The organism is Spirillospora sp. NPDC052269 (assembly GCF_040679435.1).
Lineage (GTDB): Bacteria > Actinomycetota > Actinomycetes > Streptosporangiales > Streptosporangiaceae > Spirillospora.
In genome coordinates this window covers 1-57,671 of sequence record NZ_JBFAUU010000002.1, presented here as the reverse complement: position 1 = coordinate 57,671, position 57,671 = coordinate 1, and the positions used below count along the sequence as shown (strand labels likewise).

Genomic DNA, 57,671 nt, shown 5'->3' with positions numbered 1-57,671 from the left:
CGGGATTCATTCAGCAAACATGGAACTTTCGTCCGGACATGCTCGTATCCCCGGGGGGAAGGCTGATCGCTAGGCGGGGTGACGCGGTCGGGCGGCCGCCGCATGACGCCGCCGCATGACGGAGACGGAGCGAAGCGTGGTGACCACGGCCGGAGTCCGGCCACATCTGGCCTTCGCGGGCGCCCTCGGGGCGGCCGCGCTGCTGCGCGCGCTCGCGGTGCTCGGTTTCCCGACCGTGTTCTGGTTCGGCGACTCCGGCACCTACCTGAAGAGCGCCCTGCACTTCACGCCGTCGCCGCTGCGGCCGTCCGGCTACTCCCTGATGTTGTGGTTCCTGCACCCGTTCCATGACTTCCGGCTGGTCGTGGTCGTCCAGCACCTGCTGGGGCTCGCCACGGCCGTCCTGCTGTACGCCGTGGCCTGGCGCTGGACGCACCGACGATTCCTGGACAAACCGTGGCTTCCCGGGCTGATCGGCACCGCCGTGGCCGCGCCGGTCCTGTTCGACGCGTACCAGGTCCAGCTCGAGCACATGCTCATGTCGGACGTCCTGTTCGAGTTCCTGGCCGTCGCCGCGGTCGCGGCCCTGCTGTGGCAACACCGCCTGACCTGGCGTTTCGGCCTCCTGGCGGGCGCCCTGCTCGCCGCCGCGGCCCTCACCCGCACCGTCGGCCTCCCGCTCCTGCTCGTCGCCGTCCTCTGCGGGGCGGCCCGGATGGCCTCCGCCCGCCCCGACACCTCGTCCCAGGCGGACCCGTCCCAGACGGGGTGGCTGGCCAGATGGCGGCCGCTGGCCGCGATGGTGGCGATCTTCGCGGTCTGCCTCAGCGGCTACGCGGGCTGGTACAAGTCCGTCCACGGACGGTTCGAGCTGTCGGCGACCGACGGCTTCTTCCTCTACGGACGGACGGCCGCGTTCGCCGACTGCGCCAAGAGCAGGCCGCCCGCCGACCTGGCCGACCTCTGCCACGACTGGAAGCGCGACACCCCTGGCGTCGCCCCCGGCTACGCCGCCCTGTGGGGCGCGAGATCACCGTTCCGCGCCATGCCCGGCGGCGTCGCGGACGAGCGGGGCAACTCCCGCGCCGCCCGGTTCGCCCGGGCGGCGATGCTCGCCCAGCCCCGCGACTACCTGAGCCGGGCGCTCCGCGACACCGGGCGCTCCTTCTCCTGGAGCCGCTCGAACTACCCGACCCCCTGGACGGTCGGCGAATACCGCTTCCCGACCAGGCGCTGGCAGCCGAAATCGGCCGTGAAACCCGCCCGCGCCTACGGGCACGCCACCGCCGCCCCGCGCATCATCGCGCCGTTCGCCGGCTGGATGCGCGCCTACCAGCGGGTCGTGTACCTGCCCGGCGCCCTCCTGGGCGCCCTGCTGCTCATCGGCCTGGCCGGGGTCGCCCGGCACGCGCGCGACTGGGGCGGAGTCGCCCTGCTGCCCTGGATGACCGCGTTCACACTGCTCGTCATCCCGCCGTTCACGGCCGATTTCGACTACCGCTACCTGCTTCCAGTGGTGCCTTTCGCCGCCCTCGCGGCGGCTCTGGCCTGGTTCTCGGAAGCGGTTTCGAGCACTTCCAGCGATCTGTGATACTTCGAGTCCGTACCGGCGACGAAAGGGTGAGGATGGCTGCGGAGACCAGCGAGGGGGCCGATTCCCACGCGGAGATCGGCCAGGTCTGGCCGCGTGACGGGCATATCCGCATCCTCGGCACGGTCGTCTCGGGCGGAACGCCGGACGAGGCCCCCGTGGACGAGCCGTGGACGCTGCGGCTCACCTCCCGCGAGCGCCGCAAGGTCCCCGTCCCGACGGTGACCGAGCGGATCGTCAACCGGCTCAAGCGCAGCGTGACCCGCTCCGCCGAGCGCACCCCCGCCCGCCTGTACTTCCCGGTCGCCGCCGACGGCCCGCACTTCGAGGCCGTCGTGCCCGTCCGCGACCTGGCCGTCCGGGACGCCCTCCCCCGCGAGCACTGGGACCTGCACCTCGTCTCGGCGCGCGGCGGCCGCCGGCTCGTCCTGCGGGTCGGCCGGCACCACGACGACATGCCGGGCAAGAAGAAGATCATCGCCTTCCCCGAGCAGACCGAGGCCGGGGTCGCGGTCCTGCCGTACTACACCGACAGCGACCACCTGTCCGTCCGCTGCGCACGGCGCGGTACCGGAGGCTCCGCATGAAGCTGACCTACGTGCTCTTCAACGCCTTCGGGATCGGCGGCACCGTCCGCACCGTGATCAACCAGGCGAACGGCATGGTGGCCCGGGGCCACGACGTCGAGATCATCTCCCTGATGCGGTACTGGGACGAGCCGCCGTTCCCGATCGACGAGCGCGTCACGATCACCCCGATGGTGGACAGCACCTCCGGAGCCCACGTCGACTGGGACGGGTTCGACGGCGAGGAGGACACCTCATGGCATGAGTCCTTCCCGGCCGGTGTGTCGGCGAACGAGGAGCAACGCCACCGCCTCAACGCCCTGATCCGCTACCTGCCCGTCATCGAGGACCGGATCGTCGTCACGACCAAGCCGTCCATCGACCTGTTCGTCGAGCGCTACACCGATCCCTCGCTGATCCGGATCGTCCAGGAGCACACCAACTTCGGGTACCACAACGCCGAGTGGCGCAAGGCCTACCACGGCGTCCTGACCCAGATGGACGCCCTCGTGACGCTCACCGAAAGCGACCGGGTCGCGTACTCGGCGGAGTTCCCGAACCTGCGGGTCGAGCGCATCCCGAACGCCTTGCACACCCTGGACGCCCCCCACACCGACTTCTCCCGGACCCAGGTCGTCAGCGCCGGAAGGCTCGACGGCAACAAGGGCTTCGACATGATGATCAAGGCGTTCGGCAAGGTCGTCGAGAGCCACCCGGACTGGACGCTCCGGATCCACGGCGACGGCCCGGAGGAGGACCGGCTCCGCAAGCTGATCCTCACCGAGCACCTGTACAACCACGTCTTCCTGATGGGCGCCACGACCCAGCTCGACGAGGAGCTCGCCAAGGGCTCGGTCTTCGCGATGAGCTCCAAGTCCGAGGGCTTCGGCATGGTCCTGCTGGAGGCCATGAACTGCGGCCTCCCCGTCGTCAGCTTCAGCTGCCCGGTCGGCCCGCGCGAGCTCGTCAACGACGGCGTCGACGGCTTCCTCGTCCCCGAGAAGGACGTCGAGGCCCTCGCCGAGGGCCTCGTCCGCCTGATCGAGGACGAGAGCCTCCGCCGCGACTTCTCCGACGCCGCCCTCAAGAAGGCCGCCGAGTACGGGCCCGACCCGATCAACGACTCCTGGGAACAGCTCTTCAAGTCCCTGAGCGGCACCAAGTAGCGCCGAGTAGGCACTCCCCGCCCTGGATCGCCCGCGTGCCGAAACCGCCGCCGCGGTTTCGGCACGCGGGCTACGGGTGGTTCGGCGGGGTGGGGTGGCGGGGCTCGTAGAGGCCCAGCTGGGCGCCGCTGGGCAGGCGCAGGCGGGTGAGCAGGCCCCAGCCCGCGTCGGTGATGGCCTCGGGGAACTCGACGCCCTTCTCGGTGAGGTCGTCGACGGTCGCGGTCACGTCGTCGCACATCAGGTAGAGCTCGTGGGCGGCCGGGCCGTCGGTGGGGTGGGCGGCGAGCTCGGCGGGCGGCAGGCGGAAGATGAGCCAGCCGCCGCCGACGTCCACGTGCGGGAAGCCGAGGACGTCGCGCAGGAAGGCGCGGTCGGCGTCGGCGTCCACGCTGTGGACGACGACATGCGCTCCGTTGATCATGGCCGTGACGATACGGGGACGGCCCTCCGGAACGGTTCATCTGCGTCCCACGGCATCGCCATGCGTCTCCCATCCCCGTGCGGACCTGCGAGGACGTGAGGAACGCCCCGTCCGGGGCCCCACGGACGGCCCGGGTCGGCGGCGTGTCAATTCTCGGGCCGGGGTGTTCTCGGGAGTAGTGCGGGCAGCGCTACCGGGGAAGGAGAACCGGGAGGGAAGGGACATGTCGAGGTGGATCGTCGCGCGGTTCTCGGTGTCGTTGTGGCGATGGGCGTCGGCGGGCTCGCGGGGTGCGGGAACGTGGGCGGGTCCCACGGACCGTCCGCGCTGGAATTCGACAGCGGCAGGTACCTCGTCAAAAGCGCGTCGGTGAAGGTCGGGCACGTTCGGAGAACGGTCAGGTACCGGCTGTATTCGGAGGTGCCCTATGTGACCCGTCCCGTCGACGCGAGGCGGCAGAAACTGAGCGTGCGCGTCCCCGTCGATGTGGACGGAAAGCCCGTGAAACCCGATCGGGCGCCGATTCTGATGAACACCACGAGCAATGGCGTGGAGCCGACGGCCGAGAACAGGATCGCGCTGGTCTCGGGGATCGTCGTGGTGACCTCGGGCGTGCGGGACACGGCGTGGAACGGGGTCGTGGACCTCAAGGCCGCCGTCCGGTACGTCCGGCACAACAAGGGGAGACTGCCCGGGGACGCCGGCCGGATCGTCGCGTCCGGAAGTGGCAGAGAGGGCGGGCTGGCCGCGCTGGCCGGAGCGTCCGCCGGGCGCGGGCAATACAACGACGACCTGCGCCGTCTCGGCGCGGCCAAGGCGACGGACCTCGTTTATGCCGTGGCCGCCTCCGCGCCCGTCACCGAGGTCGGAAAGGCCGATCTCACCTATGACCGGAAGCGTCTTCTCACGCAGTATCTGGAACCGGCCGGGACGAGCTTTCTGAAGAAGCTGCCGGAGGGCGACCGGGCCCTCTACCTCAAGCGGAATTCCTGGATCGACTGGATGCACGGCCGGATCTCCTTCGGCTTCGACGACTTCCTCGACCACGTCGGGGACCGGAGGGCGAAGGGCCTGGCGGGGGCCGCGAAGCCGGTGACCACGCCGCGGAGCGCGATGGACTTCGTCCGGCAGCGGAACCCGGACCGCGCCCGGCACTGGTGGCTGCGGGCCGGGACGGACGGCACCGACGTGCCCCTCACCGTCGTTGGGAGCCTCGCGACCGGCCTCCAGAGCCTCGGGGACGACGTGGACACGGCCGTGAGCTGGGACGCGACCGTGATCCGGAAGGACTCGACCGGCCCCGACACCGCCGTCGCGTCCGAGGTCGCCGCGTGGATCGCCGGCACCGTCGCACGCCGTTCTCGATGATCACTGGACGGACGGCACTATCCTCGATGTGGCGGCCGAATCCCCCTTGGCGTGGGGCCGCCCTTCCCCGCTAAACCCGCCTAGCACATTCGGAGCAGGTTTGTCCGACGGGACCTCCCCTGATGCCGTCCACACGTCCTGGCTGAGAAGGACGGGGCTCGACCGCGTCCGGCCCGGCCGGTTCCGGCCGCGGAAGGATCTGCCCGGCCAACCGGACGACTCCTCCCAGGATCCGCCGGATCCCTCCCCGCCAGAGGAGGGCACGTCCCACCCGGCGGAGGGCTCGTCGCGGCCGCCGGAGGACTCGTCCCGGCGGCGCGTGGGTCTGCCCGGCCCCCGGGCGATCGGCCGGTTCTTCGCGGCGCACTCGGTCTTCCTGGTCCTCGTGGGCGGCGCGATCGCGCTGCGGGTCGTCACGCTGCTCGGCTTCGGCTCCGTGCTGTGGTTCGGCGATTCCGGGACGTACCTGGCGGGCGCGCTCGACCTGAAGCCGTCGCCGCTGCGGCCGTCCGGGTACTCGCTGATCCTGGCGGCGGTCCGGCCGTTCCACGGGTTCACCGGCGTGCTGGTGATGCAGCACGCGATGGGCGTCCTGGTCGGCGTGATGATCTACGCGCTGATCCAGCGGGCGCTGCGCCGCGGCTGGTCCCGGCTGTGGATCTGGGTGCCCGGCGTGATCGCGTCCGTGCTCGTCCTGCCGGTGCTCTACGACGCCTACGAGATCCAGCTCGAGCACATGCTCATGTCGGACGTGCCGTTCACGTTCATGCTGGCCTGCGGGATCACCCTCGCCATGTGGTGGCGGAAGACGCCCTGGTGGGCGGGGGCGCTCTCCGGGTTCATCATCGGAAGCTCCGCCGACGTCCGGTCGGTCGGCCTGCCGATGCTGATCATCCTGGTGTTCTGCCTGGCGGTGCGCCGGGCGGGCTGGCGGACGGTCACGGCGGCGGCCGTCGCGGGCGTCGCCCCGCTGGTCGGCTACCTGTTCTGGTTCCACTCCTACAACGGGCAGTGGTCGTTCACCTCGACCGACAAGGTCTGGCTGTACGGGCGGGTCGCCGACTTCGCCGACTGCACCAAGATCAAGCCCGACCCGCAGCTGCAGATCTTCTGCCAGGACAAGGTGATCCGCGATCCCGACGTCGCCCCGGCCTTCCAGGCCATGTGGACGACCGACTCGCCGTTCACCGCGCTCCCCTGGGAGATGGCCGACCCGCGGACGAACGCGCTGGCCGGCGAGTTCGCGATGAAGGCCATCGAGAAGCAGCCCGGGGACTACGCGAACGTCGTCTGGCGCGACACCTGGCGCGCCTTCGACTGGAAGCGCCAGCCCTACCCGAACCAGGGGACCGTCGAGGAGTACGAGTTCCCCGAGGGCGGCGCGCTCCGCACGCGGAACGCCATGTCGGCCTACGACTACGGCGGCAGGACGGCGGAGTCCCGCGTCGTGGAGCCCTACGGCGGCTTCATGCGCGACTACCAGAGCCACTACTTCATGCCGGGCACGTTCCTCGGGATCCTGCTCGGGGCCGGCCTGGTCGGCGTCGTGCTCCGGGTCCGGCGGATCGGCGGGCAGGTCCTGCTGCCGTTCGGGGTCGGGCTCGCGCTGCTGGTCGTCCCGGCGGCGACGGCCGACTTCGACTACCGCTACGTCCTGCCGACCGCGCCGTTCGCCGTCCTGGCCGCCGGGCTGGCCCTCGCCCGTGAGCCGCGCCGCGCGTCCTCCTCCGCCCGGATCGAGGCCGTCACGGACGCTCCGTCCGGCGAGCCGGGCGAGTCGGGCGAGTCCGGAGAGGCGGAGGAAGACGAATCCGCAACCCCGGAAGCGGAGAAGGCGGAAGAGGACACCGCCACCCAGAAGGCTCAGCCCGAGTCCAAGGAAGCGGACGAAAAGGGCGAAAGCGAGCCTGAGGAAGAGGACGAGAAGAAGCCGGAAACGGCGGACGCCCCCGGCCGGTGACCGGCCGGGGGCGTCCAGAGAACGGGCCCGTTCGCGAGGGCGAACGGGCCCGGGAGAGCGGATCAGGCGAGCGAGAGGCGCTCCAGCTCCTCCTGCGGGACCTGGGCGCGCGCCTCCTCGACGCGGCGCTCGAGCTTGCCGAGCGTCTTGGTGTAGGTCCGGCTGGACAGCCAGAACTTGTAGATGATCACCAGCTCGAAGGCCATCATGCCGATGCCGGACAGCACCGTCACCGGGATGATCGCGCCGGGGATGACCGCGGCGACCAGCGGGGCGACGATGAACACGCCCATCTGGAACTCGATGCCGGAGATCAGGTGCGGACGGATCCGGCCGCGCAGCAGGGCGTCCCGGACGCGCGTGTACCAGGGGAACTTCTTGTTGAACTCGGCCTGGAGCGCGATGTTCGGGTTGTCGCCGACGACCCGGTCCTCCATGTCGGCGTCGGGGTCGGTGCCGAGCGCCCGCTCGGCCGACGACAGCTCGGCGTTCACGGTGGTGCCCATGCCGGGGACCTCGCCGCGCGCGACGCGGGCTGCGGCCTCCAGGGTGGTGGCCTGCTCGCCCAGGTCGCGCAGCTTGTTGCGCATCTGGGAGCGGACCTTGTAGATCTCCAGGGCGTCCATGTAGCGGAGCATGTCCAGGAACACCACGGCGACCGCGGTCCACACGTAGGCCACGTTGCCGGTGCGCGCGTACGCGCCGCCCATCAGCGCGATCGCGCAGGCCAGCACGCGGACGCGGTCGAAGATGTAGTCCAGCCAGGCGCCGAAGATCGAGCCGGTGCCCTTCAGGCGCGCGATCTTGCCGTCCATGCAGTCGAGCGTGAACGACAGGTGGTAGAGCAGCGCGCCGATCAGCAGCATCGGCCAGGTGCCCACGGCGAACAGGCCGCCCGCGCCCAGCCCGAGGATCAGCGCGCCGACGGTGAGCTGGTTGGGAGTGATGTTGGTCTTGTTGGCGGTGAACTTGACCAGCCGCGAGGCGAGCGGATCGACCAGCAAGACCGTCCACCATGCGTCACGCGCTTTGTACGTCCGTTGCCGAACGTCATCGAGCGTGAAGTTCGCCATGGAGAGCTGTCCTTTCGAGAAAATGGATCGAGGCCGGTCCCCGTGCCTCGGAAAAACGTCGCATCCCCGCGCCACCTGATGCTACCGGCCCTCCACATGGGAGACTCCGCGAAGTCGCCCAGTCGTCACCGGGAAGTGATCATTCGGACGTCCGGGACAATCGGCCGGACGCCCGACGGCACGGCACGAGCTGTCGCCCGTACCCGTACCCGTGCCGGTGCGGTGCCCGGCCGGGGGTGATCAGTCGGTTCGCATGGACAGCAGGTGGTCGACCACCCGCTTCGACGCGAGCCCGTCGTCCATGGCGCAGTACTTCTGCCGGAACGCCGCGTACGCGGTGGAGTACCGGCGGCTGGTCGCGTCGATGTCGCGCAGCGCCTCCAGGACCTCGCCCGGCTCGCGCAGCAGCGGCCCGGGCGCCTCGGCGGTCAGGTCGAAGTAGGTGCCGCGCAGCTCGTCCTGGTAGAAGTCCAGGTCGGGGACGTAGAACAGGATCGGCCGTCCGGTCGCGGCGAAGTCGAACATGACCGACGAGTAGTCGGTGATCACGACGTCCGCGATCAGGTAGAGCTCGGAGATGTCGGGGTAGCGGGTGACGTCCACCACACCCTCGCCGATCCCGACCGTCCGGTCCGCGACCATGTGGTGCTGCCGGACGAGCACCGACCAGGAGTCGCCGAGCGAGGCGGCGATCTGGTCGGCGGGCAGCACCAGCTCGGCCGTCCGGCCGCCGGTCAGCCAGATGTCCTCGCGCCAGGTCGGCACGTACAGGGCCACGGGACGGTCGTGGGGGATGCCCAGCCGGTCCCGGACCCGCCGCTCGCGCGCGTCGCGGTCGGGCGCGAAGAGCATGTCGTTGCGCGGGTAGCCGACCTCCAGCACCTCGCCCTCGTACCGGAAGGCGTCCCGGAGCATACCGGTGACGTGCGGGCTCGGGGAGACCAGCCGGTCCCAGAGCGGCACGTCCTCCTCGTACCGGCTGAGCTTGGTGGTGTTGCTCGCGATCCGGCCGTTGCGGACCAGGTCGTAGGCGATGTGCTTGTACGGGGTGCCGTGCCAGGTCTGGAGGTAGACCTGGCCGGGGCGCTTGGCGTACCCGGACGGCTTGAGGCAGTTGTCGATCACGAACCGGGCCGAGGCCACGAGCTCGTGGTAGTCCCGCGAGCCGCGCATCACCGTGCGGGCGTCGCCGACCGGGACGGTGAACTGGCCGTCGTTGCTGCCCCAGACGTACTCGAAGGGCAGGTCGCGGCGGACCATCTCCTCGTAGATCGCCTGCGGGTTGTCGGAGTACTGCTTGCCGAAGTAGCTCTCGAAGACCACCAGATCGCGGATCGGCGCGGTGTTCGCGGCCCCGTACAGGGTGCGCTGCATGCGCCGCTGGGCGTAGGGGCCGCGCTCGTCGTCGGTGAGGGCCCGCCGGACGAACAGGTGGAGCAGGTCGCCCCGGTGGGCCTTCAGCGCCAGCTCGTGCATCCCGACGAAGTGGGGCTCGGGCAGCGAGCCGCGCGCGCCACGGTCGATGCCGACGGTGAGGTCGCCGCGCTCGCCGGGGGCGTACAGGTCCCAGCGTCCGCTGGGCAGCGGCAGCCCACCGGTGCGTCCGTCGAGGAGCGCGGTGAAGCGCTGGCCGTCCCAGGCCAGCGGCACCTCGTGGGCCAGAGTGGAGCGGCGCATGCGCATGATCAGCCGGTCGGGCCGGTTGCGCTCGTCGGCGCTGGAGCCGGTGAGCTCGATCGTGGCGCCGTCCAGCCACCGGGTGCCGGTGACCACCAGCCGCGGCGCGCGCTCGACCAGGGTGAGGTTGCCGTACTTGGTGGCGATGACGTCGTACTCGCGGCCGCCCACGCCGGCGCGCAGGTCCACCAGGTCGGCCTCGACCGCGAGGCGCAGCGTGGTGCCCTTGGTGCGCAGGGACACGTCCCAGTCGATGCTGTCGGCGGTCTCGGCGGCGTCGCCCGCCTCGGTCTGCGAGGCGAGCTCGGTGATGTCGAGCTCGGCGGCGAACTCCACCCGGCCGCCCTCGCCGGTGCCGGTCTTGCGGACGGGCTGCTTGACCTTCACCATGCCCTGGCGGAGCGCGATCTCCAGGTGGCCGTTGGTCACGCAGACCGCGTCCTCGCGCCGGACCCAGCCCGTCAGGAGCAGCCGCGTGCCGTCCACGCTGATGGAGGTGACCTTCGCGCGGACGGACTGGATGCCGATGAGCAGATCGCCGGCCTGGTTGTACTTGGGCTTGATCAGCTTGCCCGGCGAGGTCTCGGTGAGCGGGGGCCACAGCCCGGCGCCCTTGGGGCCGTTGAGGCGGCCGTGGCGGCTGACGCCGTGGGAGGTGACCGTGACGTGGACGTGCCAGGTGCCCTCGCCGGAGCCGAGCTGCTCCGGGGTCAGCTCGAAGGCGAAGCCGGAACCGGAGAGGTCGGCGGTGGCCTGCTTGCTCTCGGCGGTGACGTCCGGGCGGCGCACCCGCTCTACGGCCGGGCGCAGCGTCTTGGCCTTGAGCAGCAGGCGCCGGCGGCGCAGCTCGATCTCGATGGTCGCGTCGGACGCCTCCGGGACGTGCATCCGGTCGATGTAGGCGTGGCCCTCGATCCGCAGGCGCCCGTCCCGCCAGAGGATGTCGTCGATGCCCGTCTTGAGGTCCAGCTCGTCCCGCAGCTCGTAGAGGCCGGTCGGGAAGCGGGGGTCGCCGAGGAAGGGGTAGTCGCCGAACCACTTCCCGGGGTGCTCGGGGAGCTGGATGGCGCTGCCGCGGTCGGGGTGGCTCTTGGCGAACGAGACGATCTCCACCAGCTCGGGCATCAGCCGCTGCCGGACGGCGTGGAACTTCAGCCGGTCGATCGCGGGCAGCTCCTCGTAGACCCGCGGGTCCATCCGGTCGAGGACGTCGTTGATCAGGTCGGGGAAGGTCTCGCGGTACAGCTCGTCGCCCTGGTCGACGACGTTGAGGAAGATCCGGATGTCGTCGGCGAGCGCGAAGTGGTCGTAGCGGTCCTTCAGCTCCGGGGCCTTCTCGGCGAGGAAGGTCGAGGCCGCGGTGACCGACCGCATCCGGTCGGCGAGGTTGCCGGGCTCGGTGCGGCGCTGGGTGATCGAGCGGGCGCCCGACTCCCGGATGCGCCAGTGGTACACGGCCTCGTGGAGCACGTCGACCTTGCCCGCCAGGACGTGCGCGGGGATCGTGACCGGGATGTCCTCGTAGAGGCCGGCGGGGAAGGCGAAGGCGTGCTTGTCCCAGAAGGCGCGCCGGAAGACCTTGTTCCAGGCGGTCCGGTCGTTCAGCAGTTCGGGGAACTCGCTGACGTGGGTCGCCTTCCGGTCGATCTGGAAGATCTTCTTGTGCATGGGCGACTGGGTCAGGCCGTTCACACCGAACCGGCGGACGCCGCCGCAGGCGATGTCGGAGCCGGTCTCCTCCAGCGAGGCCACCATCAGCTCGTAGGCGTAGCGCGGGATGATGTCGTCGCTGTCGGCGAACGCCAGGAACCGGCCCGCCGAATGCGGGACGCCCGCGTTCCGCGCCGGGCCGAGGCCCTGGTTGTGCTGCTGGACGAGCCGGAACCGGCCGTCCTTCTCGGCGAAGTTCTTGGCGATCGTGGCGCTGGAGTCGGTCGACCCGTCGTCCACCATGATCACTTCGAGGTCGCTCAGCGTCTGCCGGGCCAGCGACTCCAGGCAGGGCTCAAGGTACGCCTCGACGTTGTAGAACGGCACGACGACGCTCAACAGCGGTGACACGGGACTCCAACGGCTGTCTAGAGGAGGCCGGATCCGGAAGCGGATCCGGCTTGTGCAGGCTATCCGACGGGTGTTTTGCGGAACGCCCAGTCGAGTTTCGGCTCCATCGCCCACCGGAAGCAGCGCACGACGGGCTTGGAACAGAGGAAGGTCCCCACGGCGCAGGCGCCCGCGAGGACGGCGAGGACGCCGGGGACGGTGTGCAGGAAGGACGTGTCCCACCAGCCCATGTACCCGAGGAACCGGGTGATCAAGCCGTGCAGCAGGTAGGCGTAGAGGGTGGTCGCGCCGAGCTTGGTGAACCACGTCCGCCGCCGCGGCACGAGGGTCAGGAAGGCCGCGATCAGGACGAACGAGCAGACCATCATCGCCAGCCGCATGCCCGAGCCGGTGATGTTGCTGACGCCGAAGTCGCTGTGCGGGTCCTTCCAGTAGAGCCAGTTCAGGTCCATGCGGGTCCGGGCGAACCAGGCCACACCGACCGCTCCGATCATCAGGGCCGCTCCCACGGGCCGCGCGATCGGCTTCTTCAGGTACTCGAAGTGCTGCGGCTTCAGCGAGAGGCCGAGCACGTAGAACGGCAGCAGCCCGATCACCCGGTGCAGGTCGAGCGTGCTGCCGAGGTCGCTCATGTACGACAGCAGTGAGAACCCGACGGCGACCGCGACCGGCCAGCGGACCTGCTGCCAGACCGGGGTGGACAGCCGCCACAGGAACAGCGCGCACAGGAACCAGGTCAGGAAGTACGGGTCGAGCAGGCTGATCTCGAGCTTGTGCCGGCCGACCGCCCAGTCGAAGACGGTGTAGGCGGTCTGGAAGATCACGTAGGGCACGCCCACGGACGTGATCAGCTTGCGGGTGCGGCCCGCCGAGAACGTCCAGTTCCGGGAGAAGTAGCCGGTGATCACGATGAACAGCGGCATGTGGAACATGTAGATGGCCAGGTACAGCGTCCTGGCCAGCGGGACGTTGCCCAGCTGCGCCAGGCAGTGGCCCATGACGACCAGCAGGATCGCCATGAACTTGGCGTTGTCGAAGAACGGGTCGCGCTGCTTGCGCGGCCTGTCGCTCGGAGTGAGTGGAACGTTCCCGTCCGTGACCGGAGGTGGGACCGGAACCTCTCCCGGGGGGGCCACCCGGATCGGTGGGTGCTCGATGCGCGGGGGTGCGGGAGGGCTGCCGGTGTACGTCATGGGTCCTTGCCGGGGTGGGGACTTCGGCGGGCGCGGAGGCCGGGGGCCTGGGCAGGGGGGCGTTCCCGGCCTCCGCCTGGTGCGCGGCTAGTTGTCGTCGCAGATGTTGTCGTCGGCCTTGATCTCGCCCTGCTGTTTGGGGATCGGGCCGCCGGACTTGCCGTTCTTGAGGCTCGTGCTCGTCCAGTCGGTGCCGATGACCAGGTCGACCATGCCGGACAGGGCGCCCCTCGTCGCGGGGGCCGGCGGCGCCGAGGCCCCCGGGACCGCCGCGGCCAGCGTCTTCGCCTGCTGATCGGCGCCGGGGCCGTACTGGACCTTGGTGGTCGAGCTGGTCGGCGTGCGGTTGCCGCCGACCTCGACCTGGAAGCCCTGCTGGCGCAGCGCCTCGGCGACCCGGCCGGCCTGCCCGGCGACGCCGCTGGCGTTGTAGACGCGCACCTTCACCTGGGAGGCCGGGATCTTCGGCGCGCCGCCGCCGCCCGCGGGCTTCTTCTTCTCCTCCGGCACGTCGCGGTCGTTGCGCAGCGAGTTGAAGAAGTTGTCGGCGCTGGGCTGGCTCAGCACGACCCGGTTGATGTCGGCCGGGTCCGGGCCCCACGGGACGGTGATGAAGCGGAGCTTGCCGGACGTCATGCCCTGCATGCCCTGGCCGATCTTCATCATCGTGCTCGCGGTGAGCTCGCTGTCGGTCTTCAGCGACTTGGTGCCCGCGTTGATCAGCTTCAGCAGGCTGTTCGGGTTGCTCAGCACGCCCGCGCTCATCGCCTTGTTGGCGAGCGCGCCCATGAACTTCTGCTGGCGCTTGATGCGGCCGAGGTCCGAGCCGTCGCCGAGGCCGTGCCGGACGCGCACGTAGGCGAGCGCCTGGTCGCCCTTGATCAAGTGCCTGCCCTTGGACAGGTTCAGCTTCGACTTGGGGTCGTTGACGGACTTGGGCAGGCAGACCGGGACGCCGCCGATCGCGTTGGTGATCGACTTGAACCCCACGAAGTTGACCTCCATGAAGTGGTCGATCCGCAGGTTCGTCAGGCCCTCGATGGTCTTGACCGTGCAGGACGGCCCGGCGAACGTGTACGCCGAGTTGATCTGCGCCTTGCTGACGCCCGGAGTGGTGCTGCCGTTCGGCTTCTTGCAGGGCGGGATCGGCACCATGAGGTCGCGGGGGAAGCTGACCCCGAACGCCTGCCCGCCTCCCGGCGAAAGGTGGAGGAGGATGATCGTGTCGGACCGCGGCGGCTCGTTCTTCATGCTGCGGCCGTACGAGGCGTTCGCCCCCGCCCGGCTGTCGGACCCGAGCATCAGGATGTTCATGGCGTTGTTCAGCTTCTTCGGCCGGTTGGGGCCGACGAGGGCGTTGGTGTCCTCGTGAGCGATGTTGCCGAACATCTTGCGGTACACGCCGTACATCGTCAGGGAGCCGGCGACCATGACGGCCGAGAGGCCGATGCACACCCAGCCGAGGATGCGCCAGCCGCGTCGGCGCGCCGGCTCCGGTGAGTCGGCGTCGTCGACGTACTCCATGTACATGGGGTTGTCGTTCATCGGCTCCGTGATGGGGGTCGGGCCCGCCCGTGGGGGTCGCGGAATCAGTCAGAGATTAGGTCAGCCGAGCCGTCGAACGGGTCCGGATCCGGCATTCGGTGCGACGGTTCCGGCCGGTACTCCGGCCACTGCGGTCACATGCTCCAGGGTCAAGCGCCGATCTAGCGACGCTTTGTCAAAGTTTCGTTGGATTATGACGGAAGATCCTGAGGCTAGCGGTGCGAGAAGAGTGATCAGTACCCCTCGGGGGGTGGCGAGGGGCACGTGAACCAGAAGCCGGTCCCGTGCGTCCAAGGCCCAGTGCGTGGCGGATGTCCGTGCCTCGGTGACCAGTTCCGTCCCGGTATATGTGGTCTTTGTCACAGTCAGCAGGGGCTCGTCGGCGTAGGAGCGTTCCGGCCGGAACCGGTCGCCATGGGCACGAACCTCCACCGCGTAGTCGGTCACGCCGGGCGGGACGTCCGCCATCGGCCCGCCCAGCGCGTGCAGTGACAGGCCGATGACCTCGTCCGCATCGGAATCGTCGACCTCGGCGAGGTTCTCCTCGGCCACCGCCAGGAGGTACGGCCCCTCGACGTCGCCCGGTCCGTCCAGGTGGACGTGCAGGCCGGCGGACCAGGACGCCATCAGCCAGACCAGCGTCTGCCAGTGCTCGGGCAGCGCCAGGACGACCTTGTCGCCCGGCTGCGCGCCGAGCCCGTCCACCAGGAAATTGGCGGTCTTGGCGACCCAGTTGTCGAAGACCTTGGCCGAGAGTTCGATCCGCTCGCCCTTGGCATCGTCGTAAAAAGTGACAAAGGGCCGGGACGGGTCGGACTCCACCCGGGCGCGCAGCAGGCCGGCGGGGTCGGTCGCGATCTTGGGAGCCGTCATGGACGGAGCGTACGCCCCACCCTCCGGATCCCGCTGACCTCGGGTGCCTCCGGTGTCGCGGGGCGTCGTCGGACAGGCGATGCCGATACGCTCCGCTTCGATGGACGTCCGGGGAATCCACCGATGAGCGCGGGGCGGCTGCTCGCCCGCATCACCGTCGCACCCGCCCTACTGCTGGTGGCGTGGCTGACGGTGTCCGCGCCGTTGCTGCTGGGGGGCGTTTTCGACCTGGGGCCCGCGCTCGCCCTGTTCGTGCCGGTCGCGGCCGTGGTGCTGTGGATCGGCCTGCGGGACGCGCCGCGCGCCGCGGGCGAGCCGCGGCCCGGGCCGATCGGGCCGGTTCCGCGCTGGTCGGCCCTCGGCGTGCTGCTGGTGGCGGCCGCCTTCCTGGTCGTCCAGGTGGTGATGTGCTCCGAGCAGATCATCGTGCGCCGCGACCCGGCGTCCTACGTGCAGTTCGCGCTCTGGCTGAACGACCACGGGTCGCTGCCGATCGCGCAGGACCGGGCCGCGTTCGGCGGCGGCGACCCCGCGCTCGGCTTCGGCTCGCTGGCCTTCTACCAGGTCGGGAACGACATCGACCCGCAGTTCATGGCCGGGCTGCCGCTGGTGCTGTCGCTCGGCGGCTGGCTCGGCGGCGTCCGGGCGATGCTGCTGATGGCGCCGCTGCTCGGCGCGGCGGCCGTGCTCGCCTTCGGCGGCTTGGTCGCCCGGCTGGTCGGGCCGCGCTGGGCCCCCGCCGGCGCGCTGCTGCTCGCGCTGACGCTGCCGATGATCTGGGTGTCCCGGTCCACCTACAGCGAGCTGCCCGCCATGGTGCTGCTGTTCGGCGGGCTCGCGATGCTCTACGACGTGCGCGCCCAGGCCGTGGACGAGCCGCGCCGCACCGGACGGTACTGGCGGCTCATGCCGAGCTCCGCGCGCGCCAAGGCGTTCCTCGCGGGCGGCATGCTCGGGCTGATCGTCCTCGTCCGGATCGACGGGCTCCGCGACATCCTGCCCGTGGTGGTGTTCGCCGGGCTGCTGGTCGCGCGGCGCCGCCGCACCGGCGTTCCGCTCGCGCTCGGCCTCACCGCCGGGGCCGTGCTCGGCCTCGCCGAGGGCTTCCTGCTGTCCCGCCCCTACCTGGTCTACCTGCGCGCGTCGCTGGTGCCGCTGCTGGGGCTGACGGTCGTGCTGATCGCGCTGACCGCCGTCCTGGTCGTCCTGCTGCGGTGGGAGCGCACCGGGCCGCGGCTGCGCGCGCTCGCCGCCGCCGCCGGACGCGGCCGGATCCCGGAGCTCGCCGCCTGGCTCACCCTCGCCGTCGTCGCGGTGCTGATCGCGCGGCCGTGGCTGCAGACCGTCCGGCGCGTCCCGGCGAACGCCGACGACACGCAGAACGCGCACTTCATCGAGGAGGTCCAGCGGATCAACCACCTGCCGCTGGACGGCACCCGGCAGTACTCCGAACTGTCCATGCACTGGGTGATCTGGTACATCGGGGTCCCCGCGCTGCTCGCCGCGACGTTCGGCGCGGCGCTGCTGGCCCGCCGGCTGCTGCGGCGCCGCACCCCCGAATGGCTGCTGCCGTACGCGGTGATCGTCTGGACGACCCTGCTGGTGCTCTACCGGCCGGGGATCACCCCGGACCACCCGTGGGCGTCCCGGCGGCTCATCGCGGTCGTGATCCCCGGGCTGCTGCTGCTCGCGGTGTGGGCGGCGGCGTGGCTGGTCCGCCGGGTCCGCCGCACCGGGTACGGGCGGCGTCCGACCGCCGTCGTCGCGCTCGCCTCGTGCGCGACGCTCGGGATCCCGATCGGGCTGTCGTCGGCGCCGTTCATGATGGCCCGGACGCACCAGCACGAGGTCGCCGCCGTCCGCGACCTGTGCGCCCGGATCGGGCCGGGCCGCTCGGTCGTCATCCTCGACCAGAGCTACGCCGACCAGTTCCTTCAGGTCATTCGCAGCATGTGCGGCGAGCCGTCCGCGCGGATCTCCCCGGAGGCCACGCCGGCGGACGTCTGGCGTGTCGCCGGCAAGATCTACGACGCGGGCCGGACGCCCGTCCTGATGGGCGCCACGGCGGGCGAGGTGACCCCCTACGGGCAGCCGGTGCACGCCATGACGCTGCGCACCCGGCAGGACGAGCGGACCCTGGTCAAGCCCCCGAAGGGCACCTGGACACTGAACCTCGACGTGTGGATCACCGAGCCCCCGCGGCCGTGAGCGACTATCCTCGCCCTGCGTGAGTACCCAGCCCGCCGCCTCGACGACCACCCGCGCCCCGGAACACGCCCCGGACGCGGCCCCCACGACCGACGCGGCCCCCGAGACCACGACCGAGGCCGGGCCCGCGGCCGAACCCGCGAACGACGCCGCGAGCCCTGCGGGCGATGCCGCGCGGGACGCCGCGAGCCCCGTCATGGACGGCGCTCCGCAGGACGCCGGGACGGCGTCGGTCGCCGAGCTGGCGGACGAGGCCGTCGCCGAGCCGATGACCGCGTTCCAGGCCGAGCCGCAGGGCGTGTTCGAGCCCGAGCCGCAGGGCGTGTTCCAGGCCGCCCCCGAGGACGGCCGGCCCGTCCACGTGACGATCGTGCTGCCCTGCTACAACGAGCAGGACCACGTCCTCGACGAGGTCGAGCGGATCACCAAGGCCATGGACAACAGCGGGATGGCCTACGAGCTGCTCGCCGTGGACGACTGCTCCACCGACGGCACGCTGGCCCGGCTGCGCGAGGCCGAGCCGCGGTTCCCGAGCATGAAGGTCGTCGCGTTCCGGCACAACAGCGGGTCCGGGACGGTCCGGCGGATCGGCACCCAGCAGGCCCGCGGCGACATCGTCGTGTGGACCGACGCCGACATGACCTACCCGAACGAGCGGATCCCCGAGCTGGTCGCCATGCTCGACCAGGACGCCTCGATCGACCAGGTCGTGGGCGCGCGGACGTCCGAGGAGGGCACCCACAAGCTGCTGCGCGTCCCGGCCAAGTGGTTCATCCGCAAGGTCGCCGAGCGGCTCACCAACACCCGGATCCCGGACCTGAACTCCGGGCTGCGCGCGTTCCGGCGCCAGGTGTCGCTGCCCTACCTGCGGCTGCTCCCGCCCGGGTTCTCCTGCGTCACCACGATCACCATCGCGTTCCTGTCGAACCAGCACCACATCGCGTTCGTGCCGATCGACTACGCCAAGCGCGCGGGCACCTCGAAGTTTCACTTCGTCAAGGACGCCTACCGGTACATCCTGCAGGTGCTGCGCATGGTGATGTACTTCAACCCGCTCAAGGTCCTGATGCCGCTGGCGCTGTGGCTGATCGTCATCGGCCTCGGCAAGGGCGTCTTCGACATGGTCTGGCACTTCGGGTACTTCGCCAGCAACACCATCCTGATCTTCGTCACCGGGCTGATCATCGGATCGATGGCCCTGCTGGCGGACCTGATCGTGCGGTCACGGGGGGACTAGCGGATGCGGATCGCGGTCGTCGGGCCGGCCTTCCCGTACAAGGGCGGCGGCGCGCACCACACCACCGAGCTGGCGCACCGGCTCGCCGCCGCCGGGCACGAGGTGGTCGTCGAGTCGTGGCGGGCGCAGTACCCCGGGTTCCTGTACCCGGGGCAGCAGACGATCTCCGAGCCGGAGGGCGAGCCGTTCCCGGACACGCTCCGCCGGCTCGACTGGCGGCGTCCGGACGGCTGGTGGCGTGCCGGCCGGTCGCTGCGCGGCTGCGACCTGGTCGTCCTGGCCGTCCTGAGCCCCATCCAGGTGCCCGCCTACCTGGGCATCCTGGCCGGGATCGGGAAGCGGACGCCGGTGGTCGCGCTGTGCCACAACGTCCTGCCGCACGAGCGGCGGCAGTACGACCGTCCGCTGATGAAGGCGCTGCTGAACCGGGTCTCCGGCGTGCTGGTGCACTCCGAGCAGCAGGCGAAGCTGGCGCGGACGCTGACGACGCGTCCGGTGCGGGTGGCGGAGATGCCCGCGCACCTGCCGACCCCGACCGGCGAGGTCGAGCGGGCGGATGGTGTGCGCCGGCGCCTGCTGTTCTTCGGGATCGTCCGCCCGTACAAGGGGCTGGACGTGCTGCTGCGGGCGCTCGCCGAGGGCCCGCAGGACGTGTCGCTCACCGTCGCGGGCGAGTTCTGGGGCGGCCTGGAGGAGACCGAGGAGCTGGTCGCGTCGCTGGGGCTGACCGGCCGGGTCGATCTGCGGCCCGGGTACGTCCCGGGGGCGGACGTGCCGAAGCTGTTCGACGCGGTGGACGCGCTCGTCCTGCCGTACCGGGCGGCGACGGCCTCGCAGAACGTGTGGATGGCGTTCGAGCACGGCGTCCCGGTGATCGCGACCCGCGTCGGCGGCTTCCCGGACCAGATCCGCGACGGGGCGGACGGCCTGCTCGCCGAGCCCGACGACGCCGCCTCGCTCGCCGCCGCGCTCGAGCGGTTCTACGAGCCGGGGGAGCCGGAACGGCTGCGGGCCGCGGTCGAGGCTCCCGACCACGGCCCGCTGTGGGACGTCTATCTCGCCGCGCTCACCGGCGCGGCGTCCGGCTCGTCCGGCTCCGCGGCTCCCGGCGAGGCTACGCCAGGTGCGGCTCCAGGACCTTGAGCAGCGCGCGCTTCGGCTTGGCGCCCACGATCTGCTCGGCCACCTCGCCGTCCTTGAAGAGCAGCAGGGTCGGCAGGCCGAGCACGCCGAACTTGTTCGGGGTCCGCGGGTTCTGGTCGTAGTCCATCTTCGCGATGACGATCTTGCCGTCCTGCTCGGCCGCGATGGCGTCCAGCACCGGCGCGATCATCTTGCACGGGCCGCACCAGTCCGCCCAGAAGTCCACCAGGACCGGGGTCTCGCTCTTGAGGACCAGCTCGTCGAACGTCGCGTCGGTGACGGTGATGGGGGCGCTCATGCTTGCTCCTTGGTGGGCCGGGTGCCCGTCGGCTGCGTACTCGGGGAAAGGCCGGCGGGTGCCGGTTCATTCCCGTCCGGTAGATCTTCCTGCGGCTGCCGGCGGAGCAGGAAGGCCGAGCCCGCGCCGATGAGGTCGGCGGCCGTCAGCAGCACCCGGGACGCCAGCGCCACCACGATCGGCACGCCCGCCGGAAGCACCGGGGTCAGCACCAGCACCATCACGGCCTCCCGCGCCCCGAGCCCGCCGGGCGCGAGGAACACCAGGAGCCCGGCGACGAAGGCCAGCGCGTACGCGCCGGTCGCGAGGAACGGCAGCCCGGCCCCGGACCCGCCCGCCGCCGCGGACAGCACCCACAGGTGGCCGCCGAACAGCAGCCAGCCCGCGACCGTCCACAGGACGGCGCGCAGCGTGGACGCCACGCTCACCGGGTGCTCCAGCGGCGGCCTGCGGACGATCCTGAGCGCCAGGTTCAGGCCCCACGTGACGATCTTCGGGTGCAGCCCCGCCAGCAGGACCGGGGCCAGCAGGAACAGCCACCAGTAGCGATCCCGCGCCTCCGGGGAGGTCAGCGGCAGCGTGATCGCCGCCACCGCCAGCCCGGACGCCGTGGACGTGGCGATCGCCAGCACCGTCGCGGAGAAGCTCCGCGCCCTCGGCACCTTGTACTCGCGTGCCATCTCGACCTGGGAGACGAGCACCCACACCATGCCCGGGACGTACTTGCCGAGCCCGGAGATGAAGGCGATCCGGTAGGCCGCGACCACCGGCAGGTCCGATCCGAGGCCCCGGAGGAACTCGCGCCAGCCGATCATCCACGCGACCAGGCCGCCGAACCCGAGGGCGAACGCCCCGAGCAGCGCGTACCAGGACATCTGCTCGAAGGCGTGCACGGTGTCGTCCCACTGCGAGGCCAGCGACCACACGCAGAACACGAGCGCGAGCAGCATCAACACGACGCGCAGCACGCGCATGGCGAGGGCCTTGGGAGTCACGTCCCCAGCGTAGGGGACCCTCACGACCACCCGCGGAACCCCGCGCGCCCCCGCGGGACCCCGACGCACCTGCGGGACCCGGCGCGTCCGGGGAACCCCGCCCGCCCTGTTCGGGCGGGGCGTTCCGCCGGTTCCGGCACGCGGAAGCGTGGGCTCCGGCATGCGGGCGCGCGGGCGTCCTGCCGGTTCCGACACGCGGACGCGCCGTGTATTGCCGGGTATGTGGCGTGCGCGGCACCCTACGGGCCGGGCATCGTCTATAGGCTGGGGCCGATGAAGATCTCGGATGTGGTGGCCTTCGTGGGACACCAGGTGCACGTGTGCCGGTATCGCGAGGCGGGGACGCTCCTCGACTGGATGGGCGACGACCTGCGCGGCCGGAAGGTGCTCGACGTCGCGGGCGGCGACGGGTACTGGGCCGGGCAGACCCGCAAGCGCGGGGCCTTCGCGGTCTCGATCGACCTGGCGCGCGGGAAGATGGAGTACGGCAGGACGCTGGCGAGCCCGCCCGCGCTGGTCGAGTGCGACGCGCTGAAGCTGCCGTTCCAGGACGGCTCGTTCGACGCGATCCTGTCGGTCTGCGCGATCGAGCACTTCGCCGACGGCGGCACGTCGCTGGACGAGATGGCCCGGGTGCTGAGGCCCGGCGGGCAGATCTTCATGTCCGCCGACGTGCTCAGCCGCGCGGACGCCTGGCCGAAGCTGCGCGACGCGCACAAGGCCAAGTACCACGTCCAGCACACGTACACGCACGAGTCGCTGGCCAAGCTGATGGACGAGCGCGGGCTCGACCTCGTCCGGCACTCCTACCAGTTCCGGACGGCGGCGGCCGAGCGGCTGTACCTGTCGCTGTCGACGTACGGCGGCAAGGTCGGCTTCAACGCGGCCGCGCCGCTCGCTCCGCTGGTGGCCGCGACGGACGCCAAGGCGCCGAACGATCGTGGCAGCATCGTGCTCGTGCAGGCCCGCAAGCGGGACTGACCGGGCACACCTCGATCAGCCCCGCGCGGGGCTGGCCGAACACATCTCGATCGACATCTCGATGCTCGCGCGGGGGCGCGGGCGTCGCCGGGAACGGCCGGTCCCATCGGCGTGCAAACGCGGATGAAACCCTCCGGGCGGGCCCGATCGGCGTAGGCTCGAATGGTCAAGAGTGATCTACGTCACGGGGGTGGGATCATGGTGCGAGACGACGTGCCGCGTGAAGACCGGCCGCCGCGGATCCTGTTGGACGCCACCGCCGTGCCCGCCGACCGCGGCGCGCTGAGCCGCTATGCCGAGGGTCTCCTGCGGGCGCTGCACGGGCTCGGGGCCGACCTGGCGATCGCGTGCCAGCGGGTCGAGCGGGAGCGGTACGCCGCGCTCGCGCCGGGCGCCCGCGTCGTGTCCGGCCCGGCGGCGCTGGCGCACCGCGCGGCGCGGCTCTCCTGGGAGCAGACCGGCCTGCCGCGCGTCGCGCAGGAGGTCGGCGCGGACGTGCTGCACCTGCCGACCTACGCGATCCCGGTGCACGCCGGGCTGCCGACGGTCGTGACGATCCACGACGTGACGCTGTTCGCCGAGCCGGAGCGGCACGACCCGCTCCGCACGTCCTACATCAAGTCGGCGACCCGGACGGCGGCGCGCCGCGCGACCCGGATGATCGTGCCGTCCCGGGCCGTCCGGGACGACATGGTCCGGCTGCTGCACGCCGAGCCCGACCACATCGACGTGGCGTACCACGGCGTCGACCACGAGGTGTTCCGGCGGCCGTCCCCGGAGGAGATCAAGAAGGTCTCGGACCGGCTCGGCCTGCACGGCCACCCGTACGTGGCGTACCTGGGCGCGCTGGAGCCGCGCAAGAACGTGCCGAACCTGATCCGCGGCTGGGTGCGGGCGTGCGCGGGCCGTCCCGACCCGCCCGCGCTGGTCCTGGCGGGCAGCGGCGGCTGGGACGACGAGGTCGACGCCGCGCTCGCCGTCGTCCCGACGCACCTGCGGGTCGTCCGGTCGGGGTATCTGCCCTGGTCACTGCTGCCGGGGTTCCTGGGCGGCGCGCTGGTCGTGGCGCTGCCGAGCCGGGGCGAGGGGTTCGGGCTGCCGGTGCTGGAGACGATGGCCTGCGGCGGGACGGTCCTGACCACGCGGCGCGGTCCGCTGCCCGAGGTCGGCGGTGAGGCCGTCGCCTACACCGAGCCCGATCCGCCCTCGATCGCCGCCGCGCTGTCGTCCCTCATGGACGCGCCGGAACAGCGCCTCGAACTGGCCGAGGCCGCCTCGGCCCGTGCCGAGGGCTTCACCTGGGAGGCCTCGGCCCGCGCCCACCTCGACTCGTACACGCGGGCGGTCACCCACTACGCGGCCGCGCACCCGTCCTAGCCACGCTCGACGGCATGGGACGAATCGGTCCTGAGCTGTGCATATGCCAGGGCGCTCACGGTGTGGAACGAGTCGTCGCGGAACGCGTTAGGCTCGCCGGACGATTCGTTTCGGTCAGCGCTGAAGGAGCCCAGTGGAAGCGATCCTGCTGGTCGGGGGACAGGGAACCCGGCTGCGTCCGTTGACGATCTCGACGCCGAAGCCGCTGTTGCCCACGGCCGGGGTCGCGTTCCTGGCTCATCAGCTCGCGCGCGCGCACGAGGCCGGCGTCACCCGGATCATTTTCGCCACGTCCTACCGGGCCGAGATGTTCGAGGCGGCGTTCGGGCGCAAGGCGCAGGGCGTCGAGCTGGTCTATGTCAGTGAGAGGGAGCCGCTCGGCACGGGCGGCGCGATCCGGAACGCGGCCGCGGCGCTGACCTCCGGGCCGGACGACCCGGTGCTGATCCTGAACGGCGACATCCTGTCCGGGCACGACGTCCGGGCGCAGGTGGAGCTGCACGACCGGTCGAACGCGGCCGCCACGCTGCACCTGACGACCGTGGACGACCCGTCCCGGTTCGGCGTCGTCCCGACCGACGGGAACGGCCGCGTGACGGCGTTCCTGGAGAAGGCGGCGCGTCCGGTCACCAACCAGATCAACGCCGGCTGCTACGTGTTCCGGCGCTCGGAGATCGACGCGATCCCCGAGGGCGAGGTGGTGTCGGTCGAGCGCGAGACGTTCCCGACGCTGATCGCGTCCGGGGCGATCGTGACGGGCTACGTCGAGTCCGCGTACTGGCTGGACGTGGGCACCCCCGAGGCGTTCGTGCGCGGCTCCTGCGACCTGGTGCTCGGCCGGATCGCCTCGCCCGCGATGCCCGGCGAGCCGGGCGACCGGCTGATCCTGCCGGGCGCGGTGGTGTCCGGCGGCGCGGTGGTCCGGGAGGGCACGACGGTCGGCCGTGGCGCGGAGATCGAGGCGGGCGCGACCGTGCTGGGCAGCGTCCTGCAGGACGGCGCGTTCGTCGCCGAGGGCGCTACCGTCCGCGACTCGGTCATCGGCCGCGGCGCGCGGGTCGGTCCGGGCGCGGTCCTGGACGGCGTGATCCTGGGCGACGGCGCGAGCGTCGGCCCGGGGAACGAGCTGCGCGACGGGCTGCGGCTGTGGCCGGGCATCTCGCTGCCGCCGACCGCCGTCCGCTTCTCCAGCGACGCCTGACCCTGCCACCGTCCGGTGGCAAGTTCATCCCCAAGGATGATCCTTCTTGATCAAGATCATCGGATTCTTGGGGGATGCGGAAGAACCCTCTGGTCACCGCCGCCACGGCGATGACCGCCCGCGCCGCGAACGCCCCGGCGGACGCGCGTGCCGACGCCGGCGGGGTCCCCTCGCTCGACCCCGCCGCGCTGGAGGCCTCGATCGCCGGGCCGCCGAGCCCGGCGGTGACCGGCGCGATCCTGAAGGTGACCGGGTCGGCCGGGAACTGGCAGGGCGTCTCCGGGGTCCGGGACGTCCGGACGAACGCTCCGGTGCCGTCCAACGGGCGGTTCCGGATCGGGGCCGTGACCAGGATCTTCACCGCCGTCGTGGTTCTGCGGCTGGTGGGCGAGGGGCTGGTCGGGCTGGACGAGCCCGTCCAGCGATACGTGCCCGGCCTGCTGCCCGGGTCATATCCGGAGATCACCGTCCGGCGGCTTCTCGACCACACCAGCGGCCTGCCTCAGCCCGGCGAGCCGGGCGACGGTGACGCCGAGCGGTTCGCGGCGGACCGGCTCGACTCCCGGACGATGCGGGAGCTCGTCGCGGACGCGGTGCGGCGTCCGATGGCCGCCGAGCCCGGCACCGTCCAGCGGGGGAATCCGCTCGGCTACTGGCTCGCCGGGGTGCTGATCGAGCAGGTCACCGGGCACGCGTACCCGGTGGAGGCGACCCGGCGGATCCTCCGTCCGCTGCGGCTCGCGGACACCCTCGCGCCGGATCCCCGTGACCCGCGCCTGCCCGGCCCGCACGCGAACGGCTACGTCGCCGTCCAGGAGGACGGGCGGACCGTCCTGCACGACGTGTCCCGGCAGAGCCCGTGGTCGGCCGCCGACGGCGGGCTGATCTCCACCGCGCCCGATCTGACCCGCTTCATGCTGGCCCTCTTCCGCGGACGCGTCGTCCCGCGACCGCAACTGGACGAGATGTTCCGCGTCCCGGACGTCCCGTCCGACGGCGGGAACCGCTTCGGACTCGGCCTGACGCGGGTCACCGGCCCGAACGGCGTGGTGGCGTGGGGACAGCACGGCTCGCTTCCCGGGTTCACGACCGGCCTCCTGGCCACCCGCGACCTGAGCCGCGTCGTCGTGTACTCGCTCAACACCACGGGCCGCAGCAGCGCCTCGGAGTATGTCGAGGCGATCACCGCCGCCGCCTTCGGTGCCTGAGAAACCCCAGGTGGAACGCCTGTGAGGCCGTCCTGTCGGAGGCGGCGGGTAGCTTGGGACGTGCTCGGCGTGGGGGAGGTCGGCATTCTGGAGCGGGAGTGGCGGCCGCCGTGGGCCGTCGACATCGGCCTGGTTCTCGGGCCGCACCGCCGCGGCACCGGTGATCCGGCGTTCGCCGTGGACGCGGGCGGCGGTCATTGGCGTGCCGTCTGGACGCCGGACGGTCCCGGCACGCTCCGGTTGCGGCGCTGCTCCGACGTGATCGAGGCGGCGGCGTGGGGCCCGGGCGCGGCGTGGCTGCTCGACGCGGTGCCGGAGATGCTCGGCGCGGCCGACGACCTGTCCGGGTTCGAGCCGCGGCACGACGTGCTGCGCGAGGCGGTGCGCCGCCATCCCGGGCTGCGCGTCTGCCGGACGAACCGGGTGTTCGAGGCGCTCGTCCCGGCCGTCCTGGAACAGAAGGTGCTGAGCACGGAGGCGTGGCGGGCCTGGCGCTACCTGCTGCGCCGGTTCGGCGAGCCCGCGCCGATGCCGCAAGGCGTGGTCACCGACCGCGGAAACGCCCTGGACCTGCGGGTTCCGCCACCGCCGGGGGTGTGGACGCGGATCCCGTCCTGGGAGTGGCACCGCTCCGGGATCGAGGCCGTCCGGGCGCGGACGATCATCGGCGCGGCGCGGGTCGCATCCCGCCTGGAGAACGGCACGGCAGCCGGATCGCGCGTGGACAACGCGGCCGAGTCCCGGCTGCGGTCACTCCCCGGGGTCGGGGTGTGGACGGCGGCCGAGACCCGGCAGCGGGCGGTCGGCGACCCGGACGCGGTCTCGGTGGGCGACTACCACCTGCCCGGCCTGGTGGGCTGGGCGCTCACCGGGAGCAGGACCGACGACGACGGGATGCTGGAACTGCTGGAGCCGTACCGGGGGCACCGGCACCGGGTCACACGCCTGCTGGCACTGACCGGCGCGCGTCCGCCGAGGCGTGGCCCGAGGCTCCCCGTCCGTGACTACCGGGGTTTCTGACCGGTGCGTCCGGGGCGGTGCGCCGCGGCAGCCAGAAGTTGCCGCGGGCCCAGTCGAGGCCGTCACGGGTGTCGCGTCCGAAGAGCGGACCGAGGACGGCGAGGGCGATGATGGCGATGATGACGTACATGAGAAGTCCTTCCGCATCCGATGTGCTCGTGAGCCCTGGCCTGGGCTCGGACTTCCCGCGCGGGTGCGGGCTGGGGGATGTTTTGCCGTCCCTTTGCTCGCATTCACAGTTTGACCCCGTCCAATGTTCAGGTCCAGCGACAGTTCCTTCAGTGTTCGTGTAAGGATTCCTTCACCATGCTGGATCTGGGTAGGTTGCGGGTGCTTCGCGAGCTCCAGCAGCGCGGCACGGCGGGCGCGGTCGCGGAGGCGCTCGGGTACAGCCCGTCCGCGGTCTCGCAGCAGCTGGCGCAGCTGCAGCGCGAGGTCGGGGTGCGGCTGGTGGAGAAGGTCGGCCGGCGGCTGCGGCTGACCCCGGCGGGCGAGGTGCTGGCCGCCCGCGCGCAGTCCCTGCTGGACGAGGCGCGCCGGGCCGAGGAGGAGGCGCTCGCCGCGTCCGGCCGGGTCGCCGGAATCGTCCGGATCGTCGCGTTCCAGACCGCGCTGCTGCACGTCCTCGCACCCGCGTTGCCGGGGCTCGCGGCCGAGTACCCCGAGCTCACCGTGGACGTCCTGGACGAGGAGCACATCCGGGTCCTCCAGGCGCTCGCGCTGCAGGAGATCGACGTCGCGATCACCGACGAGTACCCGCGGCTGCCGCGGGCGCGCCGTCCGGAGCTGGTCGCCGAGGAGCTGCTGAGCGAGCCGATGCGGGTCACGCTGCCCGCCGCGCACCCGCTCGCCGCGTCCGGCGGGCCGGTGGAGTTCGCGGCGCTGTCCGGCGAGCGGTGGATCACCAGCCACCCCGGCACCAACCACGCCGACCTGCTCGAACGCGCCTGCGTGGACCTGGCGGGCTTCCACCCGGACGTCCGCTACCGCACCAACGACATCATGGTGATGTTCGCGATGGTCGCGCACGGCGGCGCGGTCAGCATCATGCCCGACCTGGCGTTCGCCGACCAGCAGCCGGGCATCGTCACCCGGCCGCTCGCCGGCGAGCCGCTGCGGCGGCGTATGGTGCTGTGGACGCGTGCGGGCGCCGATGTCCGGCCGTCGGTCCGGGCCCTGCTGGACGCGCTGCGCGTGTCGGCGGGCGAGCTGGCCGGACGCCGTCCCACCCTGGCCCGCGGCCCGCGCGTCCCCACCGCCTCCTGAGCGAAAGCGACACCTCGATTCGGGGCCCCCGCACGGCTCGCGAATATGACGCTTGGCATAGAGTGCGCGCATGTACGTTGAGACCACTCGTGCCTCCGCTCCCTCCGACACCGCGCTCCGCAGGGCGCTCGCGCGGGCGCGCGACGGCAAGACGCTCGACCCGGCCGAGGCCGCCATCCTGCTGCACGCCCGAGGCGGGCGGCTCGACGACCTGCTGACGTACGCCGGCCGCACCCGCGACGCCGGACTCGAGGCCGCCGGACGTCCCGGCGTGATCACCTACAGCCGGAAGGTCTTCATCCCGCTCACCCGGCTGTGCCGCGACCGCTGCGGCTACTGCACGTTCGCGACCGTCCCGCACCGGTTGGACGCGCCGTACCTCAGCCCGGACGAGGTGCTGGAGATCGCCCGCCAGGGCGCGGCGATGGGCTGCAAGGAGGCGCTGTTCACCCTCGGAGACCGTCCCGAGGACCGGTGGAGACCGGCCCGCGAGTGGCTGGACGCCCATGGGTACGACGACACGCTCTCCTATGTTCGCGCGATGGCCGTCCGGGTGCTGGAGGAGACCGGCCTCCTGCCGCACCTCAACCCCGGCGTGCTGACCTGGCGCGACTTCCAGCGTCTCAAGCCGGTCGCGCCGTCCATGGGGATGATGCTGGAGACGACCGCGACGCGCCTGTTCAGCGAGCGCGGCGGTCCGCACTTCGGCTCGCCCGACAAGGACCCGGCCGTCCGGCTGCGGGTGCTGGAGGACGCCGGGCGCAACAACGTCCCGTTCACCACCGGCATCCTGATCGGCATCGGCGAGACCGTCGGGGAGCGCGCGGACGCGATCTTCGCCATCCGCCGGACGATGCGCGAGTACGGCGCGGTGCAGGAGGTCATCGTCCAGAACTTCCGCGCCAAACCGGACACCAAGATGCGCGACACGCCGGACGCCGACCTCGAGGAGCTCGCCGCGACGGTCGCGGTCGCGCGGCTCGTCCTCGGCCCGAAGGCGCGCATCCAGGCCCCGCCGAACCTCGTGGACGACCAGTACCGCCTGCTGCTGCGCGCCGGGATCGACGACTGGGGCGGCGTCTCGCCGCTCACCCCGGACCACGTGAACCCGGAACGGCCGTGGCCGCAGATCGACGAGCTCGCCGCGCGCACCGCCGAGGCGGGCCTCACGCTGCGCGAGCGCCTGACGATCTACCCCGAGTACGTCCGGCGCGGTGAGCCGTGGCTCGATCCGCGGCTGGCCGGGCACGTCGCCGCGCTCGCCGACCCGGAGACCGGCCTCGCCCGCGAGGACGCGGTGCCGGAGGGCCGTCCGTGGCAGGAGCCGGACGGCGGTTTCACCTCGTCCGGACGCACCGACCTGCACGTCTCCATCGACACCGAGGGCCGCACGGCCGACCGGCGCGACGACTTCGACTCGGTCTACGGCGACTGGGACGCGGCGCGCGAGCGCATCGCCGCCGCTCCGCGGCGCTTCGACGCCGACATCAAGGCCGCGCTGGCCGCCGCCGAACGCGACCCGGCGGGACTCTCCGACGAGGAGGCCCTGGCGCTCCTCCACGCGGACGGCCCCGAGCTCGACGCGCTCACCCGCCTCGCCGACGACCTGCGCCGGGAGGCCGTCGGCGACGACGTCACCTACGTCGTCACACGGAACATCAACTTCACTAACGTCTGCTACACAGGCTGCCGGTTCTGCGCGTTCGCGCAGCGCCGCACGGACGCCGACGCCTACACGCTCTCCCTGGAGCAGGTCGGCGACCGCGTGGACGAGGCGTGGGTAGCGGGCGCGACCGAGGTCTGCATGCAGGGCGGTATCCACCCCGACCTGCCCGGTACCGCCTACTTCGACCTCGCACGCGAGGTGAAGCGGCGCGCACCGGAGATCCACCTGCACTCCTACAGCCCGATGGAGGTCGTCAACGGCGCCGCGCGCACGGACCTCTCCCTCCGCGAGTGGCTGATCGCGGCGCGGGAGGCGGGCGTGGACTCGCTGCCCGGCACCGCCGCCGAGATCCTCGACGACGACGTCCGCTGGGTGCTGACCAAGGGCAAGCTGCCCGCCGACCAGTGGGTCGAGGTCGTCACGACCGCGCACGAGCTGGGCATCCGGACCACGTCGACGATGATGTACGGCCACGTCGACACGCCTGCGCACTGGGTCGCGCACATCCGGCTGCTCCGGTCGATCCAGGACCGGACGGGCGGCTTCAGCGAGTTCGTGCTGCTGCCGTTCGTCCACCACAACTCGCCGATCTACCTGGCCGGACTCGCCCGCCCGGGACCGACAGTCCGGGAGAACGTCGCCGTGCACGCGCTCGCGCGCGTCCTGCTGCACGGCTCGATCGCCAACATCCAGACGTCGTGGGTCAAGCTCGGCGACGAACTGTGCGAGCGGGTCCTGCGAGGCGGGGTCAACGACCTGGGCGGGACGCTCATGGAGGAGACCATCAGCCGCATGGCGGGCTCGGAGAACGGCTCCTTCAAGGCCATCAGCGAACTGGAGGCCATCGCGGCCCGCGCGGGCCGTCCGTCCAAACAGCGCACGACGCTCTATGGCGTCCCGACGGCCGAAAGGATCGAAGCGTCCCGCCGGACGGACGGCATCGGACATTTCGGTCGATCCCAGGGTCGAGGCTCCGGCCATTATCAGTCGCGCACAATTCCGGTTATCAATAAGTGAGTACGCGGTCAGTGTGGTGGATGACAAATCTCCACCTCACTAACCCCGTACTACCTCAGCACTAACAACCAGCTCGTGAGAGGCACGCGAAGGCCCCGGCACCGGACGGTGTCGGGGCCCTGGTGAACGAGGTGTCAGCGAACCTCGATGAACGCCTCCGGGGAACGCGGCGGACGCTGCCGCGGCGGCGCGGCCGCGTGGCCGACGCCGACGGCGCCCATCGGGTCCCAGTCGTCCGGGAGGCCGAGGGCGTCGCGCACGACGTCCCGGCAGAACATGGTGGACGACACCCAGCACGAACCGAGGCCCTGGACGGCCAGCTGGACCAGCAGGTTCTGCACGCCCGCGCCCGTCGCGACCACGAACATCTCCCGCTCGGCGGACGACCGGCGCTCGTCCGGGTAGTCGTGCGAGCCGTCCATCACCAGGCACGGGACGACCAGGTACGGCGCGCGCCGCAGCACGTCGCCGCGCTTGAGCCGCTTGGCGATCGACTCCTCGGACTTGCCGTCCCGGCGCAGGTCGGCCTCCCACGCGTCGCGCATCGCGTCCAGCAGGCGGGTGCGCGACTCGGCCGACTCCAGCAGGACGAACCGCCACGGCGTCGTGTGGTGCGGGGCCGGAGCGGTGATCGCGGCGGCGACCGCGTCCCGGACGGCCTGCGGGTCGACCGGCTCGTCGGTGAACTCGCGGATCGTGCGCCGCGCGTACAGGACCTCTGCCGAGCCGTACCGGAACAGGTCCTGCTCAGGAGAACGGACCAGGGCGCGCGCGCCCGGACCGTCGTCCTCCGTCACCAGCTCGCCCAGGCCGCGCACGACCGCCACGGGGACGCCCGAGAGCTTGCCCTTGGCCAGCTCGGCCGCCGAGGCGAGTTCGTCCGCGACGGCCGTGACCGTGGCGTGCAGGTTGTTCCCATAGGAGTCGGTGCGTCCGCGGAAGTCTTCCAGAGGGGAGATCCCGGCAGCGCCGATCGCGTTGTCGGTCAGGCCCCCGCGCCAAGCACGGCCCATGGTGTCGGACACGATGACCGCCACGTCCGCGCCGGTCAGCTCGCGCACGCGCGCGCGAATGCGCCTGGCGGACGCGTCCGGGTCGATGGGCAGCAGCAGGACGGTGCCGGGCTCGGTGTTCGACGCGTCCACGCCCGCGGCGGCCATCACGAGGCCCTGCCGCGTCTCGACGATGCGCGTCTCGCCGTTCTCGTGCGCGCGGCGGGCGACGACCCGGACGGTCTCCGCGTCGATCGCCTTCTCCCGGCCGTCCGCGACGAGCGTCCGGCCCTCCGCCTTGCTGACGATCTTGGACGTGACGACCAGGATGTCGCCGTCCGCCACCAGGTCGGCGGGGATCAGCGCGGCGATGTCGTCGCCGTCCCCGATCTCGGGCATCCCGGGGACGCCGAACACCTGGAAGCTCATCGGGCCAGCTCCTCGGCCAGGTCCAGCGCCGCCTGGGCGATCGCCCGCGTCGCCTCCGGGTCGCTCATCAGCAGCGGACGGGAGCGGACCTCCATGCCGTCCACGGTCACGTCCTTGTCGGCCTCGTCCACGAGCCAGCCGTCGACCAGGTCGGATCCGTAGTGCTCGGCGACGGCCCGCGCGGACGTCTCGACACCGATCGCGGTCAGGCACGCGTCCGCCATGCCGCGCACGGGCGCGCCGCCGATGATCGGCGACACGCCGACCACGGTCTTCTTCGCCACCGCGTCCCGGATGCCGGGAACCGCCAGAATCGTCCCGATACTCACCACCGGGTTGGACGGCGGGAACAGCACCACGTCCGCCGCCTCGACCGCCTTCAGCACGCCCGGCGCGGGCTTCGCCTCGTCCGCGCCGACCGGCGCGATCGACACGGCCGGCAGCGACGCGCGCAGGCGCACCCACCACTCCTGGAAGTGGATCGCCCGCCGGCCCTGCTCGGGGTCGTCCACCACGACGTGCGTCTCGACCTGGTCGTCGCTCATCGGGATGAGCCGGACGCCCGGCTGCCAGCGGTCGCACAGCGCCTCGGTCACCGCGGAGAGGCGGTACCCGGCGGCCAGCATCTGCGTCCGGACGATATGTGTGGCGAAGTCGCGGTCGCCCAGGCCGAACCAGGACGGCCCGACGCCGTATTCAAGTAGTTCTTCCTTAACGGTGAAACTTTCGTCCCGCCGTCCCCAACCCTGTTCCTCGTTGATGCCGCCGCCGAGGGTGTACATCACGGTGTCCAGGTCCGGGCAGACCCGGAGCCCGAACAGGGAGATGTCGTCTCCGGTGTTGCCGATCACGGTGATGTCGGCCTCGGGGGCGGCCGCCCGCAGTCCGCGCAGGAAGCGGGCCCCACCGATACCGCCCGCCAGCGCCACGATCCTCATGTTCCCAGCCTAGGGGCGGTGAGGGGTCCGCTCGTGCGCCCGGGGGGCCGCTGAGGCGCGCGTCGTCCGCCCGGCCGGCCCGGGCCATCGAGGCGGCCCGGGCCGCGCCCGCCGGAGCCCATCGGGTCGGCTCCGTCGAAAGGGCGGTCGAACACGGTCTTCGAGTGAGGCCGCTGCGGGCATGACGTGGCTGGATGTGCGAAGCTTTTTCTGGATCCGGAAAACGTAACCGTCACCACCGGGAGATGTCACCGTGAACAAGGAAGCCGTCCAGCGCCTGCGCGAACCGGCAGCCTGGGTCCTGCTCGCGTCGGCGGGAGTCCAGTTGTTCGCGGGCATCATCGCACTGTTCGGGCGCGGCCCGTTCACTTTCCACGCCCTCAACGAGACCGTCGGCGGGACGTTCACCAACGTCGCGGTCACGGGCATGCTGGCGTTCGCGGTCTGGCTGGTGACCTCGCGTCCGGAGGGCCCGACGCCGCAGGCCCGCACGATCGTGGTCGGCGCGCTCGGGGTGCTCGGCGGGATGGCCCTGATCGCCGTGATCTGCTGGCTGGCCAGCATGTTCGCGGGCTCCGACTTCGCCACGGCGACCGGCAAGCTCTCGGCGTTCCTCTACGGCGCCGCCAAGATCGCGGTGATCGGCCTCGGCGCCTGGTACGTCCTGCTCATCATGCAGGGCATGCAGCCGACGCGTCCGGCGGGCCCGCCCGCTCCCGGCCAGTACCCGGGCTTCGGCTACCAGCCCGGTGGCGAGCAGCAGCAGGGCGGCCAGCAGCCGTACGGCGAGCAGCAGGGCTACGGGCAGCAGCAGTACGGCCAGCAGGCGGTCTACGGGCAGCAGCCGGGCCAGGCGCAGGCGTACGGCCAGGAGCAGGCCCAGCAGCCGGGTTACGGTCAGCAGGCCGCGCAGCAGCAGTACGGCCAGCAGCCGGGCTACGGCCAGCAGGCCGCGCAGCAACAGTACGGACAGCAGGCCGGATACCAGCAGCACGCTCAGCCCGCCGCCCAGCCCGCCGCGGAGCAGCAGGGCGCCGAGTCCCAGGCGGACGAGGAAGAGATGGGCGAGTGGACGCGCGCCTACGGCGGTGGCCGGGGCACCGGCGAGCAGCCGCAGGGCGGCCAGGGGAGCCGGCCCGGTCAGACGGCTCAGCCGGGGCAGCAGCAGGCCGGATCCGAAGAGGGCGGCGACTGGTACCGGGACAACCGTCCGCCGCAGTGACAGGTTGAGATTTTCCGATCTTTCATTCGCTGAGGTCGGCGGGGTGTGGGTGCACCTCCACGCAGGAGCAAAACCGCGTTGAACCCGCGTGCGTTCTCTCCCAAAAAACCCTCTTTGCCCACTTGGAAACTCGTTCGGCTTGACGGAGCGGGCGCTACACGCGTGTAATTTCGTCGGTGTAGTTCAATGCCTTCTCGGGGGATGGAGCCTGGGGGAAGGCATCGACCAGGGGGGCTCCACGGGCTAGGAGGTGCGCTGTGAGCGAGGTAGTGATCCCGCTGGCGCACGGCACAGACGGCGAAGAGATGGGCTGGCAGGAGCGCGCTCTGTGCGCGCAGACGGACCCGGAGGCGTTTTTTCCGGAGAAGGGCGGCTCCACTCGCGAAGCCAAGAAGGTGTGCCGCGCATGCGAGGTTCGGGCCGAGTGTCTGGAGTACGCGCTAGAGCATGACGAACGTTTCGGAATTTGGGGCGGACTGTCGGAACGTGAGCGCCGCAAGTTGAAGCGCCAGGCCGTCTGACCGCCGCCTTGACCGCCGGACTCCGTCGCCGGCGGTCGGGCAGGTGGTCGCGCCCGCGACCACCACGCGTCTCACGGGCCTGGTGTCCGCGCACCGCTTCCCTGTGCCGTTCGCGGCACGGTGCGGGCACCCGGACCGGGGCGCGTGTGACGGGATGAGAAGGACGGAAAGTGCGACGGCGCGGTCTCCGCGCCGTCGCTTTCTTTTTCTCCCGGTTCCGCGCACGCCGGCGCGACGCTCGCATCCCCTGCCTGCTGGGTGTTCCGGCGTCCGAGGCGAGGCGGATCGGACGTGATCACCGAGGTCGAAAGAGGAGGTTCTCGGGCGAAGTCGGGCGGCCGCGCGTACAGTGGTCGGCCGTGTCGGCAGGGGGCGCCGGCGCGGGGACCTGCTGCCCACCTTGGAGCGATCACCTGTTGCCCTCCCCACTCGACCGGCACGCCGTCACCGCCGTCCTCGTCACGCACGACGGGGCGCGATGGCTGCCGGAGGCGCTGAAGGCACTGCTCACCCAGGCGCGACCCGCCCAGCGGCTGGTCGTCGCCGACACCGGAAGCACCGACCGCGGGCCCGACGTGGCCGCGGAGGTCGTCGGGCCCGAGGCCGTCCTGCGGCTCGCGCGGACGACCGGGTACGGCGAGGCCGTCGCCGAGGCGCTGCGCCATCCGGCCGTGACCCTGCCGAACGCCTCCGTCCCCGATCCCGACCACGCCTCGCCATCCGCAGCGGACACGTCCACGCCGGACGGCGGGCCCGACCGGGTCGAATGGGTGTGGCTGCTGCACGACGACTCCGCGCCCGCGCCAGACGCGCTCGCGTGCCTGCTGAAGGCCGCCGACGCGGATCCGCGCATCGGCGTCCTCGGCCCCAAGCTGCGCGGCTGGGAGGACCGGCGCGTCCTGCTCTCCACGGGCGAGTCCATGGACGCCGCCGGACGCCGCGACACCGGCATCGACACCGGCGACTTCGATCAGGGCCAGCACGACGGCGACCGCGACGTCCTCGCGGTGAGCACCGCCGGGATGCTCGTCCGCCGCGACGTCTGGGACCGGCTCGGCGGCCTGGAGACCTCGTTCGGGCTGTTCCGCGACGACGTGGACCTCTGCTTCCGCGTGCACGCCGCCGGGCAGCGGGTGGTCGTCGTCACCGACGCGGTCGTCCATCACGCGGAGGCCGCGCGGCGCGGCGTCCGCGAGATCGGGATGACGGACGCGCCGATCCGCCGCCTGGACCGCCAGAACGCGCTGCTGACGCTGCTCACCAACCGGCCCGCCAGGGCGCTGCCCACGACGTTCGCGCGCATCGTCTGGTCCACGACGTTGCAGATCGCGTGGATGTTGCTGCTGAAGCGCCCGGAGGCGGCCAAACAGGAGTTCGGCGCGTTCATGGCCGTCCTGAGGTCGCCCGTGCGGTTGTGGCGTGCACGGCGTGCGCGACCCGAGGGGCGTAGGCACGCCCACCGGTACATCCAGCGGAGCTTGATGGCGCACGGGGTCGCGCGTAGACGCGCCTACGAGGCGTTGCACATCTGGCTTGCCAAACGGGATGCCCGTAGAGCGGCCGAACGCGAAGAGGCTCCGCCAGAGGACGCCAGCTGGCGCGCGATGATTCGGCGTTTCCTCGCGCGCCCGGGCGTACTGCTCGTCATCGCCCTCGCCGTTGTCTCTGTCGCGGCGGAACGGTCGCTGGTCACCGCCGGTTCTCGGCTCAGCGGAGGCGCACTGGCCGCGCCTACGGGCGGTGCCTCCGACCTGTGGGCCGCCTACACGGCGGGCTGGCATCCGACCGGACTGGGCACTGACGCTGGGACACCGCCTTGGGTGGCCGTGCTCGCCATGGTGTCCACGCTCGCGTTCGGCAAGCCGTGGTTGGCCGTGAGCTTCCTGCTGCTCGGCAGCGTGCCGCTCGCGGGTGTGACCGCACTGATCGCCGCGCGCCGGTTGATTCCGCCGCGGACGCCCTACCGCGCGGCCCTGCGGCTCTGGGCCGCGGGTACCTACGCTCTGTTGCCCGCCACTACCGGCGCCATCGCGGACGGACGGCTCGGCACGTCTGTTGTGATCGTCCTTCTGCCGCTGATCGCGCTGCTCGCCTACCGCGCCCTCACGGATGCGGTCGACAAGCGTGCTTCGGGACGTGCGGCTTGGGGCACGGCACTGCTCTTGACCGTCGCAATGGCGTTCGTGCCGCTCGTGTGGCCGCTCGTCCTGCTGGCTGCTGTGCTGGTCACGGCTCCTAGCGGGCTTCCCGTGGATCGCGGCGCGCGCAACATGCTGATCGTCGTCGCCGTTCCGCCGCTGCTGCTCGGCCCTTGGTCGCTCAGGCTGTTCCTGCATCCGTCGCGCTTCCTCCTGGAGGCCGGCACGCTGCCGACGCGCGCGCCCGCGTCCGCCGCCGACCTGCTCGGCCTGGTTCCCGGCGGCTCTGCCGTGCCGTGGGCGGCAGCAGGGCTCGCCGTGGCCGCACTGGTGGCGCTCCTCGTGCGCGAGCGACGCAGATTCGTGGTGACCGGGTGGGCGCTGGTCGTCATCGGGTTGCTGACCGCGACCCTGTTGAGCGGCCTAACCGCCAAGTCCGGGGCCGACAGCGCGCACTACTGGCCCGGTGTCCCGCTGGTGTTCGCCGGGGTGGGGGCTGTAGTCGCCGCTTCGGTCGGCGTCCGGCGCGCGGCTTTCGCCTTGGCTGGCACGGGCCTCCTCGTCCGTACAGGGGGAGCGCTGCTGCTCGCCGGCGCCTGCGCGACGCCTGTGCTCGCAGCCGCCATCTGGATCGTGGACGGTGCGGGCGGCCCGCTGGGCCACTTCAACCCCGATACCGTCCCGATCTTCTTGCACGAGTCCACGGGCGCGCGCACGGTGGTGCTGCGGCACGAGCCGTCCGGACGCGTGAACTACACCGTCCTGCGTGGCGCCACCCCTGAACCGGCCGATACGTCCGTGCCGGACGACGCGTCCGCGCGTGGCCGCTTGGACGCCCTCGTCTCCGGGATCGCAGGCGGAACGGACACCGACGAGGCTCCCGGATTCAGCGCGCTAGGCGTCCGGTACCTGCTGGTCAGGAATCCGGGCGACGACCCGCTGACGCCCGTGCTGGACGCCTCGCCGGAGCTGAACCGGCAGAGCCGCACCGCCGACTTCGCCAGTTGGGAGGTTCGCGCCCCCGCCGGACGCCTCACGCTCCAGGACGGACAGACGGTCAAGGTCCTGCCCGGCGGGACGCGTGCCGCGCGGACGAGCGTCCACATCCCACCGAGTACCGGCCTTCGTACGCTCACGGTGGCCGAGCCCGACGACGGAGGCTGGCACGCCACGTTCGACGGACGTGCACTGAAGAGCCATGCGGCGAACGGCTGGTCGCGCGCGTACGAGATCCCCGCGACGGGCGGCACATTCGCCTTGTCGCACGGCATGCTCATGCGGGAGATCTGGGTGGGCGTCCAGGGCGTGTTCGCGCTGCTGGTCCTGATCCTCGCGCTTCCCGGCGCACGTCCGGACGAGCCGGGGCCGACGGCCGCCCAGCCCACGCGCGGGCATGCACGCCGAGCACCGACCACCGCCGCCACGGCGCTACGACGTGCCACACGCCAGATTCGTCAGAAGCCGGACGAACCCATTGGCCGACGCCGCCGTCCGGCGACGCACACCAAATTGCGCCATTTCAAGCGCTCTGCGGAGGAGCTCCCAGGCGACGCGACCGAGGACGAGGCAGCCGTGAGCGCTGGCGACGAGGAGCGGTCATGAAGTTCGAGCCCGGACTGTTCAAGAACAGGTACGTCGTGGCCGCTGCCGCCCCCGTGGCCATGGCCGCCCTGTACGGGACGGCGCATGTGACCCGTCCTGGTGCAGAGCGCTCTGCGAAGCCCGTCCAGGAGCCCATCAAGAGCGTCGTCATGGCCTGCCCAGGAGGCGAGGCCGGACGGGTGGGCGTCCAAACCGCGTCGATCCCGAACGCACGCGGACGAGTCTCCATTGAAGGACCGCGTCCGACCACGCTCACGTCCCCAGGACAGCACTGGACGGGTGACATCGGGGGCCGCAACAAGCCCCCGGTCATCGTGCGCGGGGACGGGGATCTGGCAGCGGGCCTGTCCGCACGCTGGACGACCCTCTGGCCGCACGGGCGTGACCGGGGCGCCGCAGCAGCACGCTGCGTGCAGCCAGGCTTCGACCAGTGGTTCATGGGCCCGGGCCCGCTGGCGGCCGAGAGCCTGGAGCTTCACCTCACCAACGTCGACGGCAACCCGGCGGCCGTGGACTTGACCGCCCTCTCAGGCGAAGGCCCTCTCGACACGCTCGACGGTCAAGGCGTGGCCGTGGCCCCGCACAGCACCCGTGTTGTCCGGATCGGACAATCCCGTGAGGGGCTGGGTGCGGTCGTCCAGGCCGCGCGGGACCTCGCTCTGCGGGTGCGGGCCACGTCCGGACGCGTCGCGGCGTCCCTCCGCGTGCGGGTCTCCCCGGGGCAGGGCATCGACTGGGAACCGGTCTCGCCCACCCCTGCGACGTCGCTGGTCCTGCCCGGGGTGCCGAGCGGGCCGGGAGAGCGAAGACTGCTGGTCGGGGTGCCGGGGGAGGAGAACGCGAAGATCCACGTCCGGCTCGTCGGCCCCAACGGGACCGTCACGCTGAACGGCCAGAGCCAGGACAACGCCTCGTCCGGGCGGCCGCGCACCGTGACGACCTTCGACCTGCACGGGGCGCTGGCGGGCCGTCCGGCGGCGATCCTTGTCGATTCGGACAAGCCCGTCGTCGCAGGGTTCTCCGCCACGCGCGGGCAGGATGTGGCCTTCGGTACCGCGTCCGCGCCTCTGGGGCCGAACACCGGGCCCGGCACGATCCCGGACGCCCGGCTCGGCGGGAGCCTGATCTTGACCGCGCTCACCCGGGCCGTCACGGTCACGCTCACGCCCGTGGGCGGCGGCGAGCCCCGCACCCTGGCCGTCCCGGCAGGGCGGACGATCGAAACGTCCTATTTCCTGCCCGGGACGCGCGGATTGGCCGCAACCGGCCTGCGCGTCGAGGCCGACGGCCCGCTCTACGCCGGGAGCACCCTCGTCACGTCCGGGCTGTTCACGGCCGAACCGGTGCCTCCATCGCCGCTGGCCCAGATGCTCCCGCCCGCGCACGACTCCCACCACACGCTGGACTGAGAGCGCCACAGGCCAACGCCGCGTTCCCCCGCGTAGGGGAACGGGGCGTTGCCGCAAATAGGGGTTACTCGTCGTAACTGGGGTCGACCGTCTCCGGGGACATCCCCAGCAGGTCGGCGACCTCTTCCACGAGCAGATCACGGATGAGACGGGCTCGGTCACGCTCGGTGGTCGCCCGCGCCTCCACGGGCCTGCGGTAGATCACCACGCGGACGGGGCGCCCGCCGTCTCCGGGCAGCGTCGCGCCCAGCGGCACGGGGCCGTCCTCCGGGATCGGGGCCTCGGGGACGTCCTCGACCGCGAACTCGACCTCGGCCAGCTCATGACCCCATCGCTCGGCGATGCGGCGCACCTCGTCGGCCACCAGGTCGTCGAACCGTTCGGCACGGGTGCGCGAGATCGGGGAACGCGGGGGCGTGAGCGGACCGCGAAGGCCACGGCCGTGCCGGTCACGGCGCCGCGTCTGTGATGGGCCGGCCGAGGGACGGCCCGCGCCTGCCACACGGGATCGCACACGTTCAGAATACCCCGCGCGCGCTTTCACCCCGCCCGACCGGCGGGCTCACGGATTGTGATCGTTATCGCGGAAATCGACCGGTAACGGCGACACGTGCCGCGGCGGTGGTGGCGGACGCCGTCGCGGCGGGGTACGGTCGGCCATCGTGAGCCCCGTCCGCATCTGCTCCCGCACCGCCTGCAAGGCGCAGGCAGTCTTCACGCTCACGTACGTGTACCGCGACTCGACCGCGGTCCTGGGGCCGCTCGCCACGTACGCCGAGCCGCACTGCTATGACCTGTGCGCGGAGCACTCCGAGCGGCTCACCGCCCCCATGGGCTGGGAGCTGGTCCGCCTTCCCGTCGAGACCGAGACCGAACCCACCGCCGACGACCTCGAGGCCCTCGCCGACGCCGTCCGCGAGGCGGGCCGTCCCGCCCCCGGAGACCGCGAGGAGCCCATAGGGCAGGCCACCGAGGTCGGCCGCAAGGGCCATCTGCGCGTCCTGCGCAGCACCGACTGAGGATCACCCCTGGCGTCGGCCGCGCGTGCGCCTGGACGCCCCCTGAGCGCGCCGGGAGGCATCGGCCCCGTCCGTGGGCGGTTCTGTGGCGGGGCGTAAGGGGTCCCCGAAGTTATCCACAGGACGGGTGTGCTCCGCCCCGTGGTGCAGGCCGCCGGTAGGCTCGGGTCCCGTCAGTATCGGCAAACCGGGGAGCAGGAGTGGGCGACCTCGCCAAGATCTTCAAGGCGTACGACATCCGGGGCGTGGTCCCGGACGAGCTCGACGCCGAGACCGTGGAGCGCGTCGGCGCGGCCTTCGTCCGCGTGACCGGCGCCCGCACGGTCGTCACGGCCCACGACATGCGCACCTCGTCCGAGCCGCTGGCCGCGGCGTTCGCGCGCGGCGCGACCGCCCAGGGCGCCGACGTGATCGAGGCCGGGCTCGGGTCGACCGACCTGCTGTACTACGCCTCCGGCGCGCTGGACGTGCCCGGCGCCATGTTCACCGCCAGCCACAACCCGGCCAAGTACAACGGCATCAAGATGTGCCGCGCCGGGGCGCGTCCGGTCGGCCGCGACACCGGGCTGACGGAGATCCGCGACCTGGTCGCGAACGGCGTTCCCGCCTACGACGGCGAGCCCGGGAAGATCACCCGGCAGGACATGCTGGCCGGCTACGCAGAGCACCTGAAGAAGCTGGTCGACCTGTCCGGCATCCGGCCGCTGAAGGTCGTGGTCGACGCCGGCAACGGCATGGGCGGGCACACCGTGCCGACCGTGTTCCGCGACCTGCCGATCGACCTGGTGCCGCTGTACTTCGAGCTCGACGGCACCTTCCCGAACCACGAGGCCAACCCGATCGAGCCGGAGAACCTGCGCGACCTGCAGGCCAAGGTGCGCGAGACCGGCGCCGACATCGGCCTGGCCTTCGACGGCGACGCCGACCGCTGCTTCGTCGTGGACGAGCGCGGCGAGATCGTCTCCCCGTCCGCGATCACCGCGCTGGTCGCGGTGCGCGAGCTCGCCAAGCATCCGGGCGCGTCCATCGTGCACAACCTGATCACCTCCAAGGCCGTCCCGGAGATCATCACCGCGCACGGCGGCGTTCCGGTGCGCACCCGGGTCGGGCACTCGTTCATCAAGCAGACGATGGCCGAGAACGGCGCGGTGTTCGGCGGCGAGCACTCGGCGCACTTCTACTTCAAGGACTTCTGGTTCGCCGACTCCGGCATGCTCGCCGCCCTGCACGTGCTCGCCGCGCTCGGCACCCAGCCCGGCCCGCTGTCGGAGATGCTGGCCGAGTACAGCCCGTACGCGGCCTCCGGCGAGATCAACAGCGAGGTGGCCGACCAGGCCGCGGCCACCGCGCGCGTACGCGAGGCGTTCGAGGGCCGCCCGGGCGTGACCGTTGACGAGCTGGACGGGCTCACCGTCGCCGCCGGCGCCTGGTGGTTCAACCTGCGCCCGTCCAACACCGAACCGCTGCTCCGCCTGAACGCGGAGGCCGACGACGAGACGACCATGGCCGACGTGCGTGACGAGGTCCTGGCGATCGTGAGGGAGAAGTGACGATGAAGCTCGACTCGTGGCTGCTGGAGATCCTCGCCTGCCCGAACTGCGGCGGGGCCCTGAAGCAGGACGACAAGGCCGGTGAGCTGGTCTGCACGGGGACGTGCAAGTACGCCTACCCGGTGCGCGACGACATCCCGGTGCTGCTGGTCGACGAGGCCCGGACGCCCACCCCGTGAGCGCCGCACCGGAGGATCCGGAGGCCCCCGCGGCCCCGTCCGGCCGGAGCGGCGTCGACGAGTCCCGGCTGGAGTCCACCGCCGCGCTGGAGGCGGCCGACCCCGGCGGGATGCTCCGCCAGGTCGCCTCGTCCGCCGCGCAGATCCGCGAGGCGCGGATGCTGGCGGCGGAGGCCGGGATCGACCGGATCGCCGACGAGGGCCGTCCGCGCGCCGTCGTGGTGGCCGGCATGGGCGGCTCCGGCATCTCCGGCGACGTCCTGGCCGCCGTGTGCGGGCCCGGCTGCCCGGTGCCGGTGCTGACCGTCCGCGGGCACCGGCTGCCCGGCTGGGTCGGCGCCGCCGACCTGGTGGTCGCCGTGTCCTGCTCCGGCGGCACCGAGGAGACCCTCGCGGTGGCGGCCGAGGCCGCCCGGCGCGGCTGCCGCCTGCTCCTGGTCGGCGGCACGGAGTCGCCCCTGTCCCGGCTCGCCGAGCAGACCCGGAGCCTGTTCGTCCCGGTCCGGTCGGTGGGGCAGCCGCGCGCCACGCTGTGGGGGCTGACCGTCCCGCTGCTGTTGGCGGCCCGCGCGCTGCGGCTCGCCGACGTCCCGGACGAGGTGCTGGAGTCCACCGCCACCCGGCTGGAGGACGTCGCGCACCGCTGCCGCCCGGACAGTGAGCCCTTCGTGAACCCGGCCAAGCGCGTCGCCCTCGACCTCCTGGGCGACTTTCCGATGGTGTGGGGCTCGTCGCCGATCGCGGGCGTCGCCGCCTACCGGATGTGCTGCCAGCTCAACGAGAACGCCAAGTACCCCGGCGTCTTCGGTGAGCTGCCCGAGGCGAACCACAACCAGGTCGTCGCGTTCGACGGGTTCTTCGGCCGCACGGGCGGCGCCGGCGCCGCCGATCCGGACGACTTCTTCCGCGACCGCACCGATGACGCCGAGCACGGCCTGCACCTGGTCATGATGCGCGACACCGACGAACACCCCCAGGTCGCGAAGCGGCGCGAGGTGTCGGCGGAGCTCGCCGCCGCGCGCGGGGTCGCGGTCACCGAGATCCGGGCCGAGGGCGATCACCCGCTAGAGAGAATGGCGACACTTGTAGCCGTCGCGGACTACGTCACGGTTTACTTGGCGATCGCACTCGGCGTCGACCCGACGCCGGTGTCGACCATCCAGGAGCTCAAGGCGAGGATTGCGAACGTATGAGTGCTGAAGGCGGAAGCAAGGCGATCATCGCCGCCCTGGGGGCGAACCTCGGGATCGCGGTGTCGAAGTTCGTCGCGTTCGCCTTCACGGGCTCGTCCTCGATGCTCGCCGAGGGCATCCACTCGGTCGCCGACTCCGGCAACCAGGTGCTCCTGCTGGTCGGGCGCAAGCGGTCCGAGCGCGAGCGCACCGAGCGGCACCCGTTCGGCTACGGCCGCGAGCGGTACTTCTACGCCTTCATCGTGGCGGTCGTGCTGTTCACCGTCGGTGCGGCGTTCTCGCTGTACGAGGGCATCCACAAGATCCAGCATCCGGAGAAGGTCGAGTCCCCGATCTGGGCGTTCGGCGTGCTGATCGTCGCGATCGGGCTGGAGAGCCTCAGCTTCAGGACCGCGATCGCCGAGGCCAACCAGACCCGCGGGTCCCGCTCGTGGGTCGACTACATCCGGCGGGCCAAGGCCCCCGAACTCCCGGTCGTCCTGCTGGAGGACGCCGCCGCCCTCATCGGGCTCGTCCTGGCGCTGATCGGCGTCGGGCTGGCCGTGGCCACCGGCGACGGCGTCTGGGACGGCGTCGGCACCGTCGCGATCGGCCTGCTGCTCGCCGCGGTCGCGACCGTCCTGTCCATCGAGACCAAGAGCCTGCTGATCGGCGAGGGCGCCGACGCGGAGACCCAGAAGAAGATCGTCGAGACCCTCGAGTCGGTGCCCGAGGTGGACCGCGTGATCCACATCCGCACCGAGTACGTCGGTCCCGAGGAGCTCCTCATCGCCGCCAAGATCGCCGTGCACCACGACGAGACGGCGGCCGAGGTCGCCCGCGGCATCGACGCCGCCGAGGAGAAGGTCCGCGCCCGGTTCCCCGACGTGCATCTGATCTACCTCGAGCCCGACATCGACCGCTCCGGCACCCCCGCCACCCCCAGCGCCTGACGAGGCCGTCCCCGCCCGCCCTGGTGGCCGGGCGGGGGACGGTCAGCGTGGGCGCGGAGTGTTGGTCCAGGTCAGGGCCTGCGAGCGAGTGTCGCCGGGGGTTCTGAAGGCCCCGGCGGCACGGACCTCCGGGGTGCCGGGGACGAGGGCCAGCCCCCTGATCTCGGCGAACGTTCCGCCGGACCCCGCCTTGGGCGACGGAGGACGGGAGACGTCCCAGGACGTCCCGCGGTAGTGCGCCAGGTAGGGCCGGGAACCGGCGTCCGCGCCGGAGATCCAGACCCCGTCCCGGCCGTCCGACACGACGGCCGTGGCTCCGCCCGCCGCTTCGGGCAGGCCGATCCTGGCGGCCGTGCGGCCGGGGGCGGCGAGCGGAGCGGAGACGATCGACCAGCCACGGCCGTCCCAGTGCTCGACGAGCGGCGCGCCCGTGGAGGTCGCGCCGACCGCCCACACGTTGTTCGCGGAGTCCGCGGCCACGGCGGACGGCGTCGCGTCGGGGGCCGACTGAGGAGGCGTCGTCGCGGCCCAGGAGCGGCCGTTCCAGTGGAGCAGGAGCTGGCGGGTCCCGGTGCTGCCGACGGCCCAGGCGTCATCGGCGGCATTCGCGGCGACGGCGTTCAGGGTGCTGCCGGGGGCGGAGCCGGTGGGCGTGACCGTCCAGGTCCGTCCGTTGAAGTGCCAGGCCGCGGCCATGGTCCCGGCGAATCCGCCGGTGCTCCCGACCGCCCACACGTCGCCGGGAGCGCGCTCGGTCACGCCTCGGGCGGAGATCGGCCTGCCGCCGGAGGCCGGGAGCGCGCCGGGCGTCCAGTGCCGCCCGTTCCAGTGGACGGTCCGGGCGTCGCCGTCGGCGCTCGTCCCGACGACCCACGCGTCGTTCGCCGAGACGGCGGAGATCGCGGCGAGACCGGTCCCCTCGGGCAGGGGAAGCGGGGTCCGGCGCCAGCGTGCGCCCGTCCAGCGCAGGGCCAGCGGGGCGGTTCCGGCTCGTCCGATGGCCCAGCCCGTCCCGCTGGACGGTGCGCTGATCCCGGTCAGGGCGGTTTCGCCCGTCAGACCCTCCGGGCGGACGAAACGCCAGCACCGGCACTCCTGCTTCCGATGCGCCCGGGTGTTCGGGCGCGCGGCCGATCCGGACGTCGGGGCACAGGAGCCGGTGTGTGGACGTGGATTCGGCGGGCAGGACGCCGTCCCCGCGATGGCCGTGGAACGTGCCGCCAGCACTGCGGGCGTGGAATCCGCTGCACGTATCCCGCCTGTGGGAGGCGCTGCGGGCAGCGTGCCTGTGGGAGGCGCTGCCAGTACCGCGGCCGTGGCCAGTGGGGGCAGGAACGCGGTGAACGTGAGCGTGCGTGCGCCGTGTCGTTGAAAAACCATGGGTCCCCTCCGGACAGCGATTGTCCGGGGAGACGTGCGCGGAGCGCGGGAACGGCGGGCAAAAGCCGCGTAGATCAGGGGGAAGGCAGCTCCCCTCGTCGGCCGGCCGGATGCCGGATCGACCCCAGCCCAGGCAAGATCGGCGATGCCCCCGGAGGGAGGCTGGCCGGCCGACGCGGGGCGCCTTCCATGCACGCCGACCGGACCCCTGAAAACCGGACGGCATCTGCGTGACCTCGGCAGTCGCCGAACCCCCTATGTCGGCGGGGCCGCTTCGGTCACGGTTAAGACATTACGGCCGGCGCCGTCGTTCTGACGTCCCCCTCAGGGAGGGAACGCATGTCGTTCTCCAGGGGGATACGACTCCTCCGCATGGCTCCGCACGGTGAGGCAGGGCACTTCCTCCTGCGGTCACACTGGAGGGGTGACCAGCGACGACCAGCCAGAGAACCCCGCACCGCCGACCGCGTTCGGCCCCGCCCTCGCGCGCCACGCCTGGCTGCTGTCCGGACGGGTCGTCGCGGGTGTCGGCCAGCTGCTGCTCTGGATCCTGACCGGCCTCGGCGCGGTGCTGCGCCCCCTCGGCCACCGCGTCTCCGCCCGGCTCAACGGACCTCGCGTCCCGTCGTCCTCAGGAGTACCCGGGCCTCATCCCGGGGGCGTACAGAGTCCGCCCGGCGGGGCCTCGACGACGGTGACGGCGCCGCTGCCCCGGTGGATCAACGGCTGGCGGGACTTCACCGAATCCTGGTACTTCGCCCCGCTGACCGGGTTCGCGCTGACGATCGCGGCGCTGGCGGAGCTCGCACCGGGCGCGCGGACGCCGATCAGCGTCGCCGGCGGGTTCGCGGTCGTCTCGACGCTGCCGCTGGTGTGGCGGCGCGAGTACCTGCGCCCGGTCGCGGCCGTCGCTCTCGGCGCGTTCGCCGCGAGCCTGCTCACGGGGCAGGAAGTGCTGGTCACGACCGTCCTGGCGGCCCTGTACACGCTGTACGCCCTGGCCCGGGGGCTGCCGCGCCAGTCCGCCGGGGTGCTCGCCGTGGGCAGTGTCGTGACGGTCGCCGTCGTCTACCTCGCCACCGGCACCCTCGACGACATCCCCTGGCCCGCGGCCGTCGTGGCCGTCCTGTCGGCGATCGGCCTCGGCGACGCCCGCCGGACGGTGGAACGGGCCGGACGCACCGAAGCCGCCGCCGAGGAACGCAACAACGAGACCCTGACCAGGCTGAACGCCGTCCAGCGGGAGCAGGCCGTGATGCGCGAGCGGGCCCGCATCGCGCGCGAGCTGCACGACGTCGTGGCGCACTCGGTGTCCATGATCGCCGTCCAGGCGGAGACCGCGCCGTACACGATGCAGAGCCTGTCGCCGGAGGCCCGCGAGGGCTACACCGAGATCGCCCGGACCGCGCGTGAGGCGCTGGTGGAGATGCGGCGGCTGCTCGGCGTGCTGCGCGCCGACGCGGGCGCGGAGGCCGAGTCCGCGCCGCAGCCCCGGCTGGACCGGCTGCCCGAGCTGGTCGACCAGCACCAGGGCGCGGGCGGGCGCGCCGACCTGGTCGTCCAGGGGCAGCCGCGCGCGCTGTCCACGACGGTCGAGCTGTCGGCGTACCGGATCGTCCAGGAGGCGCTGACCAACGCGCGGCGGCACGCGCCCGGCGCGGACGTCCACATCGAGCTCACCTACCTGCCCGACCGGCTCGCCGTCCGGGTCCGCGACGAGGGCGCGGACGGGCGGACGATGATCCTCAACCCGGGGAACGCGGCGGGCCACACCACCGTCCTGGACCTCGGACCCGAAGCGTTCGGCCCCGGAAACGCGGGGACGGGGCCCGTGAACGCGCCGTTCGGAGTGGGGAACGCGACGTCCGGGCCCGGAGCCGCTCCGGGAACGGGGAACCCGCCGTCCGGGGGCGGGAACGTGCCGTCCGGGGGCGGTCACGGACTCCTCGGCATGAAGGAACGTGCGACCATGCTGGGCGGACGGTTCTCCGCCGGACACGCCGCGGATGGCGGATTCGTGGTGGAGGCCGAACTTCCATTGACGAGGGAGGACCCCGCCCGTGACCCAGGGACGAGCCGCTGACCGCCGCGGCGCGACCGTACCCGCGCCACCGCCCGTCCGCCCCGCCCCGGTTCGTCCGATACAGGCCGCCCGTGCGGTCGCCGGCACACGGGGAGCGCGGCCGTGATCAAGGTCCTGGTGGTGGACGACCAGACGATCGTGCGCGCCGGGTTCGCGGCCCTGCTGGACGCGCAACCCGACATCTCGGTCGCCGGGCAGGCCGGGGACGGCCGTGAGGCGGTCCGGCTGGCCGAGCAGCACACGCCCGACGTGGTGGTCATGGACATCCGGATGCCCGGCATGGACGGCATCGAGGCCACCCGCCGCATCCTGGGCGGACCGAACACCGACGGCACCCGCGTCCTGGTCCTGACGACCTTCGACGTCGACGAGTACGTCTACGAGGCCCTCTCCGTCGGCGCCAGCGGCTTCCTGCTGAAGGACGCGACGGCCGACGAGCTGGTCTCCGCCGTCCGCGTCGTGGCGCGCGGCGACTCGCTGCTCGCGCCGCAGGTCACGGGCCGGCTGATCCGCGAGTTCACCAAGCAGCGCCGGACGCGTCCGACCCCGCCGGCCGCCCTGTCCACGCTGACCGCGCGCGAGACCGAGGTGCTCGTCCTGATCGCCGCGGGCCTCTCGAACGGCGAGATCGCGGCGCGCCTCGTGGTGAGCGAGCACACCGTGAAGACCCACGTCGCCCGGGTCTTCACCAAGCTGAACCTGCGCGACCGCGCTCAGGCCGTGATGCTCGCGTACGAGTCCGGACTGGTCGTCCCAGGCGAGAACGCGCCGTCCGAGTAGATCCGCCCTGCGGAGTCTGCGGCGGCTGCCCGCCATAGGGAGGCTGCCCGTGCGGGGGTTGTCCGTAGGCGGACGGCTGCCCCTGGGGCGCTTGTCCGTACTGCTGCTGAACGTTGGGCGGGGGAGCCGACTGGGCGTACTGCCCAGGCTGCTCGGCGGGGAAGGGCTGACCTCCCGGAGAGGGCTGAGCGCCAGGGGCGACCTGTGTGGCCTTGGCACGGGCACGGGCGCAGTACGGGCAGCCGCTCGGGGACGTTGCGAAGTAGAGAAAGACCAGGCCTGCGGCCGCGAAGGCGGCGACGCCGAGCCCGGTGAGCGTGTTCTTGGTGTCGGCCCGTCCGAGGGAGACCACGGTGAGCAGGAGGCCGACGGCGAGCGCCATCAGCAGGACGGTGAAGGTGCGGGTGGTGATTCTCCACGCGTGCAGGAAATGGCGCATAGGACGGGGAGCTCCTCGGCGGGGACTTACCACTGGGACGAGCCGGGCTGGGACGAGCCGGGTCGAGGTGGGGCGGGTTGAGGCGTGTCGGGGGTGGACGAGCGGCGGCGGGACGAGACGATCATGCCGACCAGGCAGGCGCCGGAGAGCGCGGGACCCCCGACGACCTGGACATATCCCCACATGTGGAGCGAGCTCTTCCGCTCCTCGTACGTCTGCGTGTGGACGCGGCCGCGCGTCGACGTCCGGCAGATGTCGTCCGGGCCCATGCGCGTGCCCTCGCAGCCGGGCGCGGCGACGAGCCGGTAGACGCCCCAGCAGAACAGCAGGACGCCGGCGGCGACGCCCACGAGCGGTGGGATCTTGTTCCTCATGCCTGGCCGGTCTGCTCCGTTTCGGGGGGTGTGTCAGGGGTGCGTCCTGCCCGAGCGTAGACCGGGCCGGCGGAGCAGGCGCAACGCCTTCTCCTTCTCGAAGTCCAGGGCGCGGGCCGGCGGGGCGGACAGTCGTCCGATGCGTTCGCCCAGCTCACGGACGCGTGCCTGCACCTCCGGCTCGGCCAGGACGCGCAGTCCGAAGGCGAGCTCGGCGGGGCCGATGTCGAACCGTTTCTCCAGGGCCAGGGCGAGCGCGACGGCGCGCAGCTCGGCGTCCCCGAAGCGGCGGTGGCCGCCGCTCGCTCCCGCGTCGCGGGTCGGCGGCAGCAGCCCCAGCCGTTCCCGGTAGCGGAGCATGCGGGGTGAGGTGCCGAGCCGCCGGGCGGCCTCCGTGATGCGCATGGGGTCAATTCTGACAAATTTGTGTCAGGTAGTCGTGGCCCGGCGTTCTCGACGCGTGGCACCGCCCCTAGACTCGCTCGCGTACGGCGTGTCCGAGGATCGCAACAGAGGAGCAACGGAAGCATGGACTACAAGGTCGCAGACCTTTCGCTCGCCGACTTCGGCCGCCGGGAGATCCGGCTCGCCGAGCACGAGATGCCCGGTCTCATGGCGACCCGCAAGGAGTACGCCGACTCCAAGCCGCTGCGCGGGGCCAAGATCATGGGCTCCCTGCACATGACGATCCAGACCGCCGTCCTGATCGAGACGCTGGTCGACCTCGGCGCGGACGTGCGCTGGGTGTCCTGCAACATCTTCTCCACCCAGGACCACGCCGCGGCGGCCATCGTCGTCGGCCGCGAGGGCACCGTCGAGGACCCGAAGGGCGTTCCGGTGTTCGCCTGGAAGGGCGAGACGCTGGAGGAGTACTGGTGGTGCACCGACCAGGCCCTGCGCTGGCCTGACGGCTCCTTCCCGAACATGATCCTGGACGACGGCGGCGACGCCACCCTCCTCGTCCACAAGGGCGCCGAGTACGAGGCCGCCGGGGCCGTCCCGTCCGCCTCCGAGGACGACCCCGAGGAGTGGAAGATCATCCTCGACACGCTCCGCAGCACGATCGCCGAGGCCCCCGGCCGCTGGACCGAGACCGCCGCGTCCGTCAAGGGCGTCACGGAGGAGACCACGACCGGCGTCCACCGCCTGTACGAGATGGCCAAGGCGGGCACGCTGAAGTTCCCGGCGATCAACGTCAACGACTCGGTCACCAAGTCCAAGTTCGACAACAAGTACGGCTGCCGCCACTCGGTGCTGGACGGCCTGAACCGCGCCACCGACGTCCTCATCGGCGGCAAGGTCGCGGTCGTCTGCGGCTACGGCGACGTCGGCAAGGGCTGCGCCGACGCGCTCAAGGGCCAGGGCGCGCGCGTCATCGTCACCGAGATCGACCCGATCTGCGCCCTGCAGGCCGCCATGGACGGCTTCCAGGTCGCGCCCCTCGATGACGTCGTCGGCATCGCCGACATCTTCGTCACCACGACGGGCAACAAGGACATCATCCGCGCCGACCACATGGCGCAGATGAAGCACCAGGCGATCGTGTCCAACATCGGGCACTTCGACAACGAGATCGACATGGCCGGCCTGGCCCGCACCCCCGGCATCGAGAAGATCGAGATCAAGCCGCAGGTGCACGAGTGGCGCTTCGCCGACGGCCACTCGATCATCGTCCTCGCCGAGGGCCGGCTGATGAACCTGGGCTGCGCCACCGGCCACCCGTCGTTCGTCATGTCCAACTCGTTCACCAACCAGGTGATCGCGCAGATCGAGCTGTTCGCCAAGACCGAGGAGTACCCGGTCGGCGTGTACGTCCTGCCGAAGCACCTGGACGAGAAGGTCGCCCGCCTGCACCTGGACGCCCTGGGCGTCAAGCTGACCACCCTCTCCAAGGAGCAGGCCGAGTACATCGGCGTCAACGTCGAGGGCCCGTACAAGCCGGAGCACTACCGCTACTGATCTCCGGTGACCGCGTCCCTGTGGAGTTGCTCCAAACAGGCCCGGCGGCACAGGCCGCCACCGGGGACGCGGGATAGGGTCCGAAGCAGCCTGGGGCCGCCGCGCCTGGCCGGGGAACCGGTCACGCGGCGGCTCCGTCGCATCCAGCGGACATCGAGGCGGACACCGAGGGGGACCGGATGAGCGACGTCGCGGACGCCTCGCTGGCGTACGAGGGCGTCAAGCGGATCGAGTGGGCGGACCGGAGCATGCCGGTGCTGCGCCAGATCCGCGAGCGTTTCGAGGCCGAGCTTCCGCTGTCCGGGCTGCGCGTCGCGGCGTGCATGCACGTCACGACCGAGACCGCGGGCCTGATCCGGACCCTCCAGGCGGGCGGCGCGAGCGTCGCGCTCGCCGCCTCCAATCCCCTCTCCACGCAGGACGACGTGGCCGCCGCGCTCGTGCACGAGTACGGCGCGCAGGTCTTCGCGCGCGCCGGAATCGACAGCGAGGGCTACTACCGGCACATCCACCAGGCCCTCGAGACCGGCCCCGACCTGGTCCTGGACGACGGCTGCGACCTGGTCAACACACTGCACACCGAACGCGTCGACCTGCTCGGGACGGTCCGCGCCGGCTGCGAGCAGACCACGACCGGCGTGATCCGGCTGCACCAGATGGCCCGCGAGGGCGCGCTGCGCTTCCCGATGGTGGCGGTGAACGACACCGACACCAAGCACATGTTCGACAACCGGTACGGCACCGGCCAGTCCACCCTGGACGGCATCGTCCGCGCCACCAACACGCTCCTCGCGGGCAAGACCATCGTCATCGCCGGCTTCGGCTACTGCGGCCGGGGCCTCGCCGAACGCGCCCGCGGCCTCGGCGCCCGCGTCGTCGTCACCGAGATCGACCCGGTCAAGGCCCTGGACGCCGCCCTCCAGGGCTACACCGTCCTCCCCATGGCCGAGGCCGCCCCGGTCGGCGACGTCTTCATCACCGTCACCGGCAACCGCGACGTGATCAGCGCCGAGCACCTCACGGTCATGAAGAGCGGCGCCATCCTCGCCAACTCGGGCCACTTCGACGTCGAGATCGACGTCCGCGCCCTGGCCGACCTCGCCGTCGCCGTCCACCACGGCGTCCGCCCCCAGGCCGACGAGTACATCCTCGCCGACGGGCGCCGCCTCGTCCTGCTGGCCGAAGGCCGCCTGGTCAACCTCGCCGCCGCCGAAGGCCACCCCGCCGCCGTCATGGACATGTCCTTCGCCGACCAGGCCCTCACCTGCGCCTGGCTGGCCGAATCCGCGCCCACCCTCCAACCTGCCGTCCACGAGGTCCCCAAACACATCGACACCGAGGTGGCCCGCCTCAAACTCGCCTCCATGTCGATAGCCATAGACGCCCTGACCCCCGACCAGGAGGACTACCTCCACTCCTGGCGCCTGGGTACAACCTGACCCCACCCCCCAACGCCCACCCCGCGCCCCGAGCCTCCTGCGCTCCCAGCCTTCTGGGCGCTCAGCCCTCTGGGCGCTCAGCCCTCTGCACTCCCAGCCCTCTGCACTCCCAGCCCTCTGGGCGCTCAGCCTTCTGCACTTGGCCGGATGAACTTTGGCCGGGAGGGGGCGGCATGGGCGGCTTCGGCGGGGTGGCCTTGGCTCAGGTCGCCCTGGACTGAGATACCGTCGACCGGTGCCGCGCGGAACCTATCTGCACCTGGAGGACGGAACCGAGGAGCGTTTCCAATGCGCTCCCGGACCCGGCGGCTGGCGCTACGTCGCGTCCCGCACGGACGGGACTCGCGTCGACCTCGTCGTGGACGCGCGATGGCGGCAGATTCGCGCCGAAATCGTCGCACCGGACTGGTGGCTACGCGGAGGCGTTGCCGGACGCGAGACCGCCTGGGTCCGCGCAGGCTCGTCCCGTGACGCCACAGAGCACACAGCACAGGCGTCAGGCTTCCTGGGGGAGTCCCCGGCCTTCGCCATAGTTGTCGCGCGTTACTTGGCCGAGGTGCGCCCACCGTCCAGTGGCATGGAGGGCCTACCTGCCAGTGGCACCGAGGATGGCGCCGGTGAGCACCACGCCCTGCTGGACGGGGCGGCGGTGGACGTGCGGCTTGTGCGTGTGAGCGGGGCCGCGCTGGCGACTCTGACCGAATCATGGCGTTGGCGACTCGCTTCCGTGACGAGGCATGAGGCCGACACCGGGTCTCTGCCAGTTGAGCAATACGAGGTAGCGGATCTGGCGACCGGGGAGGTCCACCACGTCCACTTGGCAGGCGACGTTGTTCTGGACGCTCCCGGCATCGAACTGGTCGACTTGGACGGCCCTCCCAACTTCCTGACGAGCTGACCGAGGAACGGCCGCGACAGATGGAATGGGCCCGCCGAGGGCCGCATCCACCCTGTGCAACGAGTTGCGTGCCGGTCGAAGGCATCGCCGACATCCACGGTCGAGGATGTAGCGGACGGTGGTGGTGTCTCCTTTCCATCGCGGTCGGGTCGGCTTCGACGGTGTTTGGGTGAGAGGGGATCGATGCTGGTCAGGACGGGGTGACGGTGACGCTGTGAGTGGTGCGCGCCGGGTCGTTCCACACCGACAGGACGCGGCGGACGGGATCCCAGCGCCGCTTCTTGTCGGAGGCGCTCACCTTGGGGGTGCCCGGGTAGACGGTTGCGGGGAGCCAGATCTCGGTGGGGCCGGCCGTGCCGGAGCCGGAACGCCATGCCACTGTGAAGGCGCCGGAAGTGAACGAGACCTTCGTGGGGGTGCCGGCGACCGCTTGGGGGAAGGGACGGGCCAGAACCTTGCCGACCTCGGTCAGGCCGCCGTCGCGGTCGAGGGGAGCCAGGGTCTCCTTGGAGCCTTGGGCCTGCGGGTCGTTCGACCAGTAGGCCCAGCCGACCCGGAGGTCATCGCTCATCGACAGCCAGTCGCGCGTGAAGTCCGCCGCTCCCGGTTGTGAGAAGGCCATGGCGCCGATCTCACCGATCCACAGTGGGACGTTGAGGCGTCGGGCCGCGTCCGTCATGTTCTGGCGCCAGAGGACGAATTCGGCTTGGACGAGGGTTTTGGAGATTCCGGTGTAGCCACCGCCGATGTCGACGCCGCCAGGGTAGAAGTGGGCCGCGAGAACCATCCGTGAGCTCGGGTCGGACAACCGTGTCAGGCCCGTTCCGGCCGTCCGACGGTCTCCCTGCTGGATGAGCTTGGTCAACGCCGCGCGCACGCGCGGGTCGTGGACCTGCCCCAGGGAGGTGCCGAGACCCTCGTTGACGCCGAGTGCCTGCGGTTCCACGAAGACCCACTTGTTGTGGTCCACCTGGCGGATGGCGTTCACGATGCGCTGGTGGAAGGGCGTGAGCACCGGCCCCTCGAAGAAGCCGAACTGCTTCGTCCCGCCGAACGGCTCGTTCATCAGGTCGTAGCCCAGCACCGCCGGATCTTTGGCGAACCGCGTTGCGACGTGCTTCCACATCGCCACGTAGCGCTGGATGAGTTCCGGGTGCTTGCCGGTGTTGTTCCAGAAGTTGTCGTAGGCGCGGAGCACGGCCGGTTGCAGGTAGGTGAGCACCCACGGGTCCTGCGGTGTGCAGGGGAGGCCGTCGGTGATCGTCGCCCAGGCCGGGGCGCCGTCACCTGCTCCCTTGCAGGCCGCCGGGCCGTAGATGTCCTGGTGCATGTCGAGGACGACGTTGATGCCCTGCTCCCGGTACCAGGCCACACGCTGGGCGACCTCGTCCAGGTAGTGGTCGTCGTACCGGCCGGGGCTCGGCTCGATGTTCTTCCACTGCAGGACGTACCGGACGACGTTGCTTCCGAGGTTCCGCCGTTCGGCGACGACGTTGCGGCGTTCGATCCAGGGCAGGCCGGACGGCCCCTTGGCGTCTCCTGAGGTGTTGAGCCCGTGCAGGACCAGCGCCCGCCCCTGGCCGTCGGTGATCTGGCGCAGTCCGTCGCCCTGGTCGGCCGACGCCGTTTCGGCCTGCAGGACGGCCGTGGGCACGGCGATGAGCAGCGCGGTGAGCGCCAGGCGGACGACGGCGGTGACGGCGGGACGAGGCACGGTGGGGCTCCTTGAGCAAGCGACCGACCAAACATGAAATTTCCTCGGAGGTTCGGCGGTACCGGCACTAACTCCCCGCCAACATCCACCGGCCGAAGAAACGTGATCCGAAACCGCGCCACTCCATACACCTCCGGTCGCATCGGACCCCGGTGATACCCCCGCCACCCCGCGCACACACCGGACGAGCCAGAGGCCAGAACAGCCGTAGTCCCACAGCTTTGCGGGTGATTGCGACCGTGAGAAGCAGCAACGTTTGCTTGCTGCTTTGGGGGTGGGGCGGGGGCGGCGTTGCCGATGAGATTCAGTATCGGTGCGGTCACTGGGTGGGGCTGAAAGATGGGTCTGTGATGCGGTTGCGTCCATGGTGAGGGTGTCGTGGTGTGGCCGCGCCGGTCGATCATTCACCGTACGTCGCCGCTGAACCGCCGGTCGTTGAGAGCGGGACGCCGATTCACCCGTCCGGGGGAGCCGCTTCGCCATCGCGGGGGATCTGCTGTATTCGCAGATCAGACAATCTAAAGCACATGACGATCAAGCTGATTCACAGGGTCCCGGCCACCAGCGACACCGAACGGCCGACCCCTCGCTGGGCTCTGCGGCTGGCCTACGCGATGCCACTGCTGTTGCTGCCGTCGTGCATGTGGCGGTTGCCATTCGCGTTCAACTTCCCGATGGGACAGGTCCAGGACATCGGCATGCCCCGCCTGGCGATCTCCATCCCGTACGTGTTCGGGCTCAGCATTTTGACCGAGGTCTCCGCGCTGGCGGCGATCGGCCTGGTCAGTCGGTGGGGCGAGGTTCTCCCCGCCTGGGTCCCGATCGTCGGGGGCAGGCGCGTCCCGCCGATGCTGGTGGTCATACCCGTTGCGATCAGCGGACTGGCCTTGACGTCCGTGACGGTGATGATGGGACTCACCTGGTCCGGAGTCGTCGAAGGGGTCCCGTACGAGAACATCTGGTGGGAGGCGCTGGCCAAGACCGCCGTCACCCCGATCGCTGCATGGGGCCCGATCTTGCTTGCCCTGACCGCCGCCTACCACCTGCGCCGCCGCCAGCCTGCCCCCACCGACTAGGAGACCCACCAGACATCTGGAACGCGGGGTCGGCACCCCCTGCGACGTTCCTTGGCATGCTCCGCGACACGACGAACGGGGTGGGGCGACGGTGTTGGTGGAACTCATCGACACGACACCGCGACGATCAAGGGGTTGCCCAAACTCATCAACAAACGTTGCCGCTACACGCGGACGAAGCCCGCAAGCTGCTGGACTACTAAACCGCCCTGATCTCCTTGCCCCCCGGGGGCCACGGACGCGGCCAGCGGGTTGGCCATGTAGGTCGGGCCGTGCATGAGCACCCCGGCC

At 71.6% G+C, this 57,671-nt stretch carries 46 protein-coding genes (1 of these 46 running past the window's edge); 31 read left to right on the top strand and 15 right to left on the bottom strand.

What is annotated here, in order from left to right; all coding sequences use genetic code 11:
* The 4 genes in view from AB0L06_RS03655 to AB0L06_RS03640 are tightly spaced (at most 42 nt apart) and all read left to right on the top strand, a layout consistent with a single transcriptional unit that may run on beyond the window.
* On the top strand, window positions 1-73 hold the final stretch of the coding sequence (locus AB0L06_RS03655) for a glycosyltransferase (protein WP_500229861.1). Its footprint begins 2,054 nt before the window's first position; only the last 73 of its 2,127 coding nucleotides appear in the window; its start codon lies beyond the left edge, outside the window; the stop codon is at window positions 71-73.
* A gap of 42 nt (window positions 74-115) precedes the next feature.
* Window positions 116-1,591: a hypothetical protein gene (locus AB0L06_RS03650; protein WP_500229356.1), complete on the top strand. Its 1,476-nt coding sequence runs from the start codon at window positions 116-118 to the stop codon at window positions 1,589-1,591.
* A 35-nt stretch (window positions 1,592-1,626) separates the two neighbouring features.
* On the top strand, window positions 1,627-2,178 hold the full coding sequence (locus AB0L06_RS03645; protein ID WP_500229355.1) for a hypothetical protein: 552 nt from the start codon (window positions 1,627-1,629) through the stop codon (window positions 2,176-2,178).
* Window positions 2,175-3,323, top strand: a complete 1,149-nt coding sequence (locus AB0L06_RS03640; protein ID WP_500229354.1) for a glycosyltransferase family 4 protein — start codon at window positions 2,175-2,177, stop codon at window positions 3,321-3,323. Before AB0L06_RS03645 ends, AB0L06_RS03640 begins: the two co-directional genes overlap by 4 nt.
* Before the next feature lie 70 nt (window positions 3,324-3,393).
* On the opposite strand, the gene AB0L06_RS03635 is transcribed toward AB0L06_RS03640, so the two are convergent.
* Window positions 3,394-3,747 (bottom strand): VOC family protein, encoded by a 354-nt coding sequence (locus tag AB0L06_RS03635; protein ID WP_500229353.1) that lies wholly within the window; start codon window positions 3,745-3,747, stop codon window positions 3,394-3,396.
* Window positions 3,748-4,176: 429 nt separating this feature from the next.
* Here AB0L06_RS03635 and AB0L06_RS03630 point away from each other — a divergent pair, with 429 nt between their 5' ends.
* Window positions 4,177-5,115 (top strand): hypothetical protein, encoded by a 939-nt coding sequence (locus tag AB0L06_RS03630; RefSeq protein WP_500229352.1) that lies wholly within the window; start codon window positions 4,177-4,179, stop codon window positions 5,113-5,115.
* Between the two features lie 100 nt (window positions 5,116-5,215).
* Window positions 5,216-7,075: a hypothetical protein gene (locus AB0L06_RS03625; RefSeq protein WP_500229351.1), complete on the top strand. Its 1,860-nt coding sequence runs from the start codon at window positions 5,216-5,218 to the stop codon at window positions 7,073-7,075.
* Between the two features lie 62 nt (window positions 7,076-7,137).
* Here AB0L06_RS03625 and AB0L06_RS03620 read toward each other — a convergent pair whose 3' ends face one another.
* From AB0L06_RS03620 to AB0L06_RS03600, 5 genes are all read right to left on the bottom strand, one after another.
* Entirely contained in the window at window positions 7,138-8,079 is a 942-nt protein-coding gene (locus tag AB0L06_RS03620; RefSeq protein WP_500229350.1) for a CDP-alcohol phosphatidyltransferase family protein, read from the bottom strand.
* Window positions 8,080-8,388: 309 nt separating this feature from the next.
* On the bottom strand, window positions 8,389-11,886 hold the full coding sequence (locus AB0L06_RS03615) for a CDP-glycerol glycerophosphotransferase family protein (protein ID WP_500229349.1): 3,498 nt from the start codon (window positions 11,884-11,886) through the stop codon (window positions 8,389-8,391).
* A 59-nt stretch (window positions 11,887-11,945) separates the two neighbouring features.
* Window positions 11,946-13,079, bottom strand: a complete 1,134-nt coding sequence (locus tag AB0L06_RS03610) for an acyltransferase family protein (protein WP_500229348.1) — start codon at window positions 13,077-13,079, stop codon at window positions 11,946-11,948.
* An 87-nt stretch (window positions 13,080-13,166) separates the two neighbouring features.
* Window positions 13,167-14,624, bottom strand: coding sequence for an LCP family protein (locus AB0L06_RS03605; protein ID WP_500229347.1), 1,458 nt, complete (start codon window positions 14,622-14,624; stop codon window positions 13,167-13,169).
* 60 nt (window positions 14,625-14,684) lie between these two features.
* A complete protein-coding gene (locus tag AB0L06_RS03600) occupies window positions 14,685-15,497 on the bottom strand; it encodes a TIGR03089 family protein (protein WP_500229346.1) in 813 nt (270 codons plus the stop codon).
* Between the two features lie 123 nt (window positions 15,498-15,620).
* Between AB0L06_RS03600 and AB0L06_RS03595 the strand changes: the two genes are divergently transcribed.
* The 3 genes from AB0L06_RS03595 (at window position 15,621) to AB0L06_RS03585 (ending at window position 20,085) form a co-directional block, all read left to right on the top strand.
* Window positions 15,621-17,705: a hypothetical protein gene (locus AB0L06_RS03595; RefSeq protein ID WP_500229345.1), complete on the top strand. Its 2,085-nt coding sequence runs from the start codon at window positions 15,621-15,623 to the stop codon at window positions 17,703-17,705.
* A gap of 268 nt (window positions 17,706-17,973) precedes the next feature.
* A complete protein-coding gene (locus AB0L06_RS03590; RefSeq protein ID WP_500229860.1) occupies window positions 17,974-18,942 on the top strand; it encodes a glycosyltransferase family 2 protein in 969 nt (322 codons plus the stop codon).
* A 3-nt stretch (window positions 18,943-18,945) separates the two neighbouring features.
* Entirely contained in the window at window positions 18,946-20,085 is a 1,140-nt protein-coding gene (locus AB0L06_RS03585; RefSeq protein WP_500229344.1) for a glycosyltransferase family 4 protein, read from the top strand.
* Here AB0L06_RS03585 and trxA read toward each other — a convergent pair.
* Both trxA and AB0L06_RS03575 read right to left on the bottom strand, forming a co-directional pair.
* Entirely contained in the window at window positions 20,057-20,383 is a 327-nt protein-coding gene (gene trxA / locus AB0L06_RS03580; RefSeq protein ID WP_500229343.1) for a thioredoxin, read from the bottom strand. The genes AB0L06_RS03585 and trxA overlap by 29 nt on opposite strands.
* On the bottom strand, window positions 20,380-21,378 hold the full coding sequence (locus tag AB0L06_RS03575; RefSeq protein ID WP_500229342.1) for a lysylphosphatidylglycerol synthase transmembrane domain-containing protein: 999 nt from the start codon (window positions 21,376-21,378) through the stop codon (window positions 20,380-20,382). Before AB0L06_RS03575 ends, trxA begins: the two co-directional genes overlap by 4 nt.
* Before the next feature lie 273 nt (window positions 21,379-21,651).
* Here AB0L06_RS03575 and AB0L06_RS03570 point away from each other — a divergent pair, with 273 nt between their 5' ends.
* The 7 genes from AB0L06_RS03570 (at window position 21,652) to AB0L06_RS03540 (ending at window position 31,114) form a co-directional block, all read left to right on the top strand.
* Complete coding sequence (locus tag AB0L06_RS03570) at window positions 21,652-22,359, top strand: class I SAM-dependent methyltransferase (RefSeq protein ID WP_500229341.1); 708 nt, start codon at window positions 21,652-21,654, stop codon at window positions 22,357-22,359.
* 198 nt (window positions 22,360-22,557) lie between these two features.
* Window positions 22,558-23,736 (top strand): glycosyltransferase family 4 protein, encoded by a 1,179-nt coding sequence (locus AB0L06_RS03565; protein WP_500229340.1) that lies wholly within the window; start codon window positions 22,558-22,560, stop codon window positions 23,734-23,736.
* A 133-nt stretch (window positions 23,737-23,869) separates the two neighbouring features.
* Window positions 23,870-24,937, top strand: coding sequence for a mannose-1-phosphate guanylyltransferase (gene manB / locus AB0L06_RS03560; RefSeq protein ID WP_500229339.1), 1,068 nt, complete (start codon window positions 23,870-23,872; stop codon window positions 24,935-24,937).
* Window positions 24,938-25,011: 74 nt separating this feature from the next.
* Window positions 25,012-26,145 (top strand): serine hydrolase domain-containing protein, encoded by a 1,134-nt coding sequence (locus AB0L06_RS03555; protein ID WP_500229338.1) that lies wholly within the window; start codon window positions 25,012-25,014, stop codon window positions 26,143-26,145.
* Between the two features lie 60 nt (window positions 26,146-26,205).
* The gene (locus tag AB0L06_RS03550; protein WP_500229337.1) at window positions 26,206-27,165 is read left to right on the top strand and encodes a DNA-3-methyladenine glycosylase family protein; all 960 of its coding nucleotides are present in this window, start codon (window positions 26,206-26,208) and stop codon (window positions 27,163-27,165) included.
* Window positions 27,166-27,471: 306 nt separating this feature from the next.
* A complete protein-coding gene (locus AB0L06_RS03545) occupies window positions 27,472-28,431 on the top strand; it encodes a LysR family transcriptional regulator (protein WP_500229336.1) in 960 nt (319 codons plus the stop codon).
* Window positions 28,432-28,501: 70 nt separating this feature from the next.
* Window positions 28,502-31,114, top strand: coding sequence for a bifunctional FO biosynthesis protein CofGH (locus AB0L06_RS03540; protein WP_500229335.1), 2,613 nt, complete (start codon window positions 28,502-28,504; stop codon window positions 31,112-31,114).
* Window positions 31,115-31,248: 134 nt separating this feature from the next.
* On the opposite strand, the gene AB0L06_RS03535 is transcribed toward AB0L06_RS03540, so the two are convergent.
* Complete coding sequence (locus tag AB0L06_RS03535) at window positions 31,249-32,535, bottom strand: coenzyme F420-0:L-glutamate ligase (RefSeq protein ID WP_500229334.1); 1,287 nt, start codon at window positions 32,533-32,535, stop codon at window positions 31,249-31,251.
* Window positions 32,532-33,473: a 2-phospho-L-lactate transferase gene (cofD, locus tag AB0L06_RS03530; RefSeq protein ID WP_500229333.1), complete on the bottom strand. Its 942-nt coding sequence runs from the start codon at window positions 33,471-33,473 to the stop codon at window positions 32,532-32,534. The genes AB0L06_RS03535 and cofD overlap by 4 nt, the downstream gene beginning before the upstream one ends.
* 253 nt (window positions 33,474-33,726) lie before the next feature.
* Between cofD and AB0L06_RS03525 the strand changes: the two genes are divergently transcribed.
* From AB0L06_RS03525 to AB0L06_RS03510, 4 genes are all read left to right on the top strand, one after another.
* Window positions 33,727-34,695, top strand: a complete 969-nt coding sequence (locus AB0L06_RS03525; protein WP_500229332.1) for a hypothetical protein — start codon at window positions 33,727-33,729, stop codon at window positions 34,693-34,695.
* 305 nt (window positions 34,696-35,000) lie between these two features.
* Entirely contained in the window at window positions 35,001-35,216 is a 216-nt protein-coding gene (locus AB0L06_RS03520) for a WhiB family transcriptional regulator (protein ID WP_199486330.1), read from the top strand.
* A 416-nt stretch (window positions 35,217-35,632) separates the two neighbouring features.
* Complete coding sequence (locus tag AB0L06_RS03515) at window positions 35,633-38,956, top strand: glycosyltransferase (protein WP_500229331.1); 3,324 nt, start codon at window positions 35,633-35,635, stop codon at window positions 38,954-38,956.
* Window positions 38,953-40,365 (top strand): DUF5719 family protein, encoded by a 1,413-nt coding sequence (locus tag AB0L06_RS03510; protein WP_500229330.1) that lies wholly within the window; start codon window positions 38,953-38,955, stop codon window positions 40,363-40,365. Before AB0L06_RS03515 ends, AB0L06_RS03510 begins: the two co-directional genes overlap by 4 nt.
* A 64-nt stretch (window positions 40,366-40,429) precedes the next feature.
* Here AB0L06_RS03510 and AB0L06_RS03505 read toward each other — a convergent pair whose 3' ends face one another.
* Window positions 40,430-40,729, bottom strand: coding sequence for a metallopeptidase family protein (locus tag AB0L06_RS03505; RefSeq protein ID WP_500229329.1), 300 nt, complete (start codon window positions 40,727-40,729; stop codon window positions 40,430-40,432).
* 298 nt (window positions 40,730-41,027) lie between these two features.
* On the opposite strand from AB0L06_RS03505, the gene AB0L06_RS03500 reads away from it, so the two are divergent.
* The 5 genes from AB0L06_RS03500 (at window position 41,028) to AB0L06_RS03480 (ending at window position 45,238) form a co-directional block, all read left to right on the top strand.
* Window positions 41,028-41,384 carry a DUF3499 domain-containing protein gene (locus AB0L06_RS03500; RefSeq protein WP_500229328.1) on the top strand — a complete coding sequence of 119 codons (357 nt, stop codon included), beginning with the start codon at window positions 41,028-41,030 and terminating at the stop codon, window positions 41,382-41,384.
* Between the two features lie 200 nt (window positions 41,385-41,584).
* Window positions 41,585-42,934: a phosphomannomutase/phosphoglucomutase gene (locus AB0L06_RS03495; RefSeq protein ID WP_500229327.1), complete on the top strand. Its 1,350-nt coding sequence runs from the start codon at window positions 41,585-41,587 to the stop codon at window positions 42,932-42,934.
* Window positions 42,931-43,113, top strand: coding sequence for a Trm112 family protein (locus tag AB0L06_RS03490; protein WP_500229326.1), 183 nt, complete (start codon window positions 42,931-42,933; stop codon window positions 43,111-43,113). Before AB0L06_RS03495 ends, AB0L06_RS03490 begins: the two co-directional genes overlap by 4 nt.
* Window positions 43,110-44,306, top strand: coding sequence for an SIS domain-containing protein (locus tag AB0L06_RS03485; protein WP_500229325.1), 1,197 nt, complete (start codon window positions 43,110-43,112; stop codon window positions 44,304-44,306). Before AB0L06_RS03490 ends, AB0L06_RS03485 begins: the two co-directional genes overlap by 4 nt.
* Window positions 44,303-45,238, top strand: a complete 936-nt coding sequence (locus tag AB0L06_RS03480; protein WP_500229324.1) for a cation diffusion facilitator family transporter — start codon at window positions 44,303-44,305, stop codon at window positions 45,236-45,238. The genes AB0L06_RS03485 and AB0L06_RS03480 overlap by 4 nt, the downstream gene beginning before the upstream one ends.
* 42 nt (window positions 45,239-45,280) lie before the next feature.
* Here the strand turns inward: AB0L06_RS03480 and AB0L06_RS03475 are convergent, their stop codons facing one another.
* A complete protein-coding gene (locus tag AB0L06_RS03475) occupies window positions 45,281-46,465 on the bottom strand; it encodes a hypothetical protein (protein WP_500229323.1) in 1,185 nt (394 codons plus the stop codon).
* Between the two features lie 577 nt (window positions 46,466-47,042).
* Here AB0L06_RS03475 and AB0L06_RS03470 point away from each other — a divergent pair.
* On the top strand, window positions 47,043-48,701 hold the full coding sequence (locus tag AB0L06_RS03470; protein ID WP_500229322.1) for a sensor histidine kinase: 1,659 nt from the start codon (window positions 47,043-47,045) through the stop codon (window positions 48,699-48,701).
* A gap of 102 nt (window positions 48,702-48,803) precedes the next feature.
* Window positions 48,804-49,481 carry a response regulator gene (locus tag AB0L06_RS03465; RefSeq protein ID WP_500229321.1) on the top strand — a complete coding sequence of 226 codons (678 nt, stop codon included), beginning with the start codon at window positions 48,804-48,806 and terminating at the stop codon, window positions 49,479-49,481.
* A gap of 465 nt (window positions 49,482-49,946) precedes the next feature.
* Here the strand turns inward: AB0L06_RS03465 and AB0L06_RS03460 are convergent, their stop codons facing one another.
* Window positions 49,947-50,294: a hypothetical protein gene (locus tag AB0L06_RS03460; protein WP_500229320.1), complete on the bottom strand. Its 348-nt coding sequence runs from the start codon at window positions 50,292-50,294 to the stop codon at window positions 49,947-49,949.
* Between the two features lie 33 nt (window positions 50,295-50,327).
* Window positions 50,328-50,699 (bottom strand): MerR family transcriptional regulator, encoded by a 372-nt coding sequence (locus AB0L06_RS03455; protein WP_500229319.1) that lies wholly within the window; start codon window positions 50,697-50,699, stop codon window positions 50,328-50,330.
* Window positions 50,700-50,822: 123 nt separating this feature from the next.
* Here AB0L06_RS03455 and ahcY (AB0L06_RS03450) point away from each other — a divergent pair, with 123 nt between their 5' ends.
* The 3 genes from ahcY (AB0L06_RS03450) (at window position 50,823) to AB0L06_RS03440 (ending at window position 54,590) form a co-directional block, all read left to right on the top strand.
* A complete protein-coding gene (gene ahcY, locus AB0L06_RS03450; protein WP_500229318.1) occupies window positions 50,823-52,253 on the top strand; it encodes an adenosylhomocysteinase in 1,431 nt (476 codons plus the stop codon).
* A gap of 179 nt (window positions 52,254-52,432) precedes the next feature.
* Window positions 52,433-53,692 (top strand): adenosylhomocysteinase, encoded by a 1,260-nt coding sequence (ahcY, locus tag AB0L06_RS03445; protein ID WP_500229317.1) that lies wholly within the window; start codon window positions 52,433-52,435, stop codon window positions 53,690-53,692.
* Between the two features lie 235 nt (window positions 53,693-53,927).
* Window positions 53,928-54,590 carry a hypothetical protein gene (locus AB0L06_RS03440; protein WP_500229316.1) on the top strand — a complete coding sequence of 221 codons (663 nt, stop codon included), beginning with the start codon at window positions 53,928-53,930 and terminating at the stop codon, window positions 54,588-54,590.
* A gap of 190 nt (window positions 54,591-54,780) precedes the next feature.
* On the opposite strand, the gene AB0L06_RS03435 is transcribed toward AB0L06_RS03440, so the two are convergent.
* A complete protein-coding gene (locus AB0L06_RS03435; RefSeq protein WP_500229315.1) occupies window positions 54,781-56,304 on the bottom strand; it encodes a cellulase family glycosylhydrolase in 1,524 nt (507 codons plus the stop codon).
* A gap of 527 nt (window positions 56,305-56,831) precedes the next feature.
* Here AB0L06_RS03435 and AB0L06_RS03430 point away from each other — a divergent pair.
* Window positions 56,832-57,380 carry a hypothetical protein gene (locus AB0L06_RS03430; protein ID WP_500229313.1) on the top strand — a complete coding sequence of 183 codons (549 nt, stop codon included), beginning with the start codon at window positions 56,832-56,834 and terminating at the stop codon, window positions 57,378-57,380.
* Window positions 57,381-57,671: the final 291 nt, after the last annotated feature.

Coding starts and splice junctions, on each gene's coding strand:
- ahcY (WP_500229317.1), top strand. CDS start 52,433: ATGAGCGACGTCGCGGACGCCTCGCTGGCGTACGAGGGCGTCAAGCGG.
- AB0L06_RS03455 (WP_500229319.1), bottom strand. CDS start 50,699: ATGCGCATCACGGAGGCCGCCCGGCGGCTCGGCACCTCACCCCGCATG.
- ahcY (WP_500229318.1), top strand. CDS start 50,823: ATGGACTACAAGGTCGCAGACCTTTCGCTCGCCGACTTCGGCCGCCGG.
- trxA (WP_500229343.1), bottom strand. CDS start 20,383: ATGAGCGCCCCCATCACCGTCACCGACGCGACGTTCGACGAGCTGGTC.
- AB0L06_RS03555 (WP_500229338.1), top strand. CDS start 25,012: ATGCGGAAGAACCCTCTGGTCACCGCCGCCACGGCGATGACCGCCCGC.
- AB0L06_RS03600 (WP_500229346.1), bottom strand. CDS start 15,497: ATGACGGCTCCCAAGATCGCGACCGACCCCGCCGGCCTGCTGCGCGCC.
- AB0L06_RS03610 (WP_500229348.1), bottom strand. CDS start 13,079: ATGACGTACACCGGCAGCCCTCCCGCACCCCCGCGCATCGAGCACCCA.
- AB0L06_RS03565 (WP_500229340.1), top strand. CDS start 22,558: ATGGTGCGAGACGACGTGCCGCGTGAAGACCGGCCGCCGCGGATCCTG.
- AB0L06_RS03520 (WP_199486330.1), top strand. CDS start 35,001: ATGGGCTGGCAGGAGCGCGCTCTGTGCGCGCAGACGGACCCGGAGGCG.
- AB0L06_RS03540 (WP_500229335.1), top strand. CDS start 28,502: ATGTACGTTGAGACCACTCGTGCCTCCGCTCCCTCCGACACCGCGCTC.
- AB0L06_RS03645 (WP_500229355.1), top strand. CDS start 1,627: ATGGCTGCGGAGACCAGCGAGGGGGCCGATTCCCACGCGGAGATCGGC.
- AB0L06_RS03640 (WP_500229354.1), top strand. CDS start 2,175: ATGAAGCTGACCTACGTGCTCTTCAACGCCTTCGGGATCGGCGGCACC.
- cofD (WP_500229333.1), bottom strand. CDS start 33,473: ATGAGGATCGTGGCGCTGGCGGGCGGTATCGGTGGGGCCCGCTTCCTG.
- AB0L06_RS03650 (WP_500229356.1), top strand. CDS start 116: ATGACGGAGACGGAGCGAAGCGTGGTGACCACGGCCGGAGTCCGGCCA.
- AB0L06_RS03590 (WP_500229860.1), top strand. CDS start 17,974: ATGACCGCGTTCCAGGCCGAGCCGCAGGGCGTGTTCGAGCCCGAGCCG.
- AB0L06_RS03510 (WP_500229330.1), top strand. CDS start 38,953: ATGAAGTTCGAGCCCGGACTGTTCAAGAACAGGTACGTCGTGGCCGCT.
- AB0L06_RS03585 (WP_500229344.1), top strand. CDS start 18,946: ATGCGGATCGCGGTCGTCGGGCCGGCCTTCCCGTACAAGGGCGGCGGC.
- AB0L06_RS03535 (WP_500229334.1), bottom strand. CDS start 32,535: ATGAGCTTCCAGGTGTTCGGCGTCCCCGGGATGCCCGAGATCGGGGAC.
- AB0L06_RS03635 (WP_500229353.1), bottom strand. CDS start 3,747: ATGATCAACGGAGCGCATGTCGTCGTCCACAGCGTGGACGCCGACGCC.
- AB0L06_RS03430 (WP_500229313.1), top strand. CDS start 56,832: ATGACGATCAAGCTGATTCACAGGGTCCCGGCCACCAGCGACACCGAA.
- AB0L06_RS03605 (WP_500229347.1), bottom strand. CDS start 14,624: ATGAACGACAACCCCATGTACATGGAGTACGTCGACGACGCCGACTCA.
- AB0L06_RS03595 (WP_500229345.1), top strand. CDS start 15,621: ATGAGCGCGGGGCGGCTGCTCGCCCGCATCACCGTCGCACCCGCCCTA.
- AB0L06_RS03545 (WP_500229336.1), top strand. CDS start 27,472: ATGCTGGATCTGGGTAGGTTGCGGGTGCTTCGCGAGCTCCAGCAGCGC.
- AB0L06_RS03480 (WP_500229324.1), top strand. CDS start 44,303: ATGAGTGCTGAAGGCGGAAGCAAGGCGATCATCGCCGCCCTGGGGGCG.
- AB0L06_RS03460 (WP_500229320.1), bottom strand. CDS start 50,294: ATGAGGAACAAGATCCCACCGCTCGTGGGCGTCGCCGCCGGCGTCCTG.
- AB0L06_RS03570 (WP_500229341.1), top strand. CDS start 21,652: ATGAAGATCTCGGATGTGGTGGCCTTCGTGGGACACCAGGTGCACGTG.